Raw genomic sequence first — 41,445 nt, forward strand, 5'->3', positions numbered from 1 at the left:
CGCCGCCGGTGACGGCGACGGGCCGACCGTCCAGCACCACGGCCGCCACCGCCCACACCGCCCTGGTATGGCCGGTAAGGGGGTCGCCGACCGGCTGCCCGCTGGCCAGGGCCCACATCCGCACCGTGCCGTCGCTGCCGCCGGTGACGGCGACGGGCCGACCGTCCAGCACCCCGGCGCCACCGCCCACACCGCGCCCCTGTGGCCGGTGAGGGGGTCGCCGACCAGCTGCCCCGTGACGAGGTCCCAGTCCCACACTGTGCCGTCGCGGCTCCCGGTGACGGCGACGGGCCAACCGTCCAGCACTAAGTGGTCGAGCTCGTAAGTCCTTCGGGGGTTGATCAGGCTGCCAGCGCGACGGAGGATTCTTCCTGTCGGTCGAGTGTGTGTCGGTCGAGCCGGGTCAGCAGATCGTCCAGGTCGGAGGTGGTGAACCTCCACTGGAACGGCTGTGCCGTGGCGTTGTGGCGGTCTTCGAATGCTCGGAGCCGGTCTCGGATCTAGTCGAGGTTCGTGAAGTCGTTGGGTGCCACGACTTTGCGTTGGACGACGGAGAAGAAGATCTCGATCTGGTTGGTCCAGGAGGCGTGGATGGGTGTGTGGACCATGACGGCGTTGGGAAACGCCTTGGTCAGGCGGTCGGCGGCGGCCTGACCGCGATGGGAGGAGCCGTTGTCGACGATCCAGAAGACGCGTTTCGCGCTGGCGTAGGGCTCGATGGTCATGACCTGGGTGACCAGGGCCATGAAGGGCACGATGCCGGTGCTGGGCTCACAGCGACCGAAGATGCGGGCGCGGTGGACGTCGTAGGCGGCCAGATAGGCCAGCGCGCCGCCGCGCCGGTACTTGTGGTTGACCCGCATCGCCCGGGCCTGCCCGGGGGCCAAAGTGGGGTGGCAGCGGCAGCGGGCCTGGACCGAGGTCTTCTCGTCGCTGGAGATGACGTACTCGCCCTCGCCCAGCGGGACGCCTTCGAAGGTGCGGGCGTACAGGTCCTTGATGCGGGCGGCCTTGGGCCGGAAGTCCGGGTCGCGGATGAAGATCCAGGACTGGTACTGCCAGGGCTTGAGCGCGTCCCGGCGCAGCCAGCGGCGCACGGTGGAGGCGGAGATCGAGCCAGCGATGCGGCGGGCGACGACCTCGCGCGCCAGCTCCGGGCACGACCAGCGCGACAGCGGGGTGCCGGTCTCGGCGGGCAACTGGCAGGCCAGCGCCTTGACCTCGGCGACCTGCACCGGGGTGAAGCGCCGCGGACGCCCGCAGCGCCTGCGGTCGGCCAGGGCGTCCAGGCCGCCGTCGGCAAAGCGGTCCCGCCAGGTCCGCACGGTGTCCAGGTGCACTCTGCGGGTGCCGGTAATTCATCCGTCCGGGTCGGAGCCCTACTTCCCAAGCCCGGCCGTCTCCTCTGATCGCGGCAAGGCTTCCGCCCGCATCGGCCATCGATGGCATGACGGTCTGTCCGGCTGCAACGCCTGACCTAACTCACGGCCACCAATACCTCCGCGATCCAGCCCGTGCAGCCGACGAACGGCCGAGTCAAAGACACCGAGATCCATCGCCACCGACAGAAACTACTCGGCCCCGAGATTCCCACAACCGCCGACTCCGGCAGATGACATGGGTCAAGTGATCTCCGCAGTGCGAGCCGCTGACCTGCGGCGATACCGCCAAAGGGCAGCCTCTCACAACCTCTCACATCCGAATCGGACAATCCGGACGCCAAAAGCCTGCCTCCGCTCAGCGGAGACAGGCTTTGACCTGCGAAAACACCGTCGTGACGACAGGATTTGAACCTGCGACCCCTTGACCCCCAGCGTTCGGACAAGGGTCCGACTGGTCCTCACCGGTCCGGGTCATGCAGGTCAGGGCCCACCTCATCCACCCCGCATGACGCCTGGAACCACCTCGTGACGCACGGTCCGTGAGAGGCGCGTGAGAGGCTCACGAATCGGCGGTCAAGCGCAGGCGACACTGCGGGCAGCGTCTCTCGCAGCAGTGCGGCATGACCGGGTAACAGGTGACATCCGGGCATCTCGGCCGAGGCGGTGCCAACCCACTCTCCCTTCCCTTGTCGGTCAATCCGCCGGGTCCGGGGGTGCTCTGGCGGCAGACCTGCCAGGTCCATTCCTCGCGGTTGATGTCCTGGACCCGGACTCCGGAGACTTCGCCGATGCGGGTGGCTGTGCATGCCTCGAAGTGGACCACGTCGCCCCAGCCCGGGTATTCGCCGGCGGACCGTGCGACGAGTGCGGTGGCGAGCCGGTCCAGGGTGTCCCAGTCGGGCAGTGGCAGCACCCGTCCGCCGACGTTGCCGTCAACTACTGCCGTCAGACACCCCGGAAGCCCCATCGGAAACAAATCCGGTGGGGCTTCCGAGGATCGAGAAGGCGGACTTCTGAGACGCTCTCCTTTACGTGCGGAAAGTCACCTTTGAAAATCCATCAAATTCGCCAAAGCCTCGATAGTGATATCGCGGGACTTCCATGACGAGATCAACTCCGCAGAAGTATCGAATACCTGGCGCCTTCCAGTAGATGTAATCTAGATTATCCAGTCCATCCCCTGCTGCACAAATTAGCCCTGGCTGTCCCGGAGAGAAGAGCGCAAGCAAATATGGATACAGAGCCACTCCGCGCTCGGCTGCGGCTGCAGCGAGATTCTTTTCACCCGCCTCGGCGGCATCGATGGTCACGTGCTTGACAGTCCTCCAATCGATGCGAGTGGATGTCCAGGGAAATTCAATGAGTGCCTCATGGAAGGCTGAACAAGCACTTGTTGGAGCTACCGACGCACGCCCAGCGGCCACCCAGTCAACCAAGTGCTCACTGTCGATGTAGTTCATAGCTAGGCTCAGTTCCCCGGGAAGCGATTGATGATCTGCCGGAAGTCACCTTCAGTGGACCCATCCAGGATAACTGCTCCGCCCTTCCATCCAGAATTTCGCTTCGGGCCGCTGGTCCTGTCCCACCAGTTGATGTGAACGCCCTTACCAGAGGCGGGATCCGGATCAAAGTCCATCCGCCACCCACGTAGCCCGTCCGGACTCTGCATTCCCGAGTAGTACTTCCCCTTCAGAGGACCAAGCTCTTGGAGGAACGGGACGGCGTCATCTCCCAGGCCAGCTGATGTACGAGCCGCGTTGCGAGCCTCATTCATGCTCGTGACGTGAACATGCGGTTCGTGAACAACATCGCAATTATGGACCAGGATTGGCGTGGTTCCGGCGAGTACATAGTACGTGTGGAGTTGGTCGACAGTGAGGTTGTACATGTCCGCTTCGCCTGCGACGACTCGGATCGCCATGACGCGTGCGTGGCTGTTGCTTGCGGTCTCGAGGGCGTGGCCAGGGAGCAGTTGACCGGCGGGCACCCAGGTGTGGGTGGTGTCGTCCCAGAAGGGATGCTTGGCGGTGGTGTGCAGGACGCTGTCGTGTCCTGCGGACGTCTCGACGGTGAGGTCGATCAAGTCTTTGTCATGGTTAATGAGCGTTGCGGTGACCGTATGGCCGCCCTGATTCTTTCCCGTTTCAGGGTTTCCCGACTCGACCTTGTCGCCGGGCTGTATCTTGCCGATCGGTTTGGTGGTGCCGTCGGCCAGGAGAACAGGGGTTTTCGGGTTGAAACTCAGCAGGCAGGCCCCGTATTTCGCCGCCAGCTTCGTCAGGTCTTCACTCGCCCCCGCTTCGGCCCCGGGTCCGATCAGTGAAGCGGCAATCCCCATTGCCATTCCGAGTTTATAGGCGGTGGAATCCGGGTCGGCGCCCAGCGCGGAGGGATCATCGAAGGGGAATATGGGCATGCCGGGCGCTATGGAGCCGCCGCTCCCGCCCGGCATTGACTGGGTGATGCCATTAACGCCGTCGACCAGCGCTGCGGCGGCGCTGGGTACGAAACCGATGGTTTCCTTGAGGGCTCCTAGTCCGAAATTCTTGAATCCGCCTGATTTCGCCTTTTTCTTGTACGTTGCCCCGTAGACGACTGCGGGCCCGTAAGTGGGGATGGAGACGACGCTGACGAAGACGTTGTTGTGTTTGGCTTTCTCGTGGACTTCGGTGTACGTCCAGCCGCCACTTTGTGAATCTGTCCAGGTGGCGCCGTGCTGCTGGTTGTACTGGTCATTGTCATAGGCGCTGTCGGCCGCGCCCAAGGGGCGTTGTCCTGTGGGGTCGCTGAGTGTGGCCGGGTTGTTGTCGGCGTAGGTGTAGCCGTTGAGGGATTGTGCGTCGCTCGTTTCGAGGACAGGGTCGACGCTGATGAAGCGGCCGGTGGTGGGATCGTATTCGCGGGCGCCGATGTAGGTCAGGCCGGTGCTGGGGTCGGCGGGGTCTCCGAGGAAGGCTTTGTCGTCGGGCCAGGGGCCGGTGCCGCCGGTGCGGGGCGCGCCGAAGGGCGTGGTGTAGCGCTTGGTGACGGCTTGGGTGGTGGCGTCGAGAGCGAGGCTGCTGGTGCCGTGCTGGTCGCCGGCGAGCCAGGTGAGGTTGCTGGTGCCGCTCTGGTTGCTGCGCAGGGCGATGGTGGCGCCGTTGGCGCTGTAGTAGCGCTGTGCCCAGTACTTGGGGGTGCTTGCGGTGTTGAGGTGGACTTCGGTGTCGCCGAGGTAGAGGACGGTGTCCCCGGTGGTGGTGCGGCGGATGAGGAGGTTGCCGTCGGCATCGTAGACGTGACTGGTGGTGCTCTTGACCGTGCCCGTACTGGTCTTCTCGGTGATGGTGTCGGGTTGGCCCTGGCTGTTCCAGGTGATGCCCTGGGTGTCAGTTCCGTTGGGTCGGGTGGTGGTGTTGCCGGAGGGGTCGTAGACGTACGTGGCGGCTGCACCGGTGCAGGTGGCCGCGGCGGTCAGAACGGTGGTGAGGGCATGCGGGCGCGCGGGGTTGTAGCAGTAGGTGGTGAGGGTGCTGCCGGCGCTCGTGTGATCGGTCTGGGTCTGCCGCAGCCCAGCGTCGTTGTACGTGTACGAGGTCCAGTAGGGACTGGCGCCGCCGAGGTTACTGACAGTGCGCCCGGCTGTGGTGCAGTCCGCAGCTGAGGGGGTCCAGGCTTCAGTCAGACGCTGGTAGCCGTCGTAGGCGAAACACTGGTTGTCGGCCTTGCCGGTGGAGCCGAGGGTGGTGGGGTCGAAGATGCTGGTGACGTTGCCGGCCGTGTCGTAGCCGTAGTTGAGTGCCTGGTCTTGGTAAGGGTGGGTCTGGTCGGTGACCACCGACTGGGTGAGGCGGTTGGTGCCCTCTTCGTAGGTGTTGGTGATGTAGGCCTTGGGGATGCCTGCCGCGGAAGAGGTGCCGAGGGTGAGCTGCTGGGGCTGGCCGAGGTTGGTGTAGGCGGCGGCCAGCAGGTAGCTGCTGGTCCCCTGGACGTCGGTGTCCAGCCCGAGGGCGTTGTGGTGGGTGGTGACGTGCTCTGAGGGCAGGCCGCCGGCGGCCGGGCTGTCGATGAACTGCTGGGTGCCGTCCGGGTTGTAGTAGGTGGAAGTGACCAGTTTCGCGGCGACGGCGCCTGAGGTGACCAGGGGGTCCGTGGCCGGCAGGTCCAGTTCGGTGGTGGTCGCCCTGCCCATAGAGTCGTAGGCGGTGGCCTTCTGGGTGTAGGCCGAGCCTGTCGTGCCGCTGCCGCCTACGTAGCTGGTGGACGAGGCGATCTGCCCCTTGAGCACGGTGTCGTAGGTCCAGTGGCCGAGCTTGTTCGCGTCGGCTTGGGCGGTCTGCCACAGATCGGTCTGACGCCCGAGGCTGTCGTAGCCGTGCAGCAGTTTCTTGCCGCCTGCGTCGGTGGTCGAATCGATCTGGTCCAGGGTGGTGTAGCCGGTCTTTGTCGTCCCGCTGTCCGGGTCCGTCGCTGAGACCTGGCGGCCGAACAGGTCGTAGGTGTAAGACCAGGCGGCGTCGGGTCCGGTGACAGTGTTCGGCTTGCTGTCGCGGGTGTAGGTGAATCTGGTGGAGGTGTAGGGGGTGCCGACTCCCGCGCCGTATGCGCTGTCGGAGGGGTCGGTTCCGGCGTATTCGCGCTGTTCGGTGGTACGGCCGAGAACGTCGGTAATGGTGCGGGTGGCGCTGCCGCCAGCCGGGGCGCTGGTGGCGGTGGAGTCGCCGGTGTAGCTGGTGGTGGTGTTCCAGTTCTGTATGCCGTAGATGGAGAAAGCAGTAATGGTGGGGCGGCCGGCGCCGTCGAAGGTGGTGTCGGTCTGCTTGGGTGCCCGTCCGGACTCCGCCCGGACGTAGGTGCCCGACGGGGCGGTGGTGTCAAAGATGTCGGCGAAGGTCTCGTCGGCCAGGCCGCGGCTGTCGTAGCGGGTGTCGGTCAGCAGCCGGCCGCCGTTGGGCGTGGGTGACTGGGTCTGCAGCGGTCGCAGCAGCGAGTCGTAGATCGCATAGCTGGTGTTGTACTGGGTGCCTCCCACGAGCGAGGAGGTCGACGTCCATGACGGTGCGCTGCTGCTGGCGTGGTACGCGTACGTGTAATTCGCGCCGGCGCCGTCCGGGCGGGACTGGTTTGGCAGCCAGATGGCGGTGGGCCGGCCCAGCGCGTCGTAGGCCGTCTCGGTGACCTTGTTGTTGACGTCGTTGGCCTTGACGGTGCTGCCGCGGCCGAAGTCCTTGTAGGTGAAAGTGTTCTGGGCAATCGGGTTGGTGACCTGCACTCGGGTCACGGGGCCCGCACCGGCCGGGAGGTACGCCGTTTTTGTGATGTTTCCGGCCGCGTCCGCCGCTGACAGCACACGGCCCAGCTTCACGGTGGCGTCGTCGTAGGTGGTCTTGCTCAGGGTCTGCCAGGAGGTGGGGTTGCGTTCCCCGCCGGCGGCGGTCGCCGGGTAGGCCGAGGCGCGTCCGGTCCAGGTCGCTTCGCCCAGGGTCGGCGTCTGGCTCGCGGTCCACGCGGTGGCGGTGGTGTCGTCGTAGACGATGGCGCTGTCGGACAGCAGATCCCCGCGGGGCGCGGTGACCGACGCCGGCAGGGTCAGGTCGGTTTCCGCGGTGGAGCAGACATGGCCGGTGGTGCGGGTGCGGGAGACCAGTGCGGTGATGCCCAGGGTGGTGTTGCGGGCGTACCAGGTGCGGGTGCAGGTCTCGTCACCATCGAGTCCGAGTTGGCCGGAGTCGTTGACCTGGGTGGGCATGCCGAAGCTGTCGTAGGTGGTGTTGACGCTGTGGGTGCGCCAGGTCCCGGACGCGGTCAGGTACGTGGACGTCTGCGTCTTGGCAGTGCGGACGTAGTACGCGTCGATGTTGGCGTAGGACTTCTGCTGGGAGGCGGTCTTGCTCGAGAACGGGTCGGTGACAGTGACGCCGATCGGCGTGGCGCCGTTGTAGGTGATCTGCTCGCGGGTGAACCCGGCGTACTGGTCGCTGTCGGTCACCGCCGGCACCGTCAGTCCGGTGACGCCGATGCCGGCGGCGGATACCGATCGGGTGGTGCCGTCCTTCTGCTTGTCGCCGTTCATGCCCTGCAGGTACAGGGTTGTCGTCTTGGACTGCGTGCCGGCCCCGGAGCCGGTGGTGGCGGTGACGGTGCGGTAACCGCGCCAGAGTGACCAGGTGCGTTCCTTGGCCGGGGTGAACGGGTCGTCGCTGTAGTGCCAGGCCGGCCCGGTGTAGGAGTAGGCAGTCTCCATGGTGTCGGTGTGGCCAGTGGGGTCGGAGGTGACCACATCCAGCACCCGGTACTTGTGGAACCAGTCCAGCGTCGCCTCGGTCGCGCCGTTGACGTGCCAGTACACCGGATAGCACGACGCGGTGTCGTTGTCCTCGGCCGCGGGCATGCCGGTCCCGCGCACACACTCCGGGTTGGACAAAGTCACCATCGTGATGGCGCCCGTCTCGGAGGTGACCGATGCGATGCGCGGCCGGTTCAGCGGCAGGACGTCGTCAGTCGGGGCATCGACCCGGTCGGGCCGCATCTGGTACGTGAACGCCACCGGGTCCTCGGCGATGGTGCCGCCGTTCTCCCCGGTGTGCTGGATGCTGCTGAGCACCAGGGTCTGATCGGTGCTGTTGCCGATGTCCCCCGGGTCGAGGTAATCCTGTTTGAACGTCCAGGCGTCCACCGCGGCGTAGGCAGCCGGACTCGCCGCAGCATTCCAGGCGAATGTCTCGGTCTTCGTCAGGCGTTTGCGGGTGAAGAACGACGGGCCCGTGGCGGAGCACGTCGCACCGCTCGCGCAGATCGAGTCGAACGGGACGTCGGGCCAGTTCGGCGCGGTGGTCTTGGTCAGCGAGGAGCAGTCCGCGGCGGTGCACCGCTCGCTGTACGTGAACTGGACCTTGTCGGAGGCCGTGCCGCTGAACAGCGTGTCGGAACGCTGCCCGTACAGGATGTGGTCGAGGTAGCCGCCGCGGGTGTAAGTGGCGGTGGCAGTGGTGGCGCCGTCCTTGGCGTAGGAGTTCGTCTCGGGCGTGTACCAGTACGACGCCGCGTTCTGGTGCAGGTCCACGACGTAGTCAAGGTTCCACCGCCAGGCCTGCGTGACCGCCCGGCCCGAGAATGTGCTGCCGTTTGTGTAGCCGGGTTCCCCGGAGTTGTTGCCGAACACCGGTACGGTCCACACCGAGTTGGTGCGCTGGGTGTCCGCGCCGGCCAGTTTGTTCAGGCCGAACACGTACTGGGTACCGTCGCCGGTGGTGACGGTCCAGTATTCGCCGTCGTCGTCTCCGTTGGCGGCGCCGGTGGAGTGGGTGACGGTGGACGCGTCGTCGTTCTTCAGCCGCCACGTGCCGGTCGTGTCGTCCTTGACCAGCTCGGTGGACTGGCCGTTCAGGACCAGCGAGGCGTTGTCGTACTTCCAGCACAGGTCGTTCTTGCCGGTCTCGCCGTCGTCGTCGCAGGTCGCGAACGACCGCTCGACGTAGGACGACGTGGTCAGGTCGAAGCCCTCACCGGCCTGGCTGCCCTGGTTGTTGGTCGACGCGGTGCGCCCGTCGATGCTGCCCGAGTCGTAGGACAGGGACAGGTCCGGGGCGGGGCCGGCTGCGGCCGGCGGGGTCGCCATCGGATAGGACCAGGTGAAGGAACCCGAGGAGCCGCCTGCCGCCCAGGTCGAGGATGAAGCCAGGGGCGAGGCAGAATAGTTACCGGCCCCCGAGGAGGCCTCGCCCGAAGCCGCGGCCACCGCCAGCACCGTGGCCGAATCAGCGGCGCGGGCCGCCGAGGCGGCCTGGTGCAGGCTGATGTCGGCGCTCACCGTCTGCCGGGCGGTGTCGTTGCTGGACTTCAGCGGCGTCTGGGTGCGGCACTCGGGCTGGCCCGGGGTGGTCAGCGCGCAGCCGGGCAGTTCGACCAGATGCAGCCGGCCGGACCAGCCGCCTCCGTAGGCGGAGGCGAACTTCCCGTAGTTCACGCTCACTCGGGCCGAACCAGTGCTGTCCGCGGCCGCGGTCAGCAGCACGCCGTCCACGCCGGCTGCCTGGGCCTGGTGCTGGTCCGCGACATGCAGCCGCAGGTGTCCGGACGCCGAGTGCGTGCCGGTGTGGGTGACGGCTACCGGCAGGCCGCCGGCTGTCAGGTGCAGCGTGCCGCCGGCAGGGATGGCACCGGTGGCATCCGCCCTGGCGGGCCAGGTGGCCTTCTGCTCGGAGCGGGCGGTTGTGGCCTGCGCGGTGTTGGCTGCCGCCAGGTCGGCGACGTGCTTGCGTTCGGCTGCCGCGCCGAGGCCGGTGACCTTGTCAACCCGGTCAGCCTGGGCCTTGGGCAGGGCCGGCCTGCCAAGGCCATGGCCACCGGCTGCGAGAGCAGGGGTTGCGGCAACGCCCGTCGGCACGGCGACGGCCAGGCACAGCAGGGCGGCGACGACGGCAGAGTTTCTGCGCCTGCGTGGGCGGCTGCCGGCGTTCTTCCGGGGGAGCAGGATTCCACGGACAAAGGTGTCCGTGATCCACCTGCTTCCCGTAGGGGGTCTCACGACTGGTCCTCCCAGTGATCAATTGGGCATGGGTGTGTTCGTACGCGGGCCCGCGGCTGTCACCGGCCACAGGGCGCGCACGAGAAAGTGGAGTTCGGTTCCGGGCACCCGCCGGGCATGTGCCCGGCGGGTGCCCTGTGCCCTAGTCGTCGAGAGAGCCGACTTGTTGGGCGTTCATCGCCCCGGCCCACAGCCGGATGTCGGTGATCTTGCCGGGCACGTAGTGCCCCCAGTCGGCCTCACCAGCGCGCTGTGCCTCGCTGACCGTGAACGACCCCGTCCCCGGATCGGCTGAGTAGGGGAGGTGGGTGGTATCGACGGCGTTTTCGGTCCCGCCCACGTACAAGTGGACGGTGTCGGACGGTGCGTCGTAGGTGCCGGTCAGTCGCACCGGGCTGCCCAGGTCCGCCAACTCGTCCGATTTGACGCCGGTGAAGCTGTCGTCGGCGTTGAGCCGGCCGAACCACCAGTAGCCGTGCGGGACGGTCAGGTCGGGACCGCCGTCGGGGTCCGGCTCGGTCTCGACGCTGGTGAGCTGGTACCAGACCCCCCATGATGAGCCGCCGCTGCTGCGCTGACCGATCAGCTGCGCGGTGTAGCCGGCCGGCTTCTTCGCCAGCGCGGCGCTGTCGAGGTCGGCCAGGGTGGTAGCGGTGAACGAAGCGGTGCCGTCCACCACCGGGCCCGGAGTGGAGGCCGCTCCGCTGGTGCCGTTAAGGACGAGTGCCTGCCCATCCAGGGACGCCCCGCCGGTCAAGGACAGGGAACGGGCGTAGCCGGAGGTGGTGTCGGCCAGGGTGGTGCCGCTGGCCCCGTCCGGGTTCCAGTCCGCAACCATCTCCACAGCGGGCGTGTCGGCGGCGTCGTTCATGGCGTCGTCGGTGGCGATCTCGTCATCGGTCAGGGGCCGCTGCCAGATGGCGGTCTCGTCCACCCGGCCCTGCCAGTAGTCGGTGTAGGTGCCGGGGGTGGTGGTCTGGCGGCGTCCGAACTGCAGTGCGCCGTCGGAAGCACCCGCCAGTGCGGTGGTGGACAGGGCCACCGGGCCGCCCTGAGCCTTGCCGTTGACGTACAAGGTGATGGTCTGGTCATCCCTGTCGTAGACGCCGGTCAGGTGGGTCCATGCCTTCAGCGGCACCGGTGCGCTTCCGTTGGCACCCAGCTGGTGGAGGGTGCCGTTTTCCTTCCAGCTCCACAGGAACACCCACCGCTGGATGCCCGGGGAGTAGTAGAGGGAGAAGCCCGACCCGTCGCTGGACGTCTGGGACACGGCCGTGCGATACACGGAGTTCTCGGTGAGGTAGGCCCACGTTGAGACAGTGAACGACGACTGTGTGTTCACCGCCGACTGCGTGGTGGCCGCATAACCGGCCTGGTTTGCCGTGTTGGTGGTGTCGTTCAGCCACAGTGACTGGTCGGCGCTGCCCCGGCGGGCGAACGTGGACCAGCCGGCTCCCGCGGTGAACAGGGTCGCGTTGTGGCGGGCTCCCTCGGTGGCGGTGTCCGTCGCGGTCGTCGTGGCAGATCCGGCGACGCCGTCATCGAAATGCCACAACCCGACCGGGCCCTGGCCCTCCTTGACACTGAACAAGAACGGCTGCGACGCGCCCCAGCCGGCGCCGTCCTCGGCCCGAACCATCAGCTGCTGGGTTCCGGCCAGCCGCGGAGTGACCGTCACATGCACCGTGGCACCGTTGACCGGCTTCGACCAGGCGGGGGACGAGGACAGCTTGTACTCGTAGGCGATGTTCGTGGTGTCCCCGGATGCCGGGGCGAAACTGAACGCGGCGCCGGTCCCGGGGCCTCCGGCAGCGGCACACGCATTCGCCAGGCACTCCGAATACGGGGCGGCGACCGTCACCTTGGGTGCCTTCGGCGCAGTGCTGTCGACGCGGAAGTAACACCATCCCACCGTGGCCACGTTGCTGTGCGACTCGACGAAACTCGCGCCGTCGTTGTAGTAGGAGCGGGTGAAGGCCGCCAGGCGGTAGTTGCCGCCATCTGTCAGTGTGCCCGGGTAGGGATCGGTCTCCGTCGCGCCGACTTTGGTGATGTAACCGCTCATCGGGCGGACCGCCGAGGCGATCTCCGACCAGGTGCTGTCGGGGTTCTTGTGCTGGACGTCGAAGCGGATCCGCAAGTTCACCTCGGATCCTCCGCCGGGTGCCATCGCGGTCTTCGCGGTCAGCGATGGGGTCGTGTCCCCGATGACCTGCGGGTCGGCCGCGTTGGTCTCGCAGCTGACGCCGCTGCCGGCAGGGACCCCGATACCGGTCGGCGCCGCGGGCAGGCCCACATAGGTCACCGACAGGGACGCATCGTTCCGGAACCTCTTCCAGTCGCTGGTCGCCGATTCGTCCCGCGCCTTGATCAGCAGCGTCAACCGGTCGAAACTCCCCGCCGCGAAGTCCGCCACCTGCTGCGTCAGCCGGGAGTCGTGGAACTCGATCGGTGCGGCCGGCTGCGAGGGGCTGCACGCCGACCCGCGGCCCGCCGACACGTCCCTGCTCGCCACCGTGCCCAGGTTGTTCGGCCGTCCCGCCCACGTCGTGGACGAGGTGATGTTGCTGGTGCGCTCCAGGTCCAGCCAGGCCGCATTGCACGTGAACGACCAGGACTCGGTGTCGCGGAACGTAGCGTCCAGTACCTTCTTGCCCGCAAGGTTGCTGGGCGAGAACTGGTAATAGATCCGCTCGGTGTAGTCCGTTCCGCAGTAGACACCGTCGTAGTTCGAGCAGTGGCCCACGCCCTTGCCCTCGTTGTTGCTGCCATTGTCGAACTCGAAGTCGGTGACCCCGTCCGACCGCATCTGGGTACGGGCGGTCTGGCTCAGCCCGACAGACGGGTCGATGTAGATCGGGAAGGCGCTGCTGTCCGGGTTCGCCAGCAGCCCCGCATCCGGCACCACCGCCAGGGAGTCCTCGTCAACCTGCACGGGGAGCACCTTGGAGACATCGCCGTCCCCGGGACCGGCCGCCGGATCGTCCGCCCCGCCCGCGGACGGCGCCGGCAAGCCACCCGCCGCGTCGACTGCAGGGTCCGTGCCCGGGCTAGCGGGGGAAAGGCTCCGGTTGCCAGCGGTCGCTCCCGCGCTCTTCGAGGCAGTCGAACTTCCCCGCTGCCCCACCGGGTCGTCGCCCTGGGAGTCCCACATCACCGCCGCGGGCGCGGAGAACACCGCGCGCCCATCGGCATCGACCGCCGTCATCCCGCCGCCGCCGGACGGCGCGACCGTCAGACCGTCCGCGCTCAGCGCGAACTCGATCCGGCGCAGGCCCGGATCGGCCGCGGCCTGCGGTGTCTTGACCACGAGCAGTTCGCTGAACCCCTCCGTCGAGGCGGTCAGGCGCAGGTCGACTCCGTCGAAAATGTTCGGGTAGGTGGCACTCGCGCCGTCCAGCACCGGCTTCGGCAAGCTGCCCGGCCAGCCCAGGGACAACGACTTGCCGCCACGGGAGATACTCACCAGCCCCGAGCCGGCGCCCCCGCCTGAGAACGCCAGGCCCGCCACCGCCGCCTTCGGCCCGACACTCCCGTCCGAGCGCACCTCAAGCGTCGGATCCGGCGCCGCCCATGAACCGTCCGCCCGCTGCACCCGCACCGGAACCGCCGACTGGTCCAACGTGAACGACATACCGTCCGGCTCCGCGTACGTCGTGGAGTACTCGGTGCGCTCACCGACGACCTCGACACGCTCACCGGTCGCAGCAGCCCGCGCAGCCGCGCTCTGCTCCTGCGTCAGCGTCTTCGCCGCAGCACCGGCGGAATCCGCCAGCGCGACCGGCCCACCCCCCGCCACCGCCGGAAGCGCCCCCAGCATCACCGCGGATACCGCAGTGACCACCACCCCACGCACGCCGCGCCCCCGCGCACGACGACGCACCCCAGCCCATCCCATAAATCCCCACAACCGTAGGCCGCTTCAAGCGATCCATTGAAGATCGCCAACAGAAATTAAAGGGGTGGACATGTTCGAATCAAGTCAGTGGATCATGAAACCTTCGCCCGAACGCGACAAATCCAGCAGATGCCACTGTGATCAAACACACGATTCATTCGGGCAAATCTACATAATTCATATAAATATTATGTATTCTCAATAGTTGGGAATCGTCCCTGGCGGCGAGGCAGAAGCGCTGGATGAAGCCTCCTCTGGGCTATCATCAATACGCCGATAGCCGACAAATACGGCGCATCGCCTTCGCCAGCTCCCCGCCCCGACCACCCTTGCCGCCAATTAGGTTGCGCACCGAAAAGCGAAGCTGCGGCGCCGCAGAAAAATGGGTAGCTGCGTACAACTGATTACCCATCAGAAAATTGGGTGAGTGCTAACTACGCTGTTTTGAAGGGAAGTTGCTCAGTCATGGGGCGGGAGTGAGTACCGCGACGAGCCTGGGGGATGAAGTTCGTCCCGCCAGAGGGCAGCGACCAGCGGGGAGTCGACGGCATTGCCCGGACAAGCGGAATTGAACCGGAAGAGACATGTGATCGCGCGTGGGCGGCAGACCAGGGACTGGACCGGCACCGGCGAACGCTGGTAACGCAGTAGGTACCCCGGCGGCCAACCGACGAGCGGACTACCGGGCCATTCCTCGTACGCAGCGGCTCCAGCCACGCCCGGTGGGTGTCCCCCACCGCCTTACTGATCGGTCCCGGCTTCCGGCCGGTCACCCGCGCTGCTCCCCGTCCCGCGCGCCGGCCTCTGCCGCCGCGGCCGGCTCCACCGGCAGGGGTCTGAGGCCCGTTCCGGCGGTCTGGACCGCCTGCGCGATCTGGTGCACGAGCAGTCCGAGGGAGGGGACCAGCGCACCAATCGCGGCGATCTGCCCCAGCGCGGTCATCACCGCACTCCACGCCAGGACCGTCATCGCCACGATGACGATCCACACCTGCCTTCGGATCATCGCCAGCCTTCCACTCACGATCAGTCGCCGATCGAATCCGGTAGATATCCGGCTTCCTCAGCGGTGCCGTCGCCTCATCGAGAGCTGGAGCGCCAGCATGGAGCGTGCGCGCCCGCGCACGCCACGTGATCACCGGATCGCGGAACAACACTGTCGCTGTTGAAGGTTTCGCCGCAGGTCGGCGCACAAGTGTGTGCGAATGATCCCCTGTTGACTGCTTTTACGGGCGAAGTTCCAGGTTTTCCTTGCCTCCGGGCGCCCCGGAGCGCACATCGGGGGCCGGCGCCACGGCGTCGGCCTTCCATCCGGTAGGCGTCCCCCGTGCCGAGGCCAAAGTGGGGACACACCCTGGTGTCCGGCCCACTTCCCGGGCCGGACACCAGCCCGATACGGCCCTCAGGTCGTGCGGTGAGCCTCGCCGGCGTCCTCGCCAGCGGCCTGACGGTCGCCGATCTCGCCGAGCAGAGCCACAATTCGAAGTCGAAGATCTCTGTGCTGCTGCGGGGCGAAGATCTGTACCCGCGCTGGGAGATCATCCACAGTGTCCTGCGAGTGCTGGAGATACCGGCCTGGCCGGTGTGCCGGCTGTGGGTAGCCGCCGCGTTCGAGGCGAACAAGAAGCAGGAGTGGATCGATGGCTGTATCAGCACCGCGGTGCTGACGATCGCCCCCCAGCGGCCTCCCCTGGACCACCGCGCCTTCGCTCTGTCCAACACCGGCGCCTACTCCAGTTACGGCGAGGTGTTCCTGCGCGACAGGGCCCAGGTCCGCAGCGCGGTCAGCAACGCCCTCGACATCTTGTGGCTGCGCTGGGACGAAGCGCTGCGCAGCCCACAGGTCCAGCGGTTCGCCTGGAGGATCTTCCGCCGGATCGTCGGGCGCTGGAGGGCGGCCCGCGGGGCTGGGCCGGTCGAGGACGCGCAGCCACTGTCGCTGCGGCCCACTGGCTCGACACGGCAGCACAAGTCGCCGCTGACGTCAGGGGACATCCCACCCACGTGGTCCCCGAAGCCGACAACATCGAAGCGCTCCCCCACGCAAGCCTTCTGTGGTGGTCCTCGGTCTCATTGACGGCGTGTCAGCCCGCACGACGCCGTCACCGACCTCGTTCGCTACGCCCTGCACCTCGCCGACGGTCTTTGACTGAGCCCATTGCCCCGCGTGATGGACTCGAGGAGCTGGAGGAGACCGTCGCCAGTACGCGGGTGACGAGGAACCCGACCTCAGTAACGTCGCCTTGCGTCTGACCCCTTGGCCCCAAACGCCCCGCCCGTGATCTCCTCGAGGACCTCATCACGGGCATTCAGGGCTGTTGGCTCCTCTACGACGAATACGCCGGCCATGAGGCAGAGCCGGGCACCGACAACGCGGAGGAATGGGACGACGAGGAAGCCGAACGGCAGCAGATCCGCAGCCGTGCACGCTTCGCTCAGCAGGTACGTGTCGTCGCAGACGCCAGCACAATCGGCTCATCTGAGTGCGCTCAGGCCGTAGTAGATAGCACTCGGGTCCCTGCGGGCGCCGAGGACCTCATCCCTGCCCGGTGACAAGCAGCAACCCTCGGCGTTCGGCCGTGGTTGCCAAGGGAGCCGCTCGCCAGGCTCTATGCCGATGCCCACCCTGACCGGGTCCGGCGTACCCGCTGTTGGGAATCGAAAAATCCCACCACTACGGCTTTCCCCGCACCCGATAACACGGAAATAACCGTCAGGCAAACCGGGCTTTCTGAAGATACTGGATCCATCAGCCGCAGAAGACGGGCTGTGTTCTCCGGTGGAGAACTAGCCCCCTGCGACCTGGACTTCGTGTGTTTTCCGTCCATTGTTGTGTCGAGCCTCGGGGGATTGAACAATCCCACGGATTCAGCCGCCCCTCCATCAATCGAACTCAGGATGTGCATGTCGCTGAGCAACGCGCCGCTGGCCGCCCGGCAGAGAACCCGGGAATCCGGCGCTATACCCGACCCGCCTGGCCACGCGCCGGCGGAAATGCTGACCACGCAGGAAGTCGCCCGGCTCCTGCGGGTGGACCCCTCCTCCGTCCGCCGCTGGCGCTCCCAGCAGCCGCCGCAGGGACCGCCCTTCGTGCGGCTGTCCCAGCGCAAGGTCCTCTACGACGCCGCCGACCTCCAGCACTGGCTCGAGCAGCGCCGCACCGACACGGAGCAGGAGGCCGCCTGATGCCCTATATCCACCAACTCCCCCTCGCCGTCGAGTTGCGCGAGGACATCGAGCACCGCCCCGGCCGGCCCCTGCCCTACAAAGCCCGCGTGCGATGGACCGATCCGCACAGCCATGAGCGCCGCTCGCTGTCCCAGTCCCACCCCACACAGGACTCCGCGCAGGAGTGGATCGACTCCCTGCGCGCCTCCGCCGCCCGCGGCATCGACCCATCCGCCTCCACGCAGAGCCTCGCGGCCTACGGCAACGCCCACATGGAGCTGGCGCTGCGCGGTCTGGAGCCGAAGACCACCGACCCGTATCTGGCCGGGTGGCGGCTGCGGGTGGTGCCCGCGCTCGGGCACCTGCCCGTCACCATGGTCACCAACGGCGTCGTCGACCGCACCGCCTACGCCTGGATCGCCGACGGCGAAGGCCGCTCCACGGTCAAGAACACCCTGGCCGTCCTGGTACGCGTGATGGAGCAGGCTGTTCGCGACGGACTGATCACCACCAACCCGGCCCGGATCAGCGGCTGGCAGAAGCAGTACAAGCTCGCCGAGGACGAACTCGACGACCCCCGCTCCCTGGCCCTGCGGGACTGGGCCGCGCTGCAGGACCTGTCCGCCGCACTGGTCGCCCGCTCCCACGGCCACTACCCCGGCTGGGGCGAGGCGGTCACCTTCGCCGCCTGCACCGCCGCCCGCATCGGCGAAGTCTCCGGCGTCCGCGTCAAAGACATCGACCGCACCCACTGGATCTGGACGGTGCGGCGCCAGACCACCCCCTCCCCCGGCGGCCTCACCGACAAGAACACCAAAGGCAAGATCGCCCGCCGCGTGCCCCTCATCGAAGAAGTCCGCCCCATGCTCGCCCAGCGCCTGCTGGCGCTGGGGGGCGAGCCCGACGCCCGGCTGTTCACCGGACCCCTCGGGGGACGGATCACCACCGCCGTCCTGCGCGACGCCACCCACTGGGACGACGTCATCCGCCACCTCGGCTACCACCACCTGCGCCGCCACGACCTGCGCCACACCGGCCTGACATGGATGGCCGACGCCGGCGTCCCCCTGCACGTCCTGCGCCTCATCGCCGGACACGGCTCCCTGCAGACCACCCAGCGCTACCTCCACCCCGACCTGCAGGCCGTCATCCGCGCCGGCCACTCCCTCACGGCCCACCTGACCCAGGCCCCGCAGCCCACCCCCGGACTCGCCGCGACCCTCACCGCCTTGTAGGAACCCGACAAGAACAGGACGGAACAAAAACTCCCGGTCCCCGAGAAAACCGACCCTGATCTGCACGTTTCCCCCAGCCCTGGTCCGCAAATGGTCCCCAGAAGCTGACGGCGCATCAGGTGGAAACCATTGCCGGGAAACGGCGAAGGGCCCGCTGACCTGGCCAAATGCCAGTCCAGCGGGCCCTTCAACACCGTCGGGACGACAGGATTTGAACCTGCGACCCCTTGACCCCCAGGCGCGCGCAGGCAGAGTCGCAGAGCCTCGACGCCACGCCGCTAGCGCCCCCGACGCGGCCGGCGGTGCGTGGCTATCCCCCGGCATCCATCGGTGTTGATGTCAGCCGTTGATGTCGCCTGCGGCCTGTTGCGGAGGAACTTGAGCTGTGCCATGTGACCTTCACACCCGCTGCTCTAACTGCGCTCACTAGCATCAGCAATGGCCTCGTGTCACGAATTTACCTGATCTCTTTCCGATCGCACATCGGACGGGTAAGGTACCACCTCCCAGACAAAACGAGGCGTGATACTCCCATGACTTCTACCTTCTTGTCGGCTTTCCCCGGGCACTGGCGGCGACCAGCCGACGATTACAGGGATGCAATTAAGACCTCTCTCATCGTCCTTGACACCAATATCTTGCTGGGTCTCTATCGATTTACCCCAGCGGCACGCAGCGAACTGTTTGATGTTCTATCGAAGGTGGAAGACCGCCTCTGGGTTCCAAATCAAGTAGTGGATGAATATTATCAGAGGAGAATCGACGCAGTAAAGGAACACATCGATCTTTACAATGAGGTCCCAAAAGCAATATCGGATCACAAGGCAAAAATACTGTCGGAGATCCGCAATTTCGCCAACCGATGCTCACTTTCTGGTCCCGACAAGAACGAGCTTATCGACCCTGTCGAAGCATCTATAAAAGATGTGTTGGAAAAGATAAAGATTCACGAAGAGAAATTCGACCTGACCCTAGAGAAAGTCGTTAACGCCGATCCAATCTTGTCAGCCCTCGCTCAACTACTCGACGGCAAAACGGGTGACCCCTTCAGCGCAGAAGAGAAGGAATCCCTACTGAAGGAGTTCAGTAACAGAGTCGAAACCAAAACGCCACCAGGATATCGTGACGCGGGAAAAAAGGAGAATGCCCACGGCGACTACTTTATATGGGAACAAGTGATCCGAGAGTCTAAGGCAAGAAATATGCCCATTCTCATGGTCACCAATGACGCAAAGGAAGATTGGATTCGCAGAGAAGCTGGGCTAATTGTCGGCGCTCGTCCCGAGCTTATAGAAGAGATGAAAAGCCGAGCCGATACAGAACTACTAATCACTCAGTTGGGGCTTTTTTTGAAAAGTGCCAAGGCTGAACTCGGCGCCTCGGTTAGCCCGTCCACCGTTGCACAAGCGGAAAGCCTTAGGAGCAAGTCACCCTCAGCCGCTCGTCGGCTGAGGGTCGGAGTGTACATCCATCCTCAACTGGTCCGCGAGCTGGGCGACCTGCTCAATGCGAGCACAGCAGAGGTGAATAAACTTGAGCGATTTCTTTCGTCTAAAGAAATCGAGTCGCATGATCTAATCGCCTTGCGAACGATACTTCAGAAGGAATTGAAGCGTCGCGAATTTCTTTCAACGTCTCTATTTTGCGTGCGCGAGAATATTGTAAGTGAAACGAAACTCGATTACATCATCGGATTTCCAGATGAGGTCAGTTTCGAACAGGCGCGCTCCGCCTTGCATGCACTCCGCCGCCGTGCACGCCACATGTTGCACACAGGCAGGGCCGAAATACGCAACACTGAGGGAGAAGACCCCGCGATCAGGGAACAAATAAACTCCCTACTAATTTCCAAGGGCTTTGCCCACGAGCAAATGGAACGCTTGAACGCCGTCACTATGGAAGCGCATCATCGGGCAAGAGAAGGCGACCCAAAAGGATACGAGGAATACACTGCAGCCAGGGAAGAGCTGACATCGTCGGAGGTTGCTCTGGCCAATATAGAAGAGCAACTGCGCGAGCTAATTGCGCGAATGGAAGGCGACCGTGAGAGCTAAAGATGCAACCGGCTAATTCCGAAGAATACTGGCTTGACCTAGATCCGGTCATCTCGGGGTGGGGAGTTCAGTACCAATGGCCAGAAGATGCGAACTTGCAGAAAGCAACTCCGGATGAGGCTCAGCCAAGCGTGCCGCCGCTAGGACCGATTCGAAGAGTGCATCACCTGGATAATGGCCCTCTCGCTGCTCAACCGCTTTGAGTTGAGACCAGGCAGGCCCCTCGATCCCGAATACCGTTACGTGTTGTAGGCCCGATTCAGTCAGTTCAGCGACTAGTTCGGCGGCTCGGTGAAAGTAGGCCAGCGTGAACCCGCGCCTGCCGTCGTAGACAGCGGTGCGGAGGATCTCAGAGACGGATGCTTGCATCCGCTCGGTGTGCATGTGGGCCAAGGCCGCATGCTCAAAGAGGGACGCATAGCGGTTGATTGCGGCTGCGGCGACCAAACCGCCGGGGCGTACGACGCGCCGGGCTTCGGCGAGTGCCTGCCGGCGGTCTGCGGGGTCGGGCAGGTGGTAGAGCGGGCCCAGCAGCAGCACCACGTCGTAGCTGCCGTCGGCGGCCTGTAGGTATCGCGCGTCACCGATTGAGGCTCGACAGATGCTCGACGCCTGTTCGACGTGGCGCGCGATCGGATCCACCAGGTCGACCTCATACCCATCCGCAACGAGCCATCGGGCGTGAGTCCCAGGGCCGCCGCCGACGTCCAGGATCTTGGCAGGCGCCGGCGGGAGGTAGCGGCGCAAGAGTTCCTGTGTGCGGATCAGTTCGAGTCGTCCGTCTGCCGCAGTGCTCAGGCGCTCGCTCTCATCGATCGTCTCGGAGTAGAAGCGTGCGACCTCGGGTGCCAGCTCTAGGTTCGACATGATGGCAGTATCCTGTGTACCGGTGGACCAGTCCAGTACAGATTGCCCTCAGGAGGGCGTATGGCGCTGCTGAAGTACGAGGAAATCGCGGAGTCGGTGCGCGCACGCGTCGCCAACGGTGAGTTCGCGCCTGGCGACACCGTGCCGTCCACTCGCGAGTTGTCCGAGCAGTGGTCCGTGTCGCGGGCGACAGCGATCAAGGCAATGGACGTTCTGCGGGCCGACGGGGTGGTCGAAGCCCGGCAGGGCACCGGGTTCGTTGTCACCGAGGTTCCCATCGCGCGTCCTGCTGGTGGGCGCCGAGCAGGATCAACCCGAGTGACCGGCGGGATGCCTTTCCTCCGGGTCGGAACGCCGGACTGGGCTACACCGCCAGCACAGGTCGCCGACGTGCTCGGGCTGCACGAAGGGGTGCAAGCTCTCCGACGGGTGCGCGTGCTGCAACTGCCGGATGGCAGTCCGCACAGCTACGTCGAGGCATGGTTCCCACCAGACATCGCAGAGCAGGCCCCGCGCCTCGGCCACGCTGCCCCACTGGCGGAGGGGACCACCCGGTACGTGCGTCGCTGCACAGGGCGCTTCCCCGTGGAGGGCCAGGACGTCACCACGGTGCGCCTGGCGACTGAAGTTGAGGCAGACAACCTACGGCTGTCCGAACCAACGGCCGTCGCCGCGGTTCTCCATACCGCCTACGACCAAGAGCATCGCGCGCTCGTCTGCGAGGAGGGCGCAACGCCTGCGGCCTACTTCGAGCAGGTTGAGACCTACGCCATGTAGAGCCGCCGGCTGACATAGAAGACCTGGACCAGTCCACCGGTCCAGGTTTTTTTATTGCCCGTCAGATGCCCAACTACCTGCGCTAACGCCTCTCCGTGGACGCGCCGTTGCCCACGAGCGGCTTGACCGGACCGGTCCACCGGTCCAGTCTTCTCTCTGTGGCCACGCGCCGGTCCGGGTCTCTCCGGACGACTGCAAGGCCATGCCTAGGGGTCCGGGACAGATCGGGCCGAGGTCACCGGCGCCTTGTCAGCCGGATGGCACAAGACCGAAAGGTCACGTCTCTGCCTACAACGGGCTTCGGCGGCTCTTCCGTAAGACGGGAGCCGCTGTCCCGAAGGAGACATCGCACGTCATCGACTGCCGCAGCGCGTTTGCGTGCTGCGGCCGGTTGCCTCCCCGAGCTGTCTCGCATAGCTCGGGCTGAGGGGAGCCGGAGCGAAGCCGACTCGACGTACAGCGGCCCCGCACGGTGCGCGAACACCGGACGGGGCCTTGACCACCTACCTGACGAACCCAGGAGGCGATCCGCCATGGATCGTATCGACCCCGCTTTACCCCTGACCGACGCCGAACGAGACGAACTGTCGCGGAAGGTCGCCGATGCCAACAAGCGTTCGGAGAACGGAAGCGGCCGATGAGTGCCGACCGCACAGACGCCAGTCTGGATGCTGCCCGACTCGACGCGAAGGCGGAGATCGCGCGCACCGATTCGAAGGTGTCGTTGCTGCTGGCGTTCGTCGGCGCGGTGCTGGCGGGTGTCTGGACCGTTGGTTCAGGGCTTCACCTGCCGGTGCTCGCCGCGGTGCTGGGCGGTGCCGGAGTGTTGCTGCTGTTGGTCGTGGCCGGTGTGCTGCTGTGGGCAGTCCGTCCGAACCTCGGTGGCGGCCGGCCGGTGGGGTTCCCGCACTGGGCCACGCTCACCGCCGCGGAGATCCGCAGCGAACTGGCTTGTGAGGACCGAGCCGAGCACATTGCGACCCTGTCGCGGATCGCGGTGCGGAAGTTCACGCACCTGCGGCGCGCGGTGGATCTGACCTGTATCGCGCTGGTTCTGCTGGTCGCAGCCCTGCTGACCAGCCTCGTCTGACCTTTCACCCCGCGCTCGGGACGGCTGCACATCCGCCAAGACACCGGCCGTCCCGGGCCCCCTTCCCCTTCCGTTCGGAGACGCTTCCCATGCGTGACTACATCGGGCCCCACACGGCCTTGACCACTGACGATTTCCTGGAACTCGCCCTGGGCACCCCGCTGGAGCTGTGGCTGGGCACCGACGGCGAGACCGAGCAGGACCGCGCCGCCCGCGAGGCCGCGGCCCGCGACATCCTCGCCGACGACCCCGCGCTGTTCGACCGCACGACCGCGCTGGCCGTCGAGACCATCGGCCAGACCATGCCGGAGCTGCTGCGCCTGACCCCCGCCCCCCGCCCGGCGCCGGTTCGCCGGCCGCGCCGTAAGGGGGTTGCGGCATGAATAGCGTGACCGCCCCCGCCCCGCTCCCCCTGCATGCGCTGTCCATCCCGCTGACGGTCCTGCGGCGGCTGGCGGAGGACTTCCCGCACCTGCCCGCCCCGACGGTCGATGTCACGACCATCTACCCGGACCGGCTGACCCTGACGTTCTTCGACAACCTGCCCGCGTTCGAGGCGTGGCGGGCCGCGCTGCGCATCTCCTGTGAGCAGGTGACCTGCAACATCCAGTCCTCGGGCCGTCAGTGGCGGCTGAACGCACAGACCGCGTTCGAGGGTGCCACGGTGTGCCTGGTCGGCTACGCCGATGTACCGCAGGCGGGCGGTGAGTCGTCATGAGCGCCCACCGTGCGTTACTGCTCGCCGTACGCCGCTTGCGGCTGCTGGCGATCCTGGCCGGTCTGGCCTGGCTGCTGGGTATCGCGCCGCCCGCGCCGTTGCGGCTGCTGCTGCTCGGGGTGTTCGGCGTCGCGGTGGTGCTCGATCTGCTCGCCGACGCCGGCCTGACCCCGGGCCCGGTCCGGCTGACCGGCTGGGGCCGCCGCGGGGGTGATGAGTGATGAACCGCAAGGCCAAAACGCTGCTCGTACTCGCGCTGGTGATTGTGGTCGGTATGGCGTTTCGGGTGTCGTGGAACGCGCTGCGAGACATCGCCAGCGCGATCGGCGCCGACTCCTCCGCCGCGCTGCTCTACCCGTTCGTGGTCGATGGACTGATGGCGCTGGCGCTGGTGGCCGCGCTCGTGCTCACCGACGACGATCGCCGTTTCGCGCTGCGCGTGCTCGCCGGGTACACCGCCGCGTCGCTGGTGCTCAACTACGTGCACGGCATGGTGCCCGCACTGCACACGCACACGGCGGTGCGCATGCATCTGGCCGCGTGGGCGCCCGCCAACTGGGTGCTGGTGCTGCTGGCCACGTCCCTGCCCGTCGGCAGTATCTTCTTCGGCTCCGATCTGGTGGCCAAGGTGCTGCACCACCGCCCCACACCGGCGTCCGACGCGGCATCCGGCAGCGCCTCGGCGCCCACCGCCGAACGCGGTGAAGGCGCAGTTCAGCCCGCGTCCGCTCCCGCACCGGATTCCGATCCGGCACCGCTGCCCGGCCCCGCGCCCGCCCGGCCCGCCCGGGTGCGTACGGCGCCGGGCAAGCCCCGCGCACCGCAGACCCCGGGCACCGGCCGGACCGTGCGTCCGGTGCGCACCGATGCGGAACTGCTGGACGCACTGCGGGACCTGCGCACCGGCGCGGTCGGGCCGGTCTCGCAGCGCGCCGCGCTGGCCGCGCTCGGCATCGGTGTGCCGCGCCTGCGGGCCCTGCTCGCCGACCACGACCTCACCCTTGACCCGATCCCGGCCCCCGCGCCGCTGCACCTGGTCGACACCGACCATGGCGACGGCGCGGCGGCCCTGTGAGAACGGCAGGCACCCCCATGACCGACCTGTCCAAAGCATCCGCCGACGCGGTCGAAGCCGCCAGGCAGGGCGAACAGTTCGCCCTCATCCTCGCCGCCGTTCAGGCCGCACAGCTCATACAAGCCCAGCAGCCCACCCCCGCGCCCCCGCCCGTCGCCGTGCCGCAGCAGTCCAGCGCCGGCGCGGTCGGCAAGTGGCTGGCCATCGGTGCGGGCGCGTCCATGTTCATGATCACCGTGGCGTTCGCCGCGGTGGCACTCGCCATCGCGTCCGCGTGCATCGCCCTGGTGGCGCTGGTCGTCTACGGCATCTACCGCGACATCAGGAAGCGGTGACCGCCCACCCCCACCCAACGCCCTGACCTTCTGGACCTGGAGGAGGCCCGTCCTGTCCACCGCAGCGAACCCGCCCAAGGGCCAGTGCTCCCAGTGCTGGCAGCACGCCTACACCTCCCGTGAAGCCCACAAGGGACTGGGGCCCCGCGAGGACTGCCCTGCCTGTGTGGACCACATGGTCAAGGGCCACCCTGACCACATGATCGTCAAGTGACCAACCCCGGAGGCATCGTGATCCGCACCCACCCCGACGACCCGCCCCTGACCACCCGCGAGGCCGCCGACATCGCCCGTATCACCGCGCTCGCCGCGCTGCGCGGGGGTGTCCTGACCACCCGCCAGGAAAACCGGATCGACCGCATCATCGACGGCGCCCACCAGCGCGCCAACAAGGCCGCCACCGCGGCCAGCACGTGACTCCACCCCGGGGTGGCCGCACATCCGCCAAGACACCGGCCACCCCGGGCCCCTCACTCCTCATGCAGGAAGAAGGAACCACCAGCATGACCGAGATCATCGACCTTAGCGCCCACCGGGCCCGCACCCGCCCGGATGCGCCGATACCCGACTCCGCCCCGGACCTGACCAAGTACGATGCGCCGCCCGCACCGCGTGAGGTGCTGGAAGGCGTCGTCATCCCCTCCGGTGTTCCCGCTGGGGGGAAGGCGGCTGCCGGCCGCGCGGCGTTGCGTCGCAGCGCCCGTGCCGTCGCTGTGACGCGGCACGTCGTGACCCACGACCGCACCAAGAACGGCGCTCGACTGGCCACCCGGCACACCGCCTACGTGGCCGGCGGCGCCCGCATCCTGGCCAAACGCGCGTGGGACGGCCGGACCACCGCCCGCTACGAACGCATGATGCGATCGGCCGAAGCGGCGGGCCAGCACGAATCCGCCCTTGAATGGGAGCAGCGCGCGGCGGCGTTCCGTCAGCAGCGTCACCAGCGCCGTATGGACCTGCTGACCGCGCCGCAGCGGCTGGTCAAGGGCGCGGTCGTGGGCACCGCCGGTACCGCAGGCGGCCTGCTCGGGCTGGGCATCTTGCTGGCGGTTGCCGAGCACAACCCGGACGCGGTGCTGGCGCCGACGATGTTCACCATCGACATGATCCGGTGGGCGGTGGTCATCGTGTCGGTGGTGTGGGGCCCGGCGCTGTTCCTGGCCCCGTGGCTGGCGTTCCTCGGGTTGTGGAACACCGGACGGCACGGGCAGGCCGCCCCACAGTGGACCCTGCCCGGGGGCGGTCCGGACAAGCGGGACGTGGTGCCGGACGAGGGCGCGATCCTGGACGCGCTGCGCAACCTGGGCATCCCCGCGCTGAACAAGGCTTTCAAAGACGGGTGGCAGCCCCGCTGGGTCTCGCCGACCGTGCGCCTGGGCAACGGGTACCACACCCGGTTGCAGCTCCCGATGGGTGTCACGGTGGAGAAGGTCAACGACTGCAAGAAGATCCTCGCCCACAACCTGCTGCGCCTGCCGGTGGAGGTGTGGCCGACCGAGCCGCGTGACCAGCCCGGCGTCATCGACTTGTGGGTCGCCGACCAGGGTAGCCTGTCCGGTCCGGTGCCGCCGTGGCCGCTGCTCACCGACGGCACCGCCGACTACTTCAAGGGCGTGCCCGTCGGGGTTTCGCAGCGCGGGGAGCCGGTGTTCGGCAAGCTCATGGCCGCCAACTACATGATCGGCGGCATCATGGGCACCGGGAAGTCGTCCCTAACCGTGGGGCTGCTGCTGGGGGCAATGCTCGATCCGCTGGTGGACATCGACGTCTACGTCATGGCCTACAACATCGACTACGACCCCATGCGCGAGCGGCTGCGGACCCTGGTCAAGGGCGACGAGGACGAGCAGATCGAAGCCGCCCTCGACGCGCTGCGGGACCTGCGCGACGAGGTCACCGAGCGCGGCAAGCTGCTCGCGGAGTTGGGTGGGGACGACCCGAAGCTGACCCGTGAGCTGGCCGAACGCGACCCGCGGATGCGCCCGCGGGTGGTCGTCTTCGACGAGTGCCACGAGCTGTTCATGCACAAGAAGTACGGCGAGGAAGCCGCTGAACTGGCCATCAAGGTGATGAAGAAGGCCCGCAAGCTGGGCATCACCCTGATCTGGGTCACGGTCTCGCCGACCGCGGACAGCATCCCGAAGGACGTCACCCGCAACACCTCCCACCGGGCTGCGTTCGCGGTCGGCGACCACGTCGCCAACGACGGACTCTTGGGCACGGGCAAGCACCGCGCGGGCATCACCGCCACCACCCTCAGCCCCGCCGAAGACGTCGGCACGACCCTGACCGTGGGGTTCACCAAGAACGCGTTCGAGCTTCTGCGCACGTACTACGTGCGCAAGGACGCCAGCACCGACCAGGTCACCCCGGTGGTGGCCAGGGCGCTGGCGCTGCGCGAAGGGGTCGCACCCTCGGCTCCGGTAGTGCCGACGGGCGCGCCGGTCGATCACCTCGCCGACATCGCAGCCGTGCTCGGGGACCAGGACCTGATGCGCACGCAGGAGGTGTTGCAGCGCCTCGCCGCGCACAACCTGCGTGAGTACGGCGGCTGGACGTTCACCGAGCTGCGCCGGGTGCTGGACCCGCACGGGGCGGTCCGCAAGGTCAGCGTCATGGTCGTGGACCGCGCCAAGGTCCGCGAAGCCCTCGCCAACCGGACCACCGACGCGGACGCCACGGACACCGCCGAAGGTGACTTTGAGTAAGGGAGGGAGCCAGGGAGGCAGGGAGAACTCCCTGACCCCCTCCCTAACCCCGCCTCCCTGACCTGATCTGCGGCAACACCGCTACAGGGAGGCAGGGAGGCACATCCTCTGGACCTGCGGAAACCCCGAAAATGGCTACTTCCCGGGGTGAACCCTGCCTCCCTCCCTGCACTTAGAGTTACCAATGTTGAGGGGAGAACGCCACCTCATGAATCATCCGGAGACCATCCCGGACGTCCTGCGGCTGGGCTCGCTGTGCACCGGATACGGCGGCCTGGACATGGCCGTCCAGGCCGTCATCGGCGGGTCGCCGGCGTGGGTCGCCGACAACGACCCCGGCGCCGCCCGCATCCTCGCCCACCACTTCCCGGACGTGCCCAACCTCGGGGACATCACCGACACCGACTGGACCACTGTTCCGCCCGTGGATGTCGTGCTGGGCGGGTACCCGTGCCAGCCGTTCAGCTCTGCGGGCAAGAGGAAGGGAACTGCTGATGCCCGGCATATCTGGCCCCACATCGCCACCGCCCTTCGCGTTCTACGACCCCGTCTCGCGGTCTTTGAGAACGTCGCAGGTCACCTTTCCCTCGGATTCGACACCGTCCTGTCCGACCTTGCCGCCCTCGGGTTCGATGCGTGCTGGCGCACTCTTCGCGCATCGGATGTCGGCGCCGCCCACCAGCGCAACCGCCTGTTCGTCATCGCCTGGCCTGCCGACACCGGCAGCCAGGGACTGGCGCGGCGGCGGCCAGAGGGGGCAACTGCCGACCGCGGTGGGCTCGCTGCTGCCGACCCCCTCGACGTCGGAGGCGACCGGCGCCGGCCACGCCGCGCAGGGCGGGATGAACCTGCGGCACGTCGTCTCGCTGCTGCCGACCCCGAGAGCGTCGGAGCGGGAGAACCGGCAGACCAGGCGCACCCCGTCGCAGGAAGCGGGACGGCACGGCCTGTGCCTGGCAGCCGAGGTGTGCGAACTGCTGCCGACCCCGGTCGTGGGGGACTCCAAGGGAGCCCGGCAGGCGACCGCACCCAACCCGCGCAGCACCTCGCCGACGCTGACCGATCTGACATTCACCGGCCTGGCTGGGGCCGCTACGCCGCCGCGATCCAGCGGTGGGAAGCGGTCATCGGACGTCCCGCCCCCGGGCCAGTTGACGCTCTGGGACGCCTGAACCCGCCCCTCGTCGAGTGGCTGATGGGCCTGCCCGAAGGGCACGTCACCGCCGTGCCCGGCCTGTCGCGCACCGCGCAGCTCAAAGCCCTCGGCAACGGCGTCGTCCCCCACCAGGCCACCGCCGCACTCCGCACCCTGCTCGCCGCAGCACATCCCCACACTGCGGCACACGCCGCCTGAATCCGCCCGGGGCGGCCGCCGCATCTCGCCAAAGAACCGCGGCCGTCCCGGTACCAGCACCCATCAAGGAACCGGAGACCACCCAGCATGACCCATCCCACCCCATCCCCGCTGCTGTCCGCAGCACTGGCCGCAGCCGCCCGCGGCTGGCCCGTCATCCCACTGCACCCCGGCGGGAAGGTCCCCGCGCTGCACGGGGAACGCCGCTGCCCCCGTACCGGCGACTGCGCCGACGGACACCGCACGTTCGAGCAGCGCGCCACCACCGACCCCGACCGCATCCAGAGCTGCTGGACCTCGGGCCCGTTCAACGTCGGTATCGCCACCGGCCCCGCCGGACTGCTGGTGGTCGATCTCGACACGCTCAAGCCGACAGACGAAAAGGGCACGCCTGACGGCGTGGAAACCTTCTCTGCGCTCTGCGAGCGCGCCGGGAAGCCCGCACCGGTCACCCGCCGCATCCGGACCGCAAGCGGCGGGCAGCACCTGTACTTCAGCGTCCCGCCCGGCATCCGGCTCGGCAACACCGCCGGAACCGTCGCCCGGAAGGTGGACACCCGCGCATGGGGCGGACAAGTCGTCGCCCCCGGCAGCCGAACCCCTGTGGGCCCGTACACGGTCCTGGACGACTCCCCCGTTGCAAACCTACCCGAATGGCTCCAAACAGCTCTGACGGCCCCTCAGAAGCCCGTGGCGGCCACCATCCGGCCCGTGGCCACCCGCGACGCCTCCCGTCTCGCCACGGTGGTCCTCGAACGCGAAACCGCCGCAGTCGCCATGGCCGTTGAGGGCGGGCGCAACGCCGAACTGCTGCGCGCCGTGCGGGCGGTGGGCCGGTTCGTGGCGTGGGGGGACCTTGACCGCGCCACCGTAGAAGCGGCTTTTCAGGCGGGGGGCGAAACCGCCGGACTGCCAGCGTCCGAGTGCCGCGCCACCATCCGCAGCGCCCTGGACTACTCCATCCGCACCGCCCGACCCCGGGAGGCGGCATGAACCCCGGACCCCGCCCCGCCCTGAAAAGCCTCACCCCCACCCCCGACCACCCCCACCCCGCCGGACCTGGCCGCAAGGTCCACCGGCCGTGGTGCGCCGAAGGTCGCCGCCGAAGGCGCCCCTTCTGCCGTTGGTCCTGACCCCGGCGCCGGCAACGGACCCCAGGTGATCGCATGGCTCCACATCGTGGCCCCCTCGGACTGGCGGGCCACCCCCCGGGCCACCTCGCACTGCCTGTGCGGGCGCCACGTCACCGCCAAGGGACGTGACGTCGTGCTCGCCCTGGTCGCCGACCACGCCGACCACCGCACCCTGTGCACGCTGCACACCGCACCGGAAAGGAGGCAGGCGGCATGACCACCGAGAACGGCGCCACCCTGCTGGACGAGATCGAGGGCTTTCACCGCCGCTTCAACGCCTTCCCCACCCAAGCCGCCTACGTCGCCGTAGTCCTCTGGAACGCCCACTCCCACCTGCTGGACTGCTTCGACTCCACACCCCGCCTCGCCTTCCTCTCACCGGAACCGGGGTCGGGCAAGACGCGCGGACTGGAGATCTGCGGAACCCTGGTTCCCAACCCGATGGCAGCGGTCAACGCCTCTCCGGCCGCGCTGTTCCGCGCGGTGTCGATGGAGTCGGGCCGCCCGACGATCCTGTTTGACGAGATCGACACCGTATTCGGCCCCAAAGCCGGCGACAACGAGGAACTGCGCGGACTGATCAACGCCGGACACCGCCGCATCGGGGTGTCCTACCGGTGCGTGAGCGTCGGGGATCAGCAGGTCGTCCAGCCCTTCCCCGTCTACGCCGCGGTAGCCATGGCCGGTCTCGGGTGGCTACCCGACACCATCCTTCACCGCTCCGTCGTCATCCGCATGCGGCGCCGGGCACCCAACGAGCACGTGGAAGCCTTCCGGGCCCGCATCCACGAACCGGAAGGCCACGAACTGCGCGACCGCCTCGCCGCATGGGCCGACGCTGTCCGCGACCGCGTGGCCGGCGCGTTCCCCGCCATGCCCGAAGGCGTCAACGACCGCCCCGCCGATGTCTGGGAACCCCTGCTCGCCGTCGCCGACGCTGCCGGCGGCACCTGGCCCGATCGGGCCCGCAACGCGTGCGTGGAACTCGTCACCGCCGCCGCCGAAGGCAGCAAAGCCTCCCTCGGAATCGGCCTGCTGACCGACCTTCGCACCGTGTTCAACGGCGCCGACCGGATGCCCACCGCGCAGATCGTCGCGGCCCTGACCGACATGGACGAAGCGCCCTGGGCCGACGTGGACGGCAAACCGCTGAACTCCCGGCTGCTGTCTAAGCACCTCGCCGAATACGTCACCGCCGACAACCAGCCCATCAAAGCCCGCAACATCCGGCTTGGCGGAGGAGTCGTCAAGGGCTACTACGCCACCGACCTCCGCGACGCATGGGCCCGCTACTGCCCCCCTCCCCCCGGAAAATCCGCTACATCCGCTACACACCCCGAAAAACTGCCCCTGACCAGCCATGACGCTGTAGCGGACACGACCCGCTGAGCCGCTACACAGCCGCTACACCAGCCCCAATCCGCTACACCCCCACCCCGGGGGTGTAGCGGACCCATCCGCTACACCCCAAAAATCCGCTACACAAAACAGGCCCCTGACCTGCGATGTAGCGGATGTAGCGGATGTAGCGGACCTACAGGGGGAGGGGGGGTTCCCTCCCCCGAGCCTCACCACCCTCGCCGTGCCCCCGCAGCGCCGCCGCTGCGGGGGCACGGTTCACGTCTGGACCAGGAGGACACGGTGACCACCGCCCCGCCGCAAGCCCTGACCGTCCCCGAAGTCATGACCGCCCTACGAATCAGCCGCAGCAAGGTCTACGACCTGTTCCGCGCCCGCGAACTCCCCAGCTTCACCGTCGGCCGCTCTCGCCGCGTCGCCGAAACCGCCCTGACCGCGTACATGCAGCACCGAACTGAGGAGAACAACTGATGGCCAAACGCCGCGCCAACGGTGAGGGCACGATCACCAAACGCGCTGACGGCCGGTACCAGGCTGCCGCGTACGTCTTCCGTCCCGACGGAACCCGGGTCCGCAAATTCGCCTACGGCAAGACTCGCGCGGAAGTCGCCGAAAAGCTCACCGCCATGCAGGAGCAGACCCGGCAGGGCATTCCCGCCGCCACGTCGGCCATGTGCCTGACGGACTTCCTCACCTACTGGCTGGTGGCCGTCGCCGCGGTCCGGCTCAAACCCTCGACGCTCATGAGCTACGAGGTCATGTCCCGCGTCTACATCGAACCGAAGCTCGGCAGGAAGAAGCTCAACCGCCTGTCTCCCGCCGACATCCGGCTGTTCCTCGCCGAATTCAAGAACGGCTGCCTGTGCTGCCTGCGGGGCCTGGACAGCGACCGCCCGGAGGAAGACCGAACGTGCTGCGCGGTCGGGAAGTGCTGCAAGCGCCGGCCGTCCGCCCGCACCGTCCAGTACGCGCATTCCGTACTCCGCTCGGCACTGCAACAGGCAGTCCGCGAAGAACTCATCACCCGCAACGTCGCGCGGATCGTGGAAACCCCCACGGTGCCGCGGGAGGAGGTACGCCCCCTGGACAGGACCGAAGCCAAGATGCTGCTCAAGACCGCGAAGGGGCACCGCCTCTACGCCCTGTGGCTGCTGCTCGTCTCCACCGGCCTGCGCCGCGGCGAAGTGCTGGCCCTGACCTGGGACGACATCGACCTTGACCGCGGACAGCTCCGGGTCCGCCGGAACCTCCAGCGGATCAAGAAAGAGCTGCTGTTCGGCACTCCGAAGACGGCCCGTTCCCTCCGCACGATCTCGCTGCCCCAGGGATGCGTGACCGCGCTCAAGGCACACCGCACCACCCACCAGGCGGAGCGCGCCGCCGCTGGCCAGCACTGGACCCCGCTCGCGTCGCAGCCCGCGGGGCTCGTCTTCACCACCAGCACCGGCAGGCCGACCGACCCGCGCAGCCTGAACCGGATGCTGACCGTGCTGTGCCGGGAGGCCAAGGTCCGACAGGTCCGCGTGCACGACCTCCGGCACACCTGCGCCTCGCTGCTGCTCGCACAGGGAGTGGACGCCCGGACCATCATGGAAACGCTCGGGCACAGCACCATCACCATGACCCTGGACACCTACGCGCACGTGATGGACTCGACGCTCAGGAAGGCCGCAGACCGCATGGACGACGCGCTGTCGCTGGACGACGGAGAGGAGGGCGACGACGGAGCTGCGGGAGTGCCTGCGAGGGTCTGACGCTCGGGGTTGATGTCACCCGTTGATGTACGAAGCCCTCTGGGATGCTCCCAGAGGGCTTCTGAGCACCGTCGGGACGACAGGATTTGAACCTGCGACCCCTTGACCCCCAGTCAAGTGCGCTACCAAGCTGCGCCACGTCCCGGTGCTTGGTCGGCCCGGGGTGGTGGGTCCGGGTGACCGTGCACGAGAAGAATAGCGCACCTCGGGGGGTGGTCGCTCGCGAGGCGCGGGGGGTCGGCGTGGGGAGGGGCGCCGGGGTGAGGGGTGGGCGGGGATCCGGGCGGGCTCAGGGCGGGCTCAGGGTGGGGATGAGTAGGGGTACTCATGTGGGGGCGGTCACAGCGGGGGATCGTGGGGGCATGGCGAAGGTGATGACGCAGCAGACGACAGCGGCTTATGCCGCGCAGGCAGTGATCTCGTTCGGGGTGGCGCTCGGGGCGATGGTGGTGGGGGTGGCCTATTTGCCGGAGGGGGGATGGGGTGCGGGCGTTCCGTGGGGGTGGGATTGCTGTATGTGGTGACCTCGACGTTCACGCTGGCCAAGGTGGTACGGGACCGCCAGGAGGTCGGGCAGATGGTGAGCCGGGTGGATCAGGCCCGCCTGGACAAGCTGCTCACCGAGCATGATCCGTTCAAGGTGGACGGGATCTGACCGGGCGCCCGCACCCCCGGCGCGTCGCTGCGGGAGTGCGGGCGAAGGCGGGGCCGTTCCTCAGCCGCGACGGCCCCGCGCACGTCCCGAACCGCGACAAGAACCCGCCGGGGACGGGGATGCCTCGGCGCGGAGATGTCGCGGGGGCGAAGACACCCCCGGGCCCGGAGTCGGCCCGGGCCGCGGTCCGGGCCCGGAATCGGCCCCGGGCCCGGCCCCGGACCGGCATACGGAGCCGGCCCGCGCGCAGAAGCGGCCCGGGTACGAAGAGCCGATGGCCCCGCGCGAGCGGCCCCGCTACTTCGGCGCCGGGCCCGGAGCTCCCGCGGGTGGGGCCCCGGCTTCCGGGGACGGTTCGACGGAGGCGTCGGCGGCCGTGTCTCCGGACGGGTCGACGCCCGCGCCCGCTGAGGCGGTCTCGCCCGCCCCGGGCGCGGCCGTGACCGTCGCCACGCTGCGGGCGGCCGACTGGCGGCGGGCGTCCTCCGCGCTGTTCTGGGCGCCGAGGCTGCCGAAGTAGAAGCCGGCCACGGTGGCGAGCACCGTCATCAGCGAGGTGACGATGGTCTTGCGCAGATCACCCGAGTCGGTGCCGGACGACAGCATCGCCACCGCGAGAGCGAAGCCCACCAGGGCCAGGATGAGGACGGCGATGATGCTGCGGGTCAGACCGCGGACGCCGCGCGGCTCGCGCAGGTCGCGCAGGAAGTCCCGTACGTCCTGGTCGTCGGCGGCCCGGTCGATCAGCCGGTCGGTGAGCTGCTGCCGCCAGGCCGTGGCCCGGCGGACGTCCAGGAGCAGCGGAGCCACCGCGATGGCGGCGATGGCCACCACCACGATGGCGATCAGGACGAAGGCGGTCCGGCCGCCGAGGCCGGGGATCGGTTGGGCGGAGGCCGTCGTCCCCGCGGCCGTCAGGATCACGGTGTGCGCCATGGCGGAATCCCCCCATAGGTCTCCAGGGCGGGCATGCTCCCAGCGGGCCCGGCAGCGGGTCAAATCCCCTGGCCCGGGCGCCCGTTCGGCCCCTCCCCCCCGTATCGCCCAGCACATAGGGCACCCCGGGTGCGCGCGAAGCCGGTCGGAATCCATGACTCCCGCCCTAGGCCGTGTCTGACAAATCCCGCCTGCCCCGCGACGCCTGGCACGCGCGCTCGCTGCGTTGTCGGAGTCGTCCGAGTAGCCCACTACGAGGACGACCCTCCGCCTTGTGATCGCACGCACCAGACGCCGCGGGGCCCCGCCCTGCGGGCGGACGGCGCTATTTGTCAGACACGGCCTAGCGGTGCGGCACATCCCTCAGCAGAATCGGATCCTCGGACCCGCGGCGCCCCCCGAGCCGCCCGCCCAGCACCCCACCACCCGCACCACGCCCGCACCCGCGCCACGCCCGCCGCCAGCACCCACCGCCGTACCAAGCACCGCGCCCCCGCCCCCACCCACCCCCCACGGAGCAGCAGCATGCACCACGCGTCCCCGCCCGGGACCCTCCCCTACTACGAGGATGTCTCGCCCGGCACGGGAGCGCTCCCGCCGCGGGCCTGGTGGCCGGTGTCCGACGCGCGGCGGGTGAATCTCGGCGGGGCCTGGCGCTTCCGGCTGTCGGCGACCGCGGACGGGCACAACGACGCCTTCGCCCGGCCGGGGTACGACGCCTCGCGCTGGGACGTGCTCCCGGTGCCCGCGCACTGGCCGCTGCACGGGCACGGAGCACCCGCCTACACCAATGTGCGCTATCCGTTCCCCGTCGATCCGCCGCGGGTGCCGACCGAGAATCCGACCGGTGACCACCTGCGGGCCTTCGACCTGCCGGACGACTGGCCGGGCGGGGCGGCCGTGCTGCGTTTCGACGGGGTGGACTCCTGCGCGCGCGTCTGGCTCAACGGTGCCGAACTGGGCACCTTCAAGGGCAGCCGGCTGCCGGTGGAGTTCGCGGTCGGGGAGCTGCTCAGGCCGCGCGGCAATGTGCTGGCGGTCCGGGTGCACCAGTGGTCGTCCGGCAGTTATCTGGAGGACCAGGACATGTGGTGGCTGCCGGGCATCTTCCGGGAGGTCACGCTGATCGAGCGACCGGAAGGCGCGGTCACCGACTTCTTCGTGCACTGCGGTTACGACCACACCACCGGCTCCGGCACGCTCCGGGTCGACTGCGAACCGCGCGGCACCGTCACCGTGCCGGAGTTGGGGCTGGACATCCCGACCGGTGAGCCGGTGATCGTGCCGGTGGAGCCGTGGTCGGCGGAGCAGCCGCGTTTGTACGACGCGGAGTTGGCCACCGAGGGCGAGCGGATCCCGCTGCGGATCGGCTTCCGCAGCGTCGCCGTCCGGGACGGGGTGCTGAAGGTCAACGGCCGCCGGATCCTGTTTCGCGGCGTGAACCGGCACGAGTTCGACCCCGACCACGGCCGGGTGGTGGACCTGGAGACCATGCGGCTCGACCTGCTGCTGATGAAGCAGCACAACATCAACGCGGTGCGTACCAGCCACTATCCGCCGCATCCCGCCTTCCTGGACCTGTGCGACGAGCTGGGGATGTGGGTGGTGGACGAGTGCGATCTGGAGACGCACGGCTTCGAGGCGGTGGGCTGGCGCGGCAACCCGGTCGACGACGAGCGGTGGACGCCGGCGCTGCTGGACCGGGCGGCGCGGATGGTGGAGCGCGACAAGAACCATCCGTCGGTGGTCATGTGGTCGCTGGGCAACGAGTGCGGCACCGGACGCGGGCTGTCCGCGATGGCGTCGTGGATCCGCGGGCGGGATGCGGCCCGGCCGATCCACTACGAGGGCGATCTGTCGTGCGCCGATGTGGACGTCTACTCGCGGATGTACGCCGACCACGCCGAGACCGAGTCCATCGGCCGGCGGACCGAGCCGCCGCTGCCCGACCCGGAGGCGGACCGGCGGCGGCGCGCGATGCCGTTCGTGCTGTGCGAGTACGCGCACGCGATGGGCAACGGGCCGGGCGGCCTGTCGGAGTACCAGCGGATCTTCGAGACGTACGAGCGCTGCCAGGGCGGCTTCGTGTGGGAGTGGATCGACCACGGGCTGCGGCGCAGGTCCGGCGACGGGGACACTGCCGGGACCGGTGTCGGGACCGGTGTCGGGGACAGGGACGGGGACGGGACCGGGGCCGGGACCAGGGCCGGGACGGCGTACTTCGCGTACGGCGGGGACTTCGGCGAGGAGGTGCACGACGGGAACTTCGTCTGTGACGGCCTGGTCTTCCCCGACCGGACTCCGTCGCCGGGCCTGGTCGAGTACAAGAAGGTGGTCGAGCCGGTGCGGCTGGCGGGCGACAGCGCGCGCGGCACCGTGACGGTCACCAACGGCTACGACTTCGTCGACCTTTCGGGATTGTCGTTCCGCTGGTCGTACGAGGTGGGCGGTACGGCGGTCGGCGGCGGACGGCTGGCGGTGCCGGCGCTCCGGCCCGGTGGGAGCGCCGAGGTGGAGTTGCCCCGGCTGCCGCGTAGCCGGGGCGGCCCGGAAGCGTGGTGGACGGTGCGGGCGGTGCTCGCCGAGGACACCGCGTGGGCGCCGGCCGGGCACGAGGTGGCCTGGACCCAGTTCGCGGCGGCGCCGGAGCCGGCCGCCCGGCCGGCGGCGCGGCGGGATGAGCCGCGCACGCCGCGGCTCGCGGAGGGCGGTCTGATCGTGTTCGGGCCCGGAGCTTTCGACGCGGCGTCCGGTGTGCTGCGGTATCTGGACGGAAATCCCGTGCAGGGACCGGAGGTGGACGTGTGGCGGGCGCCGGTCGACAACGACCGGGGGATGTCGTGGTATCCGGACGGCCAACTGGACTGGCGGTGGCGGGAGTCGGGGCTGCACCGGATGCGGCACCGGGTGGAGCGGGTCCGCCTCGGCGGCGACTCCCTCACCGTCGTCACCCGGGTGGCACCGGCCGGCTCCGACCTGGGGCTGCGTACCGTCTACGCGTGGTCGGCCGCCGGCGACCGGCTGCGGGTGGACGTGATGGTGGCGCCCGAGGGTGACTGGCCGCTGCCGTTGCCCCGGCTCGGGGTGCGGCTGGGCCTGTGCCCGACGCTGGACACCGCGACGTGGTTCGGCGGCGGCCCCGGCGAGGCGTATCCCGACACCCGGGCGGCCTCCCGGATCGGCCTGTACAGCTCGAGCGTGGACGCGCTGCAGACGCCGTACGTGCGCCCGCAGGAGAACGGCGCCCGGGCCGATGTGCGCTGGGCGGAGCTGCGGCGGGCCGACGGTTCGGGGGTACGGGTGGAGGGCGAGCCGGTGTTCTGGCTGACGGTACGGCCGTGGAGCACGCGGGCGCTGGACGCCGCCGCGCACACCCATGAGCTGCGCCGGGAGGACACGCTCTGGGTGCATCTGGATCACGCCCTGCACGGCGTGGGCAGCCACGCCTGCGGGCCCGAGGTGCTGCCCGAATTCCGGCTGAGGGCGGCGCCGGCCTCGTTCTCCTTCACCTTCAGTACCCTCGGGGCGACCGGCGGCGCGGCGGATCGGGCCGAGGCGGCCGAGGGTGCCGAGCTGGCCGAACCGCTGCCGGCGCCCGATCCGTCCGCTGTCCGCACCCGCCGGGAGACCCGATGAACGCCGTGATCCGCCCCTACCGTCCCGCGGACCTGCCCGCCCTGTACGACATCTGCCTGCGCACCGGAAACGCCGGCGCGGACGCCACCGCCGACTACCCGGGCCGGGACCGGGAGCTGCTGGGCGCGATCTTCGCGGCGCCGTACGCGGTCCTGGAGCCGGAGCTGGCCTTCGTGCTCGACGACGGGCTGGGGCAACCGGTCGGCTACGTCCTCGGGACGGGCGACACAGCGATGTTCGCCCGGCGGTTCCGGCAGGAGTGGCTGCCGACGGTGGCGGGGCGCTGGCCGGCGCCGGCCGGTGAGCCGGGCACCCCCGGCGAGACGATGGCCGGGCTGCTGCACACCCCGGAGCGGCTGGTGCGGCCCGAACTCGCCGGCTACCCGGCGCACTTGCACATCGACGTCCTGCCCGACTTCCAACGCGGGGGCCACGGGCGGGCGTTGATGGAGAGCTTCCTCGGCGCCCTGGCCGGGCGCGGGGTGCCGGCCGTGCATCTGGGCATGCTCAGCGTCAACACCCCCGCCCGGGCCTTCTACGACCGGCTCGGCTTCCACGAGATAGCGCTGCCGGACGCGGGGGTGCTGACCTACTTGGGGCGGGCCACCTCGTAGCCGCCCTCGCGCTCGTCCTCGCCGGCGGCGGCCCCGGCGGCGGCCCCGGCTGCTGCCCCGGCGGCGGCCTCCTGCGAGCCGACGGTCGCCGTCGGCTCGGCCGGCCAGCCGCCCGCCGGGCGGACCGCGACCTCGCGCCACCACCAGTCGTCCGGCTGCGGGTCGGCGGGCTCGAAGGGAGCGCCGACCCGCGGGGTGGCGATCTTGGCGCCGGCCTCGCGGGCGGCGGCCACGGTGCCCTCCCCCGGTTCGGCCCACGGGTGCTGGGCGAGGTTGAAGGTGCCCCAGTGGATGGGCATCATCGTCCCGGCCGGCTCGCCGCCGGACAGGTCGAGGTGGGCCCGGATGCCCTCGGCCGGGGTCATGTGGATGTCGGGCCAGAACTCGCTGTAGGCGCCGATCTGGATCATTGTGGCGTCGAACGGGCCGTGCTGGGCGCCGATGTCGGCGAAGCCGGGGAAGTAGCCGGTGTCGCCGCTGTGGTAGATGCGGTGGGTGCCGTCGGTGACCGCCCAGGACGCCCACAGGGTCTGCTGGCGGCCGCGCAGGCCGCGGCCGCAGAAGTGCCGGGCCGGGGTGGCGGTCAGGGTCAGGCCGGCCACGTCGGTGGACTCGTTCCAGTCCAGTTCGCGCAGCCGCTCCGGCGGCACGCCCCAGTGCTCCAGGTGCGAGCCGACGCCCAGCGGCACCGCGAAGACCACGCCGGTGCGCAGCAGCGCGGTGATGGTCGGCATGTCGAGGTGGTCGTAGTGGTCGTGGGAGATGACCACGACGTCCAGGCCGGTCAGGGAGGCCAGCGGCACCGGGGTGGGGTGGATGCGGCGGGGGCCGACGAAGGTGAAGGGTGAGCAGCGCTCGCCCCACACCGGGTCGAAGAGCACCCGCCGGCCGCCGATCTCGGCCAGGACCGAGGAATGGCCCATCCAGGTCAGCCGGAGGCCGGAGGCGGGCGGGACGGCGAGGTCGGTGAGGGTGGTGGGGTGGATCGGGACCGGGCGGGCCGGCTTGCGCGACAGCCGGGCCTCCTTGCGGAGGTTGGCGGGCAGCGACTTGATCAGGCCGCCGCTGGGGACGTCACGGGCTCCGACGGGGTTGGCGAAGGCGCCGTTCGCCCAGTTCGGCGACCGGAGGATGCGCTCCAGCCGGGCGCCGGCGGGGTCCGAGCCGAAAGGTGCGGGGCGCAGCTTCACGAGGCGGGAGGGCAGTCGGCCGGTTCCGGTCACGGGACCTCCAGGCGGGATCGTTGGTCGGCGGGTTTTCGCCGGTCCCATTATGCGACGGGAGTGCCGTTCGGGTGGGCCCTGGCGTCGCTGAGCGTCAGGTGTCCCGCAGGGCTTGCCGGCCGGGGTCGGCCCGGGCGGCGGTGGGCCGGGCGGCGGACGGGTCGGCCGGCGCCGCGGTGAAGGTGATCGACACCAGGTCCCGCACCGGGACGTAGCCGAGCCGCTGGTAGAGGCCCGTGCTGACCGGGTTGGCCAGGTCGGCGGACAGCAGTACGTGCTCGGCGCCGGCCGCGAGCGCCGCCCGGGAGACGGCGGCGGTGACGGCTCCGGCGTAGCCCCGGCCGCGCAGCGCTTGCGGGGTGTAGACGGCGACGACCCGTACGGCGCCGTCCGCCGGGGCGGTGGATCCGGCCATCGCGACCGGTTCGCCGTCCACCTCCCACAGGGTGCGCAGGCCGCGGCCGAGGGCGTCGTCCACGGCCCCCTCGCCGCCCGGCAGGGGCTCGCCGATGTCCCGGGCGAACTCCTCGTGCCAGCGCAGCAGCAGTGCGCGGTCGGCGGGGCCGGCGACCCGGGGGCGGCCGGGCGGGGCGGGCCGGTGCGGGGTGAGGGCGCCCAGGCGGAAGATCCGCAGTTCGCGGTCGGTGCGGAGCGCGGCTCCGGTGCGCTCTTGCCATGCCCGGGCGAAGTCCCGGGCGGCCTCGCGGTCGCCGCGTACCCCGGGCAGCGGGGCGGCCAGCCGGTCCGCGAGGCCGCGGGACGTCCCGGGCGCGCCCCGGGTCAGCAGCGGCGGGTGGGGCGGGGTGCGCAGGAAGGCGGCGGCCACCTCTCCCCCGCCGTCCGGCCGCCACCAGCCGAAGACGGGTGGCTCGGCGCCGTAGGCGTGCGGGCCGCGCCGGCCCAGGGTTGCGCAGATGGTGCGGGGGACCGAGTTCTCCACCGGTCGGCGCGCCAGGAAGGGGCCGGCC

General features: G+C 68.8%; 32 protein-coding genes, 1 tRNA gene and 3 pseudogenes. 25 read left to right on the forward strand and 11 right to left on the reverse strand.

Features of this window, described 5'->3' with window-relative positions; genetic code table 11:
- From GA0115240_RS36430 to GA0115240_RS31800, 6 genes and pseudogenes are all read right to left on the reverse strand, one after another.
- Positions 1–190: pseudogene (locus GA0115240_RS36430) on the reverse strand (WD40 repeat domain-containing protein); the annotation flags it as partial.
- Between the two features lie 310 nt (positions 191–500).
- Complete coding sequence (locus GA0115240_RS31780) at positions 501–1,340, reverse strand: IS630 family transposase (RefSeq protein ID WP_256070123.1); 840 nt, start codon at positions 1,338–1,340, stop codon at positions 501–503.
- 1,070 nt (positions 1,341–2,410) lie between these two features.
- Positions 2,411–2,842, reverse strand: a complete 432-nt coding sequence (locus tag GA0115240_RS36435; RefSeq protein WP_141709038.1) for a hypothetical protein — start codon at positions 2,840–2,842, stop codon at positions 2,411–2,413.
- Positions 2,843–2,850: 8 nt separating this feature from the next.
- Positions 2,851–9,888: a polymorphic toxin-type HINT domain-containing protein gene (locus GA0115240_RS31790; RefSeq protein ID WP_256070124.1), complete on the reverse strand. Its 7,038-nt coding sequence runs from the start codon at positions 9,886–9,888 to the stop codon at positions 2,851–2,853.
- Between the two features lie 142 nt (positions 9,889–10,030).
- On the reverse strand, positions 10,031–13,732 hold the full coding sequence (locus GA0115240_RS31795) for a LamG domain-containing protein (RefSeq protein WP_256070125.1): 3,702 nt from the start codon (positions 13,730–13,732) through the stop codon (positions 10,031–10,033).
- A gap of 823 nt (positions 13,733–14,555) precedes the next feature.
- Complete coding sequence (locus GA0115240_RS31800) at positions 14,556–14,792, reverse strand: hypothetical protein (protein ID WP_093742127.1); 237 nt, start codon at positions 14,790–14,792, stop codon at positions 14,556–14,558.
- A gap of 408 nt (positions 14,793–15,200) precedes the next feature.
- On the opposite strand from GA0115240_RS31800, the gene GA0115240_RS31805 reads away from it, so the two are divergent.
- From GA0115240_RS31805 to GA0115240_RS36440, 4 genes are all read left to right on the forward strand, one after another.
- The gene (locus tag GA0115240_RS31805) at positions 15,201–15,863 is read left to right on the forward strand and encodes a helix-turn-helix domain-containing protein (protein WP_093742130.1); all 663 of its coding nucleotides are present in this window, start codon (positions 15,201–15,203) and stop codon (positions 15,861–15,863) included.
- 827 nt (positions 15,864–16,690) lie between these two features.
- Positions 16,691–16,972 carry a helix-turn-helix transcriptional regulator gene (locus GA0115240_RS31810; RefSeq protein WP_237555367.1) on the forward strand — a complete coding sequence of 94 codons (282 nt, stop codon included), beginning with the start codon at positions 16,691–16,693 and terminating at the stop codon, positions 16,970–16,972.
- On the forward strand, positions 16,972–18,189 hold the full coding sequence (xerC, locus tag GA0115240_RS31815) for a site-specific integrase (RefSeq protein WP_093742135.1): 1,218 nt from the start codon (positions 16,972–16,974) through the stop codon (positions 18,187–18,189). The genes GA0115240_RS31810 and xerC overlap by 1 nt, the downstream gene beginning before the upstream one ends.
- Before the next feature lie 533 nt (positions 18,190–18,722).
- Positions 18,723–20,243, forward strand: coding sequence for a PIN-like domain-containing protein (locus GA0115240_RS36440; protein WP_141709039.1), 1,521 nt, complete (start codon positions 18,723–18,725; stop codon positions 20,241–20,243).
- Positions 20,244–20,291: 48 nt separating this feature from the next.
- On the opposite strand, the gene GA0115240_RS31820 is transcribed toward GA0115240_RS36440, so the two are convergent.
- The gene (locus tag GA0115240_RS31820) at positions 20,292–21,110 is read right to left on the reverse strand and encodes a class I SAM-dependent methyltransferase (RefSeq protein ID WP_093742137.1); all 819 of its coding nucleotides are present in this window, start codon (positions 21,108–21,110) and stop codon (positions 20,292–20,294) included.
- A 60-nt stretch (positions 21,111–21,170) separates the two neighbouring features.
- On the opposite strand from GA0115240_RS31820, the gene GA0115240_RS31825 reads away from it, so the two are divergent.
- The 18 genes and pseudogenes from GA0115240_RS31825 (at position 21,171) to GA0115240_RS31900 (ending at position 33,413) form a co-directional block, all read left to right on the forward strand.
- Complete coding sequence (locus GA0115240_RS31825) at positions 21,171–21,887, forward strand: GntR family transcriptional regulator (protein WP_093742139.1); 717 nt, start codon at positions 21,171–21,173, stop codon at positions 21,885–21,887.
- 637 nt (positions 21,888–22,524) lie between these two features.
- Complete coding sequence (locus tag GA0115240_RS31830; RefSeq protein WP_093742141.1) at positions 22,525–22,977, forward strand: Pycsar system effector family protein; 453 nt, start codon at positions 22,525–22,527, stop codon at positions 22,975–22,977.
- A gap of 119 nt (positions 22,978–23,096) precedes the next feature.
- Complete coding sequence (locus tag GA0115240_RS31835; RefSeq protein ID WP_346268005.1) at positions 23,097–23,360, forward strand: hypothetical protein; 264 nt, start codon at positions 23,097–23,099, stop codon at positions 23,358–23,360.
- Positions 23,357–23,695 carry a hypothetical protein gene (locus GA0115240_RS31840; protein ID WP_093742145.1) on the forward strand — a complete coding sequence of 113 codons (339 nt, stop codon included), beginning with the start codon at positions 23,357–23,359 and terminating at the stop codon, positions 23,693–23,695. Before GA0115240_RS31835 ends, GA0115240_RS31840 begins: the two co-directional genes overlap by 4 nt.
- Positions 23,692–23,916, forward strand: a complete 225-nt coding sequence (locus tag GA0115240_RS37445) for a hypothetical protein (RefSeq protein ID WP_161302603.1) — start codon at positions 23,692–23,694, stop codon at positions 23,914–23,916. The genes GA0115240_RS31840 and GA0115240_RS37445 overlap by 4 nt, the downstream gene beginning before the upstream one ends.
- The gene (locus tag GA0115240_RS31850) at positions 23,916–24,770 is read left to right on the forward strand and encodes a DUF2637 domain-containing protein (protein ID WP_237555368.1); all 855 of its coding nucleotides are present in this window, start codon (positions 23,916–23,918) and stop codon (positions 24,768–24,770) included. Before GA0115240_RS37445 ends, GA0115240_RS31850 begins: the two co-directional genes overlap by 1 nt.
- 17 nt (positions 24,771–24,787) lie before the next feature.
- A complete protein-coding gene (locus GA0115240_RS31855) occupies positions 24,788–25,105 on the forward strand; it encodes a hypothetical protein (protein ID WP_093742149.1) in 318 nt (105 codons plus the stop codon).
- A 52-nt stretch (positions 25,106–25,157) separates the two neighbouring features.
- Entirely contained in the window at positions 25,158–25,319 is a 162-nt protein-coding gene (locus GA0115240_RS38880; RefSeq protein ID WP_093742174.1) for a pRL2-8, read from the forward strand.
- A complete protein-coding gene (locus GA0115240_RS31865) occupies positions 25,316–25,522 on the forward strand; it encodes a DUF6257 family protein (protein ID WP_093742151.1) in 207 nt (68 codons plus the stop codon). Before GA0115240_RS38880 ends, GA0115240_RS31865 begins: the two co-directional genes overlap by 4 nt.
- 86 nt (positions 25,523–25,608) lie before the next feature.
- Positions 25,609–27,813, forward strand: coding sequence for a cell division protein FtsK (locus GA0115240_RS31870; protein WP_093742152.1), 2,205 nt, complete (start codon positions 25,609–25,611; stop codon positions 27,811–27,813).
- 280 nt (positions 27,814–28,093) lie between these two features.
- Positions 28,094–28,474: pseudogene (locus GA0115240_RS38885) on the forward strand (DNA cytosine methyltransferase); the annotation flags it as partial.
- Positions 28,446–28,985, forward strand: a complete 540-nt coding sequence (locus GA0115240_RS38890) for a hypothetical protein (protein WP_237555373.1) — start codon at positions 28,446–28,448, stop codon at positions 28,983–28,985. The pseudogene GA0115240_RS38885 and the gene GA0115240_RS38890, both read left to right, overlap by 29 nt.
- 23 nt (positions 28,986–29,008) lie before the next feature.
- Complete coding sequence (locus tag GA0115240_RS38895; protein ID WP_237555374.1) at positions 29,009–29,167, forward strand: hypothetical protein; 159 nt, start codon at positions 29,009–29,011, stop codon at positions 29,165–29,167.
- An 87-nt stretch (positions 29,168–29,254) separates the two neighbouring features.
- Positions 29,255–30,160, forward strand: a complete 906-nt coding sequence (locus GA0115240_RS31880; protein WP_093742156.1) for a bifunctional DNA primase/polymerase — start codon at positions 29,255–29,257, stop codon at positions 30,158–30,160.
- A gap of 165 nt (positions 30,161–30,325) precedes the next feature.
- Entirely contained in the window at positions 30,326–30,517 is a 192-nt protein-coding gene (locus GA0115240_RS37450; protein WP_237555369.1) for a hypothetical protein, read from the forward strand.
- Complete coding sequence (locus tag GA0115240_RS31890; RefSeq protein WP_093742158.1) at positions 30,514–31,689, forward strand: DUF3631 domain-containing protein; 1,176 nt, start codon at positions 30,514–30,516, stop codon at positions 31,687–31,689. The genes GA0115240_RS37450 and GA0115240_RS31890 overlap by 4 nt, the downstream gene beginning before the upstream one ends.
- A 252-nt stretch (positions 31,690–31,941) precedes the next feature.
- Positions 31,942–32,130, forward strand: a complete 189-nt coding sequence (locus GA0115240_RS31895; RefSeq protein ID WP_093742160.1) for a helix-turn-helix domain-containing protein — start codon at positions 31,942–31,944, stop codon at positions 32,128–32,130.
- Positions 32,130–33,413: a tyrosine-type recombinase/integrase gene (locus GA0115240_RS31900; RefSeq protein ID WP_093742162.1), complete on the forward strand. Its 1,284-nt coding sequence runs from the start codon at positions 32,130–32,132 to the stop codon at positions 33,411–33,413. The genes GA0115240_RS31895 and GA0115240_RS31900 overlap by 1 nt, the downstream gene beginning before the upstream one ends.
- Before the next feature lie 71 nt (positions 33,414–33,484).
- On the opposite strand, the gene GA0115240_RS31905 is transcribed toward GA0115240_RS31900, so the two are convergent.
- A tRNA-Pro gene (locus tag GA0115240_RS31905) sits at positions 33,485–33,558 on the reverse strand.
- Positions 33,559–33,775: 217 nt separating this feature from the next.
- Here GA0115240_RS31905 and GA0115240_RS31910 point away from each other — a divergent pair.
- Positions 33,776–34,068, forward strand: a pseudogene (locus GA0115240_RS31910) (YiaA/YiaB family inner membrane protein).
- A 297-nt stretch (positions 34,069–34,365) separates the two neighbouring features.
- Here the strand turns inward: GA0115240_RS31910 and GA0115240_RS31915 are convergent.
- Positions 34,366–35,004: a hypothetical protein gene (locus tag GA0115240_RS31915; RefSeq protein WP_093742164.1), complete on the reverse strand. Its 639-nt coding sequence runs from the start codon at positions 35,002–35,004 to the stop codon at positions 34,366–34,368.
- Positions 35,005–35,529: 525 nt separating this feature from the next.
- Here GA0115240_RS31915 and GA0115240_RS31920 point away from each other — a divergent pair.
- Both GA0115240_RS31920 and GA0115240_RS31925 read left to right on the forward strand, forming a co-directional pair.
- Positions 35,530–38,640 carry a glycoside hydrolase family 2 TIM barrel-domain containing protein gene (locus tag GA0115240_RS31920; protein WP_093742166.1) on the forward strand — a complete coding sequence of 1,037 codons (3,111 nt, stop codon included), beginning with the start codon at positions 35,530–35,532 and terminating at the stop codon, positions 38,638–38,640.
- On the forward strand, positions 38,637–39,254 hold the full coding sequence (locus GA0115240_RS31925) for a GNAT family N-acetyltransferase (RefSeq protein ID WP_093742168.1): 618 nt from the start codon (positions 38,637–38,639) through the stop codon (positions 39,252–39,254). Before GA0115240_RS31920 ends, GA0115240_RS31925 begins: the two co-directional genes overlap by 4 nt.
- Here the strand turns inward: GA0115240_RS31925 and GA0115240_RS31930 are convergent.
- Together GA0115240_RS31930 and GA0115240_RS31935 are read right to left on the reverse strand one after the other, a co-directional pair.
- Positions 39,230–40,477, reverse strand: coding sequence for an MBL fold metallo-hydrolase (locus GA0115240_RS31930; protein WP_256070126.1), 1,248 nt, complete (start codon positions 40,475–40,477; stop codon positions 39,230–39,232). The two genes, GA0115240_RS31925 and GA0115240_RS31930, sit on opposite strands and share 25 nt — an antisense overlap.
- Positions 40,478–40,571: 94 nt before the next feature.
- Positions 40,572–41,445 (reverse strand): GNAT family N-acetyltransferase (locus GA0115240_RS31935; protein WP_093742176.1); only part of this gene is annotated, 874 nt, incomplete at its 5' end.

It is taken from the genome of Streptomyces sp. DvalAA-14, assembly GCF_900091855.1.
GTDB lineage: Bacteria > Actinomycetota > Actinomycetes > Streptomycetales > Streptomycetaceae > Actinacidiphila.

What these genes read in the sequence shown, in the direction of transcription:
- GA0115240_RS31880 (WP_093742156.1), top strand. Translation starts at nt 29,255, where the DNA reads ATGACCCATCCCACCCCATCCCCGCTGCTGTCCGCAGCACTGGCCGCA.
- GA0115240_RS31810 (WP_237555367.1), top strand. Translation starts at nt 16,691, where the DNA reads ATGTCGCTGAGCAACGCGCCGCTGGCCGCCCGGCAGAGAACCCGGGAA.
- GA0115240_RS31830 (WP_093742141.1), top strand. Translation starts at nt 22,525, where the DNA reads ATGAGTGCCGACCGCACAGACGCCAGTCTGGATGCTGCCCGACTCGAC.
- GA0115240_RS31840 (WP_093742145.1), top strand. Translation starts at nt 23,357, where the DNA reads ATGAATAGCGTGACCGCCCCCGCCCCGCTCCCCCTGCATGCGCTGTCC.
- GA0115240_RS38895 (WP_237555374.1), top strand. Translation starts at nt 29,009, where the DNA reads ATGGGCCTGCCCGAAGGGCACGTCACCGCCGTGCCCGGCCTGTCGCGC.
- GA0115240_RS31850 (WP_237555368.1), top strand. Translation starts at nt 23,916, where the DNA reads ATGAACCGCAAGGCCAAAACGCTGCTCGTACTCGCGCTGGTGATTGTG.
- GA0115240_RS31915 (WP_093742164.1), bottom strand. Translation starts at nt 35,004, where the DNA reads ATGGCGCACACCGTGATCCTGACGGCCGCGGGGACGACGGCCTCCGCC.
- GA0115240_RS31900 (WP_093742162.1), top strand. Translation starts at nt 32,130, where the DNA reads ATGGCCAAACGCCGCGCCAACGGTGAGGGCACGATCACCAAACGCGCT.
- GA0115240_RS36435 (WP_141709038.1), bottom strand. Translation starts at nt 2,842, where the DNA reads ATGAACTACATCGACAGTGAGCACTTGGTTGACTGGGTGGCCGCTGGG.
- GA0115240_RS31870 (WP_093742152.1), top strand. Translation starts at nt 25,609, where the DNA reads ATGACCGAGATCATCGACCTTAGCGCCCACCGGGCCCGCACCCGCCCG.
- GA0115240_RS31820 (WP_093742137.1), bottom strand. Translation starts at nt 21,110, where the DNA reads ATGTCGAACCTAGAGCTGGCACCCGAGGTCGCACGCTTCTACTCCGAG.
- xerC (WP_093742135.1), top strand. Translation starts at nt 16,972, where the DNA reads ATGCCCTATATCCACCAACTCCCCCTCGCCGTCGAGTTGCGCGAGGAC.
- GA0115240_RS38890 (WP_237555373.1), top strand. Translation starts at nt 28,446, where the DNA reads ATGCGTGCTGGCGCACTCTTCGCGCATCGGATGTCGGCGCCGCCCACC.
- GA0115240_RS31925 (WP_093742168.1), top strand. Translation starts at nt 38,637, where the DNA reads ATGAACGCCGTGATCCGCCCCTACCGTCCCGCGGACCTGCCCGCCCTG.
- GA0115240_RS31825 (WP_093742139.1), top strand. Translation starts at nt 21,171, where the DNA reads ATGGCGCTGCTGAAGTACGAGGAAATCGCGGAGTCGGTGCGCGCACGC.
- GA0115240_RS31920 (WP_093742166.1), top strand. Translation starts at nt 35,530, where the DNA reads ATGCACCACGCGTCCCCGCCCGGGACCCTCCCCTACTACGAGGATGTC.
- GA0115240_RS36440 (WP_141709039.1), top strand. Translation starts at nt 18,723, where the DNA reads ATGACTTCTACCTTCTTGTCGGCTTTCCCCGGGCACTGGCGGCGACCA.
- GA0115240_RS31855 (WP_093742149.1), top strand. Translation starts at nt 24,788, where the DNA reads ATGACCGACCTGTCCAAAGCATCCGCCGACGCGGTCGAAGCCGCCAGG.
- GA0115240_RS31890 (WP_093742158.1), top strand. Translation starts at nt 30,514, where the DNA reads ATGACCACCGAGAACGGCGCCACCCTGCTGGACGAGATCGAGGGCTTT.
- GA0115240_RS31800 (WP_093742127.1), bottom strand. Translation starts at nt 14,792, where the DNA reads ATGATCCGAAGGCAGGTGTGGATCGTCATCGTGGCGATGACGGTCCTG.
- GA0115240_RS37445 (WP_161302603.1), top strand. Translation starts at nt 23,692, where the DNA reads ATGAGCGCCCACCGTGCGTTACTGCTCGCCGTACGCCGCTTGCGGCTG.